Raw genomic sequence first — 56,743 nt, forward strand, 5'->3', positions numbered from 1 at the left:
GCCCGCCCCCCCCCGGGGTGGTGGGGCCGGCGCCGGGCGCGGGCGGGGCCCCCCCCGCCCCCCCGGGGGGGCCCCCCCGGGGGGGGGCCCCCCCCCCCCCCCCCCCCCCACGGCTCCAGCGGTAGTTCAGTTGCAGTTCAGCAATACCAGTCGTACCTCAGCCCCGCGCAAGCGGAAATTGCGTTGAGGGCTGTCAGTGGCCCGTGCAAGTGTGACTCTTCGGCACATCCTGCCAAGGGGAGAGACGGGGGCACTGCCCATGCCCACTGTTTTGACGCTGCGCGTCGGCGCCAAAGTGCGCGCCGCACGCGATCTGAGTGGACAGCAGAGATCCCCGTATACCCGGGAGGTCAGAAAGGCCTCTGAGATACACGGGGATCCTGGTTCCCCCTGAGCACCCGCCGAACTACACCGGCGCCACCCGCGCCTCCGCGGCGGCCTTCGCCACCGGACTCCGCCGCCCGCGCTTGTCGATCCACCGTGCCAGCCCGGACAGCACCACACACATGCCGATGTAGATCGGCCCGATCACCAGCACCACGGGGATGAACGGCAGCCCGTAGTCCAGGTTCGTGGCGATGAGCTTGCCCGCGTGGAGGAACTCCTCGTACGTGATCAGGTAACCCAGCGAGGTGTCCTTCAGCGCGACGACCAGTTGGCTGATGATGGCCGGGAGCATCGCGCGCGCGGCCTGCGGGATCAGGATGTTCACCATCACCTGTGTCTTGCGCATGCCGAGCGCGTACGACGCCTCACTCTGCCCTTTGGGCACCGCGTTGACGCCGGCCCGGAACACCTCCGCGAGGACGGAGCCGTTGTAGAGCGTGAGTCCGGTGACCAGCGCCCACAGCGGCGCGACCTGGAGCGCGATGAAGATGAAGAAGATCATCACCAGCAGCGGCATCGCCCGGAAGAACTCCACGACGAGCGTGGAGATCCAGCGCACCGGCTTGTGGTCGCTCAGCCGGCCCGCGGCGAACAGCGCGCCGAAAACCAGGGAGAACACGGCCGCGAAGAAGAACGCCTTCAGCGTGTTCAGCAGGCCGTCGACCAGGAGGTCCTGGACACCCTTGTAGATGAACGGGCGCCACTTCTCCACAGTGAACTGGCCGCTGTCGACCAGCTTGTAGACCACCCACGCCAGGAGCAGCGCCACCAGGACCCCGGCGGCGACGCCATAGGCCCTGTGCCTGGCGCGGGCCTTCGGGCCCGGGATGTCGTACAGCGCGTTGGACGGCACGGCCGACTTCTTCGCGGCCTTCGGTGCCTTGTCCGTCAGCATCGGGGTACTCATCCGACGACTCCGAACCGGCGCTCCAGCACGTTGAACACCGCGCTGATCGCCAGAGTGATGATGAGGTAGCCGACAGCGATCCAGACGAACGTCCAGATGATGCTGTAGCCGTTTTCGTTGAGGGTCTTGTAGGTGGAGAGGAGCTCGAGCACGCTGAACGACCCGGCGATGGCCGAGTTCTTCGCCAGCGCGATGAGCGTCGAACCCAGCGGCGGGATGACCGTACGGAACGCCTGCGGCAGGACGATGCCCGTCAGGGTCTGGCCGAAGGTCATGCCGAGGGACCGGGCGGCTTCGCCCTGGCCCACCGGCACCGTGTTGATGCCGGACCGGACGACCTCGCAGATGAACGCCGAGGTGTAGCAGCCCAGTGCCACCACCGCGAAGACGGTGAACGGCAGCATGATGTCGAACCGGGGCAAGCCGAGCACCACCGCGAAGAACAGCAGCGTCAGTGGGGTGTTGCGCAGCACCGTGACCCAGGCCGCGCCGAATGTGCGCAGCACGCCGACGGGTGAGACCCGGAACCCGGCCATGACAAAGCCGAGGACCAGGGCGAGTACGGATGCCAGGACGGTGATTTTGACGGTGCCCCAGAACCCGTCCCAGTACAGGTCGAGGTTGTCGAACAGGACGTTCATACCGCCCCTTTCAGTACCGGTCGATGGGTGGGGGCTGCGGCGCGGGCATGCCGGACAGGCCGAGGGTGGCGTCGTACGCCTTCTTCCAGTCGCCGTTGTCCTCGTGCGCCTTGACGGCGTCGTTGACGGCACTGCGGAGGCTGTTGTCGTTCTTGGGGACGCCGATGCCGTACGGCTCCTTGGAGAAGGGCTTGCCGACGACCTTGATCTCGTCGGGGACCTTGGCTGCGTAGCCGAGGAGGATCGTGTCGTCGGTGGTGACCGCGTCGACCTGGCCGGTGATGAGGTTGTCGACGCAGACTGCGTAGCTGTCGTAGGCGACCGGGATGGCCTTCTTGTAGTCCTTCTGGATCCGCTGGAGCGTGGAGGATCCGGCCGCCGAGCAGACTTTCTTGCCCGCGAGGTCGCCGGGGCCGTTGATCTTCTTCTCGTCCGCGCGCACCAGGAGGCTCTGTCCGGCCATGTAGTACGGGCCGGCGAAGCCGATGAGCTTCTTGCGGTTGTCGTTGATCGTGTAGGTGCCGACGTAGTAGTCGACCTGGCCGTTGGCGAGTGCGGTCTCGCGGTTGGCGGAGGCGATCGACTTGAAGTCGATGCGGTCGGCGGGGAATCCGAGGTAGGCGCCGACCATTTTGGCGATCTCGACGTCGAAGCCCGAGTAGCGCCCGGAGGAGGGGTCGCGCTGGGCGAGGAACGGCTGGTCCTCCTTGGTCCCGACGACGAGGTGTCCGCGGTCGTGTGCGGACTTCCAGGTGCCGGAGTCGGGGAAGTCCGCGTCCTCGCGCACCTGGTAGGTGGGGAGGGCGCCGGGTTTCGGGCCTTTGGGCGGGGGTGTGCCGGGGCGTCCGCAGGCCGGTACCGCGATGAGCAGCACGAGCGCGGCGGTCGCTACGTATTTTTTTCGCACTGGCCTCACCCCGTCAGTGCTTCAGGATCTTGGACAGGAAGTCCCGGGCGCGTTCGCTTTTGGGCGCCTGGAAGAACTCCTCCGGCGGGGCCTCTTCGATGATCTTCCCGTCGGCCATGAAGACCACCCGGTTGCCGGCGGAGCGGGCGAAGCCCATCTCGTGGGTGACCACGACCATGGTCATGCCTTCGCGGGCGAGGTCCTGCATGACGGTCAGGACCTCGTTGATCATCTCCGGGTCGAGCGCCGAGGTGGGCTCGTCGAAGAGCATCGCCTTGGGGTTCATCGCGAGCGCGCGGGCGATGGCCACGCGTTGCTGCTGCCCGCCGGACAACTGTGCGGGGAACTTGCCCGCGTGCGCGGCCATGTCGACCCGCTCCAGGAGTTCCCGGGTGATCGTCTCCGCCTCCGCCGCGCTGCGCTTGCGCACTTTGATCTGCGCGAGTGTCACGTTCTGCTGCACGGTCTTGTGTGCGAAGAGGTTGAACGACTGGAAGACCATGCCGACGTCGGCGCGCAGCCGGGCCAGTTCCTTGCCCTCTTCGGGCAGTGGTGTGCCGTCGATGCTGATCTCGCCGGACTGGATGGGCTCCAGACGGTTGATGGCCCGGCACAGCGTGGACTTGCCCGAGCCGGAGGGCCCGATCACGACGACGACCTCACCGCGTGCCACGGTGAGGTCGATGTCCTGGAGGACGTGCAGGTCCCCGAAGTATTTGTTGACCCCGCGCATTTCAATGAGCGGGTCGGCGGTGGCCTGGGGTGGTGCCATGGGCGTTGCTCACTCTCGACGCCGACAGGGTGCGGGCGGCGGGGGGGTGAAATCTCCCGCCGACCTTCTGGTCGCACTTTATGCGGCTATTGAGGCGTTTTCCCGATAACGCATCCGTACGGGTGACGGTGAATCACCCCTATGCCGGACAGCGGTCGGCTCAGAGCCGCAACTGGAGTGCGGCGAACAGCCGCTGCTCCGGATCGTCCAGGTCCAGACCGCCCACCTCGACGGCCCGGCGCAGCCGGTAGCGCAGGGTGTTGGGGTGCACGTTCAGCGTCCCCGCCGCGCGTTTCACGTCGCCGAAGGCGTCCAGGTAGGCGCGCAGCGACAGGGCCAACTGCGGTTCCTGGTCGAGCAGTGCGGTGATCCCCGGGTCGCGCAGTTTGGGCGCGTCGGCCAGGAGACGCAGGGTGCGCTGGACGAGGACGGCGGCCCTTACGTCGTCCAGGGTGGCGATGTCCGTCCGCGCGTCCATGGAGTCCATCACCCAGTCGGCCTCCTGCCGGGAGGTGGCCGCGTCGCCCAGGCGCGGGACGACCGAGCCGACGGCCGCCTGTACGCGGGCGCCGACGTGGCCTCTGGCCGCGCTGACGACCTCTTTCACCAGGCCGCGGACCAAGGGTTCCCAGGCCGGGGGTCCGGGGGCCTGCGGCGTCCGCCGCTGTGGGTTCAGCCCCCGGGTGAACGCGGTGGGGGGCAGATCGGGGAGGAGCGCGTACGTGCGTGCCCCCAGTGAGGTGACAAGAGCGCTGCGGCGATAGGCCGCCGCGTGTACGGAGAGGAGCCCGGTCAGCTCCGCCCGCCGCAGTTCGAGTCCGGCGCGGTCGGCGCCGTCCTGGTGGACGGCGAAGGCGACGACGACCGCGGGTTTCGCGGCGTCGGCCCCGATCTGTACGGCGACGGGGGCGGCTTCCATCCGGCCTTCGAGGAGCCCGGCCAGGAGGTTCTCGCGCAGGCGCAGCGCGGCGCTGCCCTCCCCCCGCTGGCGGATGAGTTGCAGTGCCGCGACGCGGGCCGCGCCCAGGAGTGCGTTGTCGGCGCGTTCCGCGAGTGGCCGGCCGGCCTCCTGGACCCAGATCGCGCCGAGGGTGCGGTCGCCCGCGTGGATGCCGACGGCCAGGCGCCGCCGGATGCCGAGGTCCGCGCGCGCGTCGATCCGTACGACTTCCTCTGAATCGCGCAGGCGCTGGTAGACGCCCCATTCACGCAGGAGTGCCAGGTAGGGCTCGGGTCCCTGGCGGCCCAGGATGGAGAGCCGGCGCAGTTCGTCGACCTCGTCCTCCGCCGAGGAGCGGGAGTAGGCCAGGACGCGGTTGGCGGTGTCCTCGATGGAGACGATGCCGCCGGTGAGCGCGGCGACCGTCTGGGCGAGGGCGAACAGGTCGCCCTCCTCGCCGGGGTCGCCGGTCACCCGGTTGTTCCCGACGACGGAGCGGATGAGTGCTTCGAGGTGCTGCCAGCGGACGCCGGTGCGGACGGTCAGCAGTGCCGTGCCGACGTCTTCGGCCGCCTGGCGTAGTGATTCACCGCGTTCCGCGCCTTTGACGGCGACCGCCACCGCGCCCTTTCGGCCGGCGGCGCGGACGATGGGGGCGGCGGCGCGGCCCCGGGCGCCGATCACCAGGACGAAGTCACCGGGGCCGACCTCGACGTCGTCGTCAGGGTCGAGGATCACGACGTCCCGGACTTCGACGTCGAGCCCGGCGGGCACGACGAGGGGTTCCACCAGGGGATCCCCGAGGGCGATCAGCACGTCGCGGAGCCGGGCTCCGGAGACCTCTTCCACGGACACCTCAAAGGATTTTGTACAGATGGACAAGCGGATAAGGGAAATCCTAGCCAATCGCACAAAAACCTCAGCAGTAGCCGCACATAACGTTGCGTCCCGTTGCACTTGTTTTCCCAATCTAGGAGCCCGCCCGTGGATGCCGTGACGAACGTTCCCGCCCCGGTCAACGAGCCGATCCACGGGTATGCCCCGGGCAGCCCCGAGCGGGCCCGCCTGGAAGCCGAGCTGACCGAGCTGGCCGCGCATCCGATCGACCTCACCTGCACGATCAACGGTGAGCAGCGGATGGGTGGCGGTTCCGCCTTCGCGGTCGTGCAGCCGCACAACCGCGCCGCTGTGCTCGGCACCCTGAACAACGCGACAAAGCAGGACGCGCAGGACGCGATCGACGCCGCCCTCGCCGCGGCGCCGGCCTGGCGCGCGATGCCGTTCGACGACCGTGCCGCGATCTTCCTGAAGGCCGCCGACCTGGTGTCGGGCCCGTGGCGTGAGGCGCTCGCCGCCGCGACGATGCTCGGCCAGTCCAAGACGGCACAGCAGGCCGAGATCGACACCCCGTGCGAGCTGGTCGACTTCTGGCGCTTCAACGTGCACTTCGCGCGCCAGATCCTGACGCAGCAGCCGATCTCCTCGCCGGGTGTGTGGAACCGTACGGACCACCGCCCGCTTGAGGGCTTCGTGTACGCGATCACGCCGTTCAACTTCACGGCCATCGCGGGCAACCTGCCGACCGCGCCCGCGCTCATGGGCAATGTGGTCGTGTGGAAGCCGTCGCCGACGCAGCAGTTCTCCGCGCACCTGCTGATGCGCGTCCTCGAAGAGGCGGGACTGCCCGCCGGCGTCATCAACATGGTGACCGGCGACGGCCTTGAGGTGTCCGAAGTCGCGCTGCCGCACCGCGACTTGGCGGGAATCCACTTCACCGGTTCGACCGCGACCTTCCAGCACCTGTGGAAGACGGTCGGCATGAACATCGCAGGCTACCGTTCGTACCCGCGCCTTGTCGGCGAGACCGGCGGCAAGGACTTCCTGGTCGCACACCCGTCCGCCGACCCGGCGGTGCTGAAGACCGCGATGGTCCGCGGGGCGTTCGAGTTCCAGGGCCAGAAGTGCTCGGCGCTGTCGCGTGCTTACGTGCCGCGCTCCATCTGGGAGTCGAAGTTCCACGACGAGCTCATCGCCGAGGTCGAGTCGCTGACGATGGGCGATGTCACGGACCTGTCGAACTTCATGGGCGCGGTCATCGACGAGCGCGCGTTCGCGAAGAACAAGGCCGCGCTGGACAGTGCAGCGGCTGACGGCGCGGTCGAGGTCGCGGCCGGCGGCACGTACGACGACTCGAAGGGCTTCTTCATCCGCCCGACGCTCCTGGTGTGCGGCGACCCGGGTCACGAGATCTTCCGTACGGAGTACTTCGGCCCGATCCTGGCCGTGCATGTGTACGAGGACGACGCGTACGACGCGATGCTCACGCAGATGGAGTCGGTGTCCGACTACGCGTTGACCGGCGCGGTCATCGCGCAGGACCGCGCGGCGGCGGCGCACACGATGGACGTGCTGCGGTTCGCGGCGGGCAACTTCTACATCAACGACAAGCCCACGGGCGCGGTCGTCGGGCAGCAGCCGTTCGGCGGGGCCCGCTCGTCGGGCACGAACGACAAGGCGGGCGCGCCGCAGAACCTGATGCGCTGGACGTCGCAGCGGTCCGTCAAGGAGACGTTCGTCCCGGCGACGGATTACCGCTACCCGCACATGGGCGCTTGAGTCCGACTGCTCGGCTTCGCCTCGCCTGCCGGACTCCGTCCGGTGATTCCGGGTAGAAGTGCTGCACCTCACCAGACCCGGTCGGGGCGGACAACCACCCCTGTCCGCCCCGGCCGTTCCACCTCTCAGCCTGTGTCCATGGAGAACCCCATGCTCCGTTCCGCCCTCCTCGCCGCGTCCCGGTCGGCAGGTATCCGCACGATCGTCGAGCGGTCTCCGCTGACCCGCCCGGTCGTGCACCGCTTCATCCCCGGAGACAACGTCGCCGAGGCCGTACGGGCGACCCGTACGCTCGCCGACCAGGGCTTGAAGGTCACCCTCGACCACCTCGGCGAGGACACCCGCGACGCCGCCCAGGCCCAGGGCACCGTCGACGCCTACGTCACGCTGCTGACCGAGCTGGACCGCGCGGGGCTCGGCGCGCAGGCCGAGGTCTCGGTCAAGCTGTCGGCCGTGGGGCAGTTCCTGCCGAAGGACGGCGAGCGGATCGCCCTCGACAACGCCCGCCTGATCTGCGAGAAGGCGGGCGAGGTCGGCACCACGGTGACCCTCGACATGGAGGACCACACCACCACCGACTCGACGCTGTCGATCGCGCGTGACCTGCGCGCGGACTTCCCGTGGCTGGGTGTCGTGCTCCAGGCCTACCTGCACCGCACCGAGGCCGACTGCCTGGAGTTCTCCGGGCCCGGGTCGCGCGTCCGGCTGTGCAAGGGCGCCTACAAGGAGCCCGCGTCGGTGGCGTTCCAGGGCAAGGCCGACGTCGACAAGGCGTACGTCCGGGCGCTGAAGGTCCTCATGCAGGGCGACGGCTACCCGATGGTCGCGTCGCACGACCCGCGGCTGATCGACATCGCGGACTCCCTCGCCGCCGAGGCGGGCCGCAAGCCGGACAGTTTCGAATACCAGATGCTGTTCGGGATCCGCCCCGACGAGCAGCAGCGCATCGCCGACCGCGGCGACACCATGCGGGTGTACCTCCCGTACGGCGACCAGTGGTACGGCTACTTCATGCGCCGCCTGGCCGAGCGTCCGGCGAACGTGGCGTTCTTCGTCCGGTCGATGCTGACTAAGAGCTGATCAACCTCTGCTGCCGGAGAACTTCCCGCCGGTCGGGCCGCGCATGTCGTCGCCCTTGGCCTTGTTCAGCGCACCGGCCAGCGCCTCCGGCGTCATCGACTGGAGGATGACCTTGCCGTCACCCTCCAGCGTGGCGAGCTTCAGGCCCGCACCGCCGCTGCGCCCCGCGCTGAGGCCGGAGAAGGCGATGCCGAAGTCGACGGTGGACTCGGCCGCGACGAAGGCGTCCTTCTGGGCGAACCAGGCACGGGTGCCGTCGAGCGTCAGGGCGCGCATTTCCCCGGGCACCACTCCCGCGAAGCCGAGCACGCCCTCGCCGCTGGAACACGTGTAGTACTGGAACGCGATCGACTCGCCCGCGAGCACCCGCTGCCCGGCCTGCATCGCGTTACCGACGATTTCGTACTGCCGGGCCATGGTGTTTCCCCCTCGTGAAGTCCGGGCGGACGGACGCTAACCGACGTGTGCGCCTACTCCGCGTAGCACCGCTCCTCGATCACGGGGAACGACACTTCGCCCGCGCGGAACTCCGTGCCGCGGACCTCGTGGAGACCGAACCACTTCGCGGAAGAAGTCGAGTGCGCGGTGCTGGTCCTGCACCCACAGGACGACGTGGTCAAGACGGGCACCCATATGTGCCTCCGGGGTTCGGGGTTCGGGTGGACGTTCCGGATGAACATTTCGCACGGATGGACCGGCAGCACTCCGCACACATCACACAATAGCCATCCCAACCATTCGATAGTTGTGCGGGAATCCCTTACTGTTCAAGGCTTTTGACGGCGGAACAACCCGCTCCGGAGGCAGCCGTCGCTAGGCTGGGCGGCTACACGATCATCGGATCTCGGTGCAGGGCGGGCTTGATGAGTGACACGCAGAATCAGACGTCGGAGAACAACGACCCGGCGCCCGGCACGATAGACACGAGCGTTCCGCACTCCGCGCGGATGTACGACTACTGGTTGGGCGGCCGGACCAACTTCGCCCCCGACCGGGCGTTGGGTGAGGGCATCATGCAGGCCATCCCCACCATCAAGGTGATGGCCCGCGCCAACCGCGCGTTCCTCGGCCGGGCGGTGCGGGACCTCGTGTCGGAGAAGGGCATCCGGCAGTTCCTCGACATCGGGACGGGCATCCCCACCGAGGGCAACGTGCACGAGGTCGCGCACGCGATCGCACCCGACGTGAAGGTCGTGTACGTCGACAACGACCCGATCGTGCTCGCGCACGCCCGTGCGCTGATGGCCGGGCCCGGCAAGGGTGAGACCGCGTACGTCCACGCCGACCTGCGACAGCCGGATCAGATCCTGTCCGACCCGGCGGTGGTCCGGACACTGGACTTCGACCAGCCGGTCGCACTGATGCTGGTCGCGATCCTCATGCTGGTGAAAGACGAGGAGGACCCCTGGAGCATGGTCAAGTCGCTCCTGGACGCCCTGCCGTCCGGCAGCTACGTGACGCTGACGCACACCACGGGCGACTTCAACAAGGCCGGCATGGACGGTGCGCTCGCTGCGGCCGCCGGTGCCGGAATGACCCTGACCGCCCGCGACAGGGCCGACTTCACCCGTTTCTTCGCGGACTGGGAGGTCGTCGAGCCCGGCGTCGTGCCGGTGATGGCGTGGAAGCCGGACAGCGAGCCGGCCGACCCGTTCGGGGCGTACTACTACGCGGGCATGGCCCGGAAGCCGTAGCTCCAGGGGTAGTTCCGCTGTCGCGCGGGTGTTCGTGCTCCGAACTCCTGCGCGACGGCCGCCGCCGCGGACCCGGGCTCAGAAAGCCTGCGCCATGGCCACCCCCGCGAACACCGCGCCGAGGCCCGCCACCACCGAGGCGGCCGCGTTGGCCACGGCCAGGAGACGTTCACCCGTCTCGGCGAGCCGCAGCGTCTCGTACGAGAAGGTCGAATACGTCGTCAGCGCGCCACACAGTCCGGTGCCGAGGAGCAGTTGCCAGCGGCTCCCCACGGCGAGCCCGGCGAGCAGGCCGAGGACCAGGCAGCCCAGCACATTGACGGTGAACGTGCCCCAGGGAAAAGCCGATTCGTGCTTCGACTGGACCGTACGGTCCGTCAGATAGCGCAGTGGGGCACCGGCCATCGCGCCGAGGACCACACACAGCCAGTTCACGTGGACACCCCCACCCGACGGGGCAGCAGGTGGGCCAGCAGGCGGCGGCTCAGCGTCGCCGCGGCCCAGACCGCGAGCAGCGCGGCCACGAGGGTGCCTACGAGGTAGAGCAGGCCGGCCGCCGCGTGACCTTCCTCCACCAGCCGCCGGATGTCGACCGCGTACGTCGAGAATGTGGTGAACCCGCCGAGCACACCCGTGCCGAGGAACGGCCGTACCAGCCGGTGGGGGTTGCGCGTTTCTGCGAGCACCGACATCAGGACCCCGATCAGCGCACAGCCGGCCACGTTGACCAGCAGCGTCGTCCAGGGGAAGGCGTCGGTCGCGGTAGGCCACAGGAGCGCGGCCCCGTAGCGGGCGCTCGCGCCGACGCCGCCCCCCAGGGAGACCGCTCCGACGCCGGACCACTGGCCGCGGGCCGCGTCACGGCGCCGCGCGTGGACGTGCGGGTCGATATCGGGGTCGACCGGTTCACCGGCCGCCGGTTGGGTCAACGTGTGTCTCCTGCCGTGCGGAACCTGACTCCAGGCTCCGCACGGAGGGTAACAACCGGGGTCAGTACGCTCCGGGCGCCGGTCCGGTGCCGGGGCCCATCGGACCCGACTGGCCCATCGGACCCGACTGATCCATCGGCCCTGACTGGCCGGGCTGGCCGGGTCGTAGGAGGGTGCCTTCACGGGACCTCTACCTCGCGCGCACGGGAGGCGACCCGCCGGGAGGTTTCCGTACCGCGGCACGCCGGGGCCTTGAGCCCGCAATGGTTCTGAGCTCACAACGGACCCGGGGCCGGAAACCACCGCAGATCGTCACATGGGTGAACTACGGGGCAGCGTACGGCTTCGCGCGCACCGCGGTCACGGCCCGGCGGCCGACTGCGGCCGGGCCGTAACGTGACCGCCCATCGTTTCGTTTCCCATACGGGTGAATTCCCGGACTCCCCCACCCATGCATACGAACGAATGTTCTAGTCTGCTCACCATGGCTGATCCGGTTCCCACCCCCACCGTCTCCCTCAGCGCCGACGACGCCCGGCGGATCGCGTTGCGCGCCCAGGGCCTCCTCGGCGCGCCCGACCGGCGCTCGGGCGTGCCCGGAGCGCTCCAGCGCCTCGGCGCCGTCCAACTGGACACCATCTCCACCCTGGCCCGGTCACACGAGCTGGTCCCGTACGCCCGTCTCGGCGCCGTCGGCCGAACCACCGTCGAGGACGCCTACTGGGGTCGGGCGGGCACCTTCGAGTACTGGTCGCACGCCGCGTGCATCCTGCCAGTCGAGGAGTGGCCGCTGTTCGCCTTCCGCCGACGCCGCTACCGCGAGCGAGGGCACCTGTGGGGCCGGGAGATCACCGAGGGCACGTACGGCAAGGTGCTGCGGCAGCTCACCGACGAGGGCCCGCTGACGGCCACTCAATTGGGCGGTTCCAAGAACAAGGGTGAATGGTGGGACTGGTCCGACACCAAGAAGGCCGTCGAGCAGGCGCTCGCCTCCGGTGACGTGGTGTGCGTGCGGCGCCGCAGCTGGAAACGCGTCTACGACTTGGCCGAACGGGCGATCCCCGCGCCGCTGTTCGCGACCGACCTGGACGACACAGAGTGCGTACGGCGACTCGTCGGCTACGCGGGCCGGCAGCTCGGGGTGGCCACCAGGGCCGACCTCATGGACCAGTACCGCCTGACGCGGCAGCAGGTCGACGCCGTCGTGGCCGACTCCGGTCTGGTGCCGGTCGAGGTGGCGGGCTGGGGCGCCGCCGGTTCCACGGGCACAGCTGGTCCGGCGGGCACAGCTGGTTCCACCGGCGCGGCCTGGGCCGACCCCGCCGCACTGGCGGTCCCGGCGAAGGGACGCCACCGCACAACGCTGCTCTCGCCGTTCGACTCCCTCGTGTGGGACCGGCCGCGTACGGCGCGACTGTTCGGCTTCACCCACCGCCTTGAGGCGTACGTCCCCAAGCACAAGCGCGAGCACGGCTACTTCGTGATGCCACTGCTGGCCGGCGGCCGACTGATCGGCCGGGTCGATCCCGCACGCGAGGGACAGACCCTGATCGCCCGTCAGCTGTCCTTCGAGTCGGGCCCGCGGGTGCCGGAGAAGCACCTGCTCGCGATGGCTGACGCGCTGCGCGAGGCGGCGGAGTGGGTCGGCTGCACAGCGGTGCGGCTGGAGCGGGTGCACCCGGAGGGCGCGCGGGGGGCTCTGCAGGCGCTGCTCGCCTGAAGAAGCAGGCAGGGCGTCATGATCAGCGTGGCGAAACAGTGCGCCGTCACCCGCAGCAGATGGTGCGGGACGTGCGCGCGACGCTGGAGTCGCGGCGGCGGAGGTCTTGATTGTTACTCGCGGGGGGGTTCGGGAGTCACCACAACCTGAACACAACGATCAAGTTGTCCGCCGAAACGGTCCGCACTGCCCCTTCCGCTGGATGTGATCCCTGACTAGGGTCTGGCGCGGACATCCGGCCGAACGGGGAGCGGCACATGGCAGTCGATCTCATGGAACTACTCAGTGACCTGCGAACCGAGTCGGTCGAGCTGGAGGCTGTGCTCGCCTCGCTCGGGCCCGGGGACTGGGATCTCCCGACCCCCGCGGCCGGCTGGGCGATCCGCGACCAGGTGAGCCACCTCGCCTACTTCGACGAGTCGGCGGTGCTCGCGGTGGCGGATGTGACCCGCTTTCAGCTGCGACGGAATGAAGAGTCGGCGCGGGGTGCCGGTCGGGGGTGCGGGGGTCGTCCCCCGGGTGGCCACAGCATTGACGCTGTGAGCAAGCAGCATCAGGCGACGGCGCCCAAGCGGCTGCTCTCCTGGTTCCGCTACACCCGCGGCGAGTTGATCCTGGCCTACGGGCCGCTGGATCCCGCGCAACGTGTCCCCTGGTACGGGCAGGACATGAGCGCGGCCTCGGCGGTCACCGCGCGGCTGCGGGAGACCTGGGCGCACGGGCAGGACATCTACGACGCACTGGGCCTCACCCCTGAACCCGGCGCGCGGCTGCGGCACACAGTGCACCTGGACGTCAGAACACTTGACGGGACGTCATGCACCGGTGACGACGTGCGATAGGCGGTACACCGGCTCGCGAAGTTGACTCCGAGTTGACTTCAACTTGACTCCAATCAGGTCTCGGCAACGGACAAGGGATCCCCGGCCAGTAGATTCTGCGTATTCGATCACCTGCACGCGTCCCGCTCCGGAGTGGCGCGTGTTTTCCCATGGGGGACCACACCAGCATGACCATGCCGTTCCAGAACGAGACCCAGTTCATAATCCGGCAGAACTTCCGGCCGCTCGTCAACCAGTACGTTGTGCACCTGGTGAACCCCGACGGCAAGCACGGCCCGGTCATCGCCTTCGCGCAGCAGAAGCGCGGCAAGCTGAAGGAAGAGGTCGTCCTGTACACGGACGACACGAAGACCCAGGAACTGGGCCGATTCAAGGCCCGGCAGATGCTGGACATCAAGGCCCAGCACGACGTGACGGGCGTCGAGGGCAAGAACCTCGGCACGTTCTCCAAGGACTTCAAGAAGTCGCTGCTGCGCTCGACCTGGCACCTGGACCGCCCGGACGCGCCGCGCGCGACCGGCCAGGAGCGGAGCCTGTTCGGCGCGATCCTGCGCCGCGTGTGGGGCCTCATCCCGTACGTGGGCGCCTGGCTGCCCGCCCCGACGTACCACTTCGACTTCGTCAGCGAGACCGGCACCCCGGTGCTGCACGTCGAGCGTCAGATGAAGCTGCGTGACCAGTACCTGGTGACGATGCCGGACCCGACGATGGACCGGCGCCTGGCGATCTCCGTCGCGGTGGCGATGGACGCGATCCAGAACCGGTAGGCGCGCATGCGGACGGCCCCGGGGATGTGCGTCCCCGGGGCCGTCCGACTTTTGCTAGAAGCCCAGTTCGCGGGCGATCAGCATGCGCTGGACCTCGCTCGTCCCCTCGCCGATCTCCAGGATCTTGCTGTCGCGCCAGAAGCGGGCGACGGGGTACTCGTTCATGAACCCGTACCCGCCGTGGATCTGGGTGGCGTTGCGGGCGTTGTCCACCGCGACGGTGGAGGAGTACAGCTTCGCGATGGCGGCGTCCTTCTTGAACGGCTCGCCGTTGGACGCCTTCGCGGCGGCGTCACGCCACGCGAGGCGGGCCATGTGCGCTTTGAGTTCCATGTCGGCGAGCATGAACTGGACGGCCTGATTGGCACCGATCGGCCGGCCGAAGGCCTCGCGCTGCTTGGCGTACTTCACCGACTCGTCCACACAGCCCTGCGCGAGCCCGGTCGCCAGCGCGGCGATGGCGATGCGGCCCTCGTCGAGGATGTTGAGGAACTGCGCGTAGCCACGCCCCCGTTCGCCGAGCAGGTTGCCCGCGGGGACACGCACGTCGTCGAAGGAGAGCTCGTGGGTGTCCGAGCAGTTCCAGCCGACCTTCGAGTACGGCGGGGCGACGGTGAAGCCGGGGGTGCCGGACGGCACGATGATGGTGCTGATCTCCGGTTTACCCCCGCTTTCGCGGGGCGTGGCTCCACCGTCCTGCGGAGATCGAAGTCCCGTCACTGCGGTTACGGTGACGAACCCGGTGATGTCCGTACCGGAGTTCGTGATGAAGCACTTGCCGCCGTTGATGACCCACTCGTCGCCTTCGAGACGCGCCGTCGTACGGGTGCCTCCCGCGTCGGAGCCCGCACCCGGCTCGGTCAGGCCGAAGGCGCCGATCATCTCACCGGTCGTCAGTTTCGGCAGCCAGTAGGCCTTCTGCTCCGCAGTGCCGTACCGGTAGATCGGCGTGGCGCCGAGGGAGACCGCCGCTTCGAGGGTGATGGCCACGGACGAGTCGACACGGGCCAGTTCCTCCAGGACCAGGCCGAAGGCGAGGATGTCGCCGCCCATCCCGCCGTGCTCCTCGTCGAAGGGGAGGCCGAAGAGGCCCATCTTCCCCATTTCACGGACGATCGCGTACGGGAACTCGTGCTTCTCGTAGAGCTCCCCGATGGTCGGGGCCACGACCTCGCGGGCGAAGTCCGCGACGGTGTCGCGCAGTTGCTGGTGCTCGTCGGACAGGCGGTGGTCGACCATGGGTGTGGTCCTCAGGTGGTGTCGGTGGACCGGCCGTCGGGGTCGCCGCGGCGGGTACACGAGGGAGTGGTTCAGGGATTGCAGCGGGTTATGGGAGGAGGCCGTGGGCGTCGACGGCGGCGCCGGTGAGCGCGCGGACGGTGCGCGATGGACTGGGGCGGCCCAGTTGTTCGGCCATCCAGGCACTGGTGGCTGCCAGTCTTCCGAGGTCGACTCCGGTACGGATGCCCAGGCCGTGCAGCATCCAGACCAGGTCCTCGGTGGCCAGGTTGCCGGTGGCGCTCTTGGCGTACGGGCAGCCGCCGAGGCCGCCGGCGGAGGCGTCGACCGTGGTCACGCCGGCCAGCAGCGCGGCGTAGGTGTTGGCCAGCGCCTGGCCGTAGGTGTCGTGGAAGTGCACGCCGAGGGCGGAGACGGGGATGCCGTCTTCAGCGAACGCCGAGATGAGCGAGGTGACTTGACCCGGGGTGGCGACGCCGATCGTGTCGCCGAGGCTGAGTTCGTCGCAGCCGAGCCCCAGGAGTGTCCGGCCGACATGCACGACCTGGGCCGGATCGACGGGCCCTTCCCACGGGTCGCCGAAGCACATGGAGATGTAGCCACGCACCGGCCCTGTCCGCTGGGCCCGTTCGATGACCGGCGCGAACATCTCCATCTGGGTGTCGAGGGTCCGGTTGAGGTTGCGCTGCGCGAAGGTCTCGGTGGCGGACGCGAAGACGGCGAAGTCCGTCACGCCGAGGGCCAGGGCCCGGTCGAGGCCGCGTTCGTTGGGGACGAGGACGGGCATCGCGACGGCGTCCGAGTCCTTGACGAGCGGCCACAGTTCAGCCGCGTCGGCCAGCTGGGGGACCCACTCGGGGTGGACGAAGCCGGCGACCTCGACGGTGGTCAGGCCGGATGCGATGAGGCGCGTGATGAATTCGGCTTTGATGTCAGTCGGGACCGTTTTGGATTCGTTCTGGAGCCCGTCGCGTGGGCCGACTTCGTAGATCCGGACGGCGGCGGGGAGGCCGGAGTCAGGGTCGGGGACGACCATGGGGAGGGCGGTCATGACTCTTTCCCTTCGGTGATGACGGTCCCTTCGGTGATGACGGTCCCTTCGGAGTTGACGGCCCCTTCGGAGTTGACGGCCCCTTCGGTGATGACGGCGAGGACCGCGTCCAAGGCTACGGTCGCTCCGGCTGTCACGGAGACCTGTTCCACGATCCCGTCGAACGGTGCGGTGACGGCGTGTTCCATCTTCATCGCCTCGACCACGGCGACTGTCTGACCACGCGTCACACTGTCCCCAGCGGCCACCTTCACGACGGTGACCGTGCCGGGCATGGGTGCGATCAGTACGCCGTCCCCGCCGTGCGCGGTGCCCCCGGCGGCTGCTTCGAGCGGGTCGTACGTCCGCAGTCGCCAGGTTTCGGCGCCTTGCGAGATCCAGTGTTCGGCGCCGCTCCGGACGCTGTCGAACGTGGAGGTCAGGCCGTCGTACGTGACACGGCGGCCGTCAAGGGAAGAGCTGACGGGCGGCGCACCGTCGACGGAGACCTGGCCGTCGCGCACCCGGACGGTGACGAGTTCACCGGTGTTGAAGGCGTACGGGGTCCAGGCCTGGCCGCCGACCCGCCAGGCGGAGGGGACGGAGAACGGGTCGGTCCAGCCGCCGGTGGCGGGTGACAGGTCCTGATGCTCGATCAGGGCGGCCGCTACGACTGCTTCGACGGGGATCCCGGTGTCGGTCAGGTCGTCCACGACCCGCTCGACGAGACCGGTGTCGATCCGCCCGGCGACGACGTCCTCATTGCCGAGGAGGCGGTGCAGGAAGCCGGTGTTCGTGGTCACCCCGAGGACCTTGGTGTCCTCCAGCGCGGCGCGCAGACGGCGCAGCGCCGTGGCGCGGTCCGGGCCGTACGCGATGACCTTGGCCAGCATCGGGTCGTAGCTGCTGCCGACGACCGTTCCTTCGAGGAGCGACGAGTCGACCCGTACGCCCTCGCCTTCCGGTTCACGGAGTGTCAGGACGGTGCCGCCGGTGGGGAGGAAGCCGCGGTCGGGGTCTTCGGCGTAGACGCGGGCTTCGACGGCGTGGCCGGTCAGCCGTACGCCGTCCTGGCCGAACGGCAGTGGCTCGCCCGCGGCGACCGTCAGTTGCAGTTCGACGAGGTCGAGTCCGGTGACCAGCTCGGTGACGGGGTGTTCGACCTGGAGGCGGGTGTTCATCTCCATGAAGAAGTAGTCCGCCGGGTTGTCGCCGGGGACGATGAACTCGACCGTGCCCGCGCCGACGTAGCCGCAGGAGCGGGCTGCTTCGACGGCCGCCGCGCCCATGGCCGCCCGGGTCTTGTCGTCGAGGAGCACCGAGGGCGCCTCTTCGATGATCTTCTGGTGCCGGCGCTGGAGGCTGCATTCGCGTTCGCCGAGGTGGACGACGTTGCCGTGGGCGTCGGCCAGGATCTGGATCTCGATGTGCCGGGGTCGGTCGATCCAGCGCTCGAGGAGGAGTGTTTCGTCGCCGAAGGAGCCCTGGGCTTCCCGCCGGGCGGCAGCGATTTCTTCCAGGAGGACGTCGAAGGAGCGGACGAGGCGCATGCCCTTGCCACCGCCGCCGGCGGAGGGTTTGAGGAGTACGGGGAGGCCGACCTTGTGGGCGGCTTCAGCGAGTTGAGTGTCCGTCAGGCCGCTGCCCGAGCTGCCGGGGACGACGGGGACTCCGTACGCGCTGACCGTCTCCTTGGCCCGGATCTTGTCACCCATCAGGTCGATGGCCGCGGCGGGCGGGCCGATGAAGACCAGGCCCGCTTCGGTCACCCGGCGGGCGAACGCGGCGTTCTCGGCGAGGAACCCGTATCCGGGGTGCACGGCCTGCGCGCCGCTGCGCAGTGCGGCCCGTACGACGTCTTCGCCGTCGAGGTAGTCGGTGATCCGGACGGCGGTGCCGGCGTCACGGACGTGCCGGGCGTCGCGGTCGGCGTCGGTGTAGACGGCGACGGAGCGGACTCCCAGGCGGTGCAGTGTCCGTGTGGTCCGGACGGCGATCTCGCCGCGGTTGGCGATCAGAACAGAGGTGAACATGCTGGGTCTCACATCCGGAAGACGCCGAACGGCGCGCGTTCGGGCAGGGGAGCGCTGGCGCAGGCGGTCAGGGCGAGTCCGAGTACGGTGCGGGTGTCGGCGGGGTCGATGACTCCGTCGTCCCACAGTCGGGCGGTGGCGTAGTACGCGCTGCCCTGCTCTTCGTACTGTGCCCGGATCGGGGCGCGGAACGCCTCCTCGTCCTGCGCGGACCAGGCTTCTGCGGCGGCTTCGTACTGGTCCCGTTTGACGGTGGCGAGCACGGTCGCGGCCTGTTCGCCGCCCATGACGGAGATCTTCGAGGTGGGCCACATCCACAGGAAGCGCGGGGAGTAGGCCCGGCCGCACATGGAGTAGTTGCCCGCGCCGTGCGAGCCGCCGATGACGACGGTCAGTTTGGGTACCCGGGTCGTGGCGACCGCGGTGACCATCTTGGCGCCGTGTTTGGCGATGCCGCCGTTCTCGTACGCCTTGCCGACCATGAAGCCGGTGATGTTCTGGAGGAACAGCAGCGGGATGCCGCGCTGGTCGCAGAGTTCGATGAAGTGGGCGCCCTTCTGGGCGCTTTCGGAGAACAGGATGCCGTTGTTGGCGACGATGCCGACCGGGTGTCCGTGGATGTGTGCGAAGCCGGTGACGAGGGTCGTGCCGTACTCGGACTTGAACTCGCTGAAGTACGAGCCGTCGACGAGCCGGGCGATGACTTCGCGGACGTCGTAGGGAGTGCGGTTGTCGGCGGGGATGACTCCGTAGAGCTGACCCTCGTCGACTTCGGGTGCCTCTACGGGCCGTACGTCCCAAGGGAGTTCGGGCTTTTTGCCGAGGCCGGCGACGATCTCGCGGACTTTGCGGAGTGCGTCGCCGTCGGATTCGGCGAGGTGGTCGACGACGCCGGAGACCCGGGCGTGGACTTCGCCGCCGCCGAGCTCTTCGGCGGTGACGACCTCGCCGGTCGCGGCCTTCACGAGGGGCGGGCCGCCGAGGAAGATCGTGCCCTGGTTGCGGACGATCACGGATTCGTCGCTCATGGCCGGGACGTACGCGCCGCCGGCGGTGCAGGAGCCGAGGACCGCGGAGATCTGCGGGATGCCCGCGGCGGACATGCGGGCCTGGTTGTAGAAGATGCGCCCGAAGTGGTCGCGGTCGGGGAAGACCTCGTCCTGCATGGGCAGGAACGCGCCGCCGGAGTCCACGAGGTAGACGCACGGGAGGTTGTTCTCCAGCGCGATGTCCTGCGCGCGCAGGTGCTTCTTGACGGTCAGCGGGTAGTACGTGCCGCCTTTGACGGTGGCGTCGTTGGCGATGACCAGGCAGGTCCGGCCGCTGACGCGCCCGATGCCGGCGACGACTCCGGCGGCCGGGGCCCCCCCGCCGTACATGCCTTCGGCGGCGAGCGGGGCGATCTCCAGGAAGGGCGAACCGGGGTCGAGGAGGAGGTCCACGCGGTCGCGGGGCAGGAGCTTGCCGCGCGCCTCATGCCGGGCGCGGGACTTCTCACCGCCGCCCAGTGCCGCTCGGGCGAGGCGTTCCCTGAGCTCGCCGACCGCCGATTCCTGCGCGGCCGTGTTGATCCCGTACGCCTCGCTGTGCGGGTCGATCGACGTGCTGAGACGTCGCATCGCGCCCTCCTCACCCATGCGGCGCGGCCCGTTGTACGGACGGCGGGCCGACAGTTAGTCAGGATCGCCCACGGTGTGGTTTTTGGCCTCCTGTGGCACGATCCCGTTCCGGACCGGACAGCAGTGTCCTGGGAAAGCGACACTGCCACTGCGCATTCAACATTCGATCCACCTCTACGATCAAGACCCCACGGACACGAGTCGACAACTGAGGAGATGGTTCCGGTGCCGTCAGAGCAGTCTGTAGTCGGATATTCGATTGACCGGGGCATTGCGACGATCACTCTGGACTCGCCGAAGAACCGCAACGCGCTGTCGGAGCGGCTGGTCTCCGAGTTGCTGGGCCACCTTGACGAGGCAGCGGCGGACGAGGCCGTCCGGGCCGTCGTGCTCACCCACACAGGACCCACGTTCTGCGCGGGGATGGACCTGCGCGAGGCTGCTGACCTGGGCATGAAGCAGGCGACCGGACAGATCGCGGAGGTTCTCCAGCGGATCGTGGAACTTCCGGTGCCGGTGGTCGCGCACCTGCGCGGCAACGCGCGGGCGGGGGGTCTGGGCATCGTCGGCGCGGCGGACCTGGCCTTCGCCCCGTCGGATACGACGTTCGCGTTCTCGGAAGTCCGGCTCGGGCTCGCGCCGGCGGTCATCTCGCTCACGACACTGCCGCGCCTGGACGCGCGGGCCGCTTCGCGTTACTACCTGACCGGGGACACGTTCGACGGCACGACAGCTCAGGAGATCGGGCTGCTGACCGGGGCCGGGGACTCCGACGCGCTGGTCGCCGCCGCTCTGGGATCCCTGCGGTTGTGCTCACGGCAGGGCCTCGTGGAGTCGAAGAGGATCCTCAACCAGGGCCTGGCGGCCGGTATGGCCGCCGCCCGGCCCGGCCTCGTCGGGCGGTCCGCGGCGTTGTTCGCTTCGGCGGAGGCCGCTGAGGGGATGGCGGCGTTCCGGGAAAAACGTCCGGCGCGCTGGATCACCGATGCGGACTGACCGTCCCGAACTGCGGATGGTCCGGCTGCCATCCCTCGGGGACGATCCGGCTGCACTGTTCGAACAGTTTGCGGGCCTCCGGGTCCTTGAGCCACTTCCTGACGTACGGACGCGCTTCCGGGTCGCAGTAGGAATGGAGGGTCCTGGCCGCCTGGTGGGTCTTGTTCGCCGGCATGTGCTTGTCCGTGATCGAGGAGCCTGCCAGCAGGAAGACGGACAGCACGGCGACCAGCCCGGCGGTCCGGGCGGACCGTACCCGCGCGGGGAGGGCCGCGGGTGTCGCCTGGGCGTTCCGGAGCAGGCCGCCGATCCGTCGCGCGACGACCCGCTGACTGCGGTAGACGCCGATTCCGGCCAGTGCCACCAGGCAGTAGACGAGTTGCAGTGAGGTCCTGGGCCAGAGTTGGACGGCGTCGTCCCGGAACATGTGGGACGCGAACCACAGTCGCATGAGCCAGGCGCTGGCCAGACAGGCGGCCGGTACGTAGACCAGAGCCTTCCGGGCACCCGTGGCCAGGGCCAGGAAGAGCCCGGCGACCAGCAGGAGGGTGAAGACTCCGACGCCGCCCAGTTCACCCGGGGGCGGCCATTCGCTGAACGAGGACGTCGTCCACCAGCGCAGCGCCACGAAGTATCCCGGGTCGGTCTCGGAGTCCTCGTAGAAGTACCGGTCCTGCGTTCCGGACGCCGTGCTCAGGAAGCGGAAGAGATAGGTCGCGGACGTCAGGACGAAGGCGAGCGTCAGCGGGCCGAGCAGCAGGGCGTACCGGCGGAACTGCCTGCCGACGACGAGGGATACGCCCAGGGCGGCGAAGATCCCCGGACCGGACCAGACGAACCAGCCGGAGTAGGTGAGGAACAGGACGCCGAAGAGGATCCCGAGCAGTGCGCCGCGGACCGCGAGGCCCCGTCCCCGGACACCCGGCTTCTCGTGCAGCAGCGTGAACAGGTAGATCATCAACGGGACGAAGGCGAACAGGCAGAGGGTTTCGAAGGGCTTGTACAGGTCGATCGCGGGGAGTGCCGCGATGCCGCCGACGCCCAGCGCCCACACGGGGGGCAGGACGAGCCGCCAGCAGATGTAGAGCACCGGGCCGACGACCGCCGCGAAGACGAAACTGACCGTCTTGATGCCGAGTTTCGCATCTCCGTCGTAGAACAGGTCCGACCAGAAGGACACCGCGTACGGGAAGAGCGGCGGATAGACCGCATCCATGCCCTTTCCGGCGGAAATCATATCGGCCCAACTGCGGATGACCGACAGGTCCCCGTTGTTCGAATTCATGCTGAACGGCGTGCCGTGCAGCGCGACGGCCAGTCCTCCGGCGGGCATTCCGGTGAGGATTCCGGCGCCCGCCGCGCAGCAGAGCCGCACCACGGTGGAGTAGATCCGCGCGGAGGCGTGTCCCGCCGCCACGACCATGGCGACGACCAGCACCGCGCCGAGCAGGGTGGCCGTGAAGAGCATCGCCGCCAGTGCGCTCACCTGGCCGGTGCGGGTCAGCGGATTGACGATGATCCAGTGACTCCGGAATACGAGCAGAGCCGCGCAGGCGAGGGCGACGGAGAATTCAGCTCCGGCCGAAAGGGTCTTCCGTAGAAGAGCGGATTTCATCACGGTCGACCCAGTGGGCATTCTCGCCTCTACTTCACAGTTTCCGACCCGCGGGGTGCGCGGAGTCCTCCCGGAAGTAAACGAATACAGGCCGTCCTGGTCACCCGCTGTCAGTCGGACGGGTGACCGGCGGGACCGTGCGGGCTACCGGTAGCGGCTGCCGCCCGCGTCGTGCAGCGCGATGAAGCCGAGCACGGTGAAGAGCAACGCCCACCCGAACATGTAGAGGCCGAGGCGGATGTACATGCCGCGCGCGCGGTGCTTTTCGCTCTCCATGGGTTGGGGCCTTCCGTTCGGGTCCGACGCTGTCCTGAGTCCCGGCCGGGTGCGCTGTGGAAGATCACCGCCCGGCCCTTGGGACCAACGCTAGACAGCAGCCCCGCGTTCGGCAATTCCTTTGCCTGTACGGCAAATCCGCAGGCGACCACCGTTGCGTCTTCAAGGTCCACCCTTCCGGTGGCACACTTCGACCGCCCGACCGCACCAGCGGTGCCACCCGCTCCGCATGCCGCGGGGGCACCCGCCGCACGACCACACAGGAGAACGATCCGCCCGCACTCCGTGAAAGGCGTGATTGCCCATGCACCTGGGAACCGTTGCCGCCGCCCATCCCGACCGCCCCGCCGTGATCATGTACGGGTCGGGCCGGGTCGTCACGTACGCCGAACTCGACGCCGCCTCCAACCAGCTCGCGCACGCGCTGTACGAGACCGGCCTGCGCCCCGGCGACCACATCGCCTTCATGCTGGAGAACCACCCGCTCTACCTCGCCGTCGCCTGGGCCGCCCAGCGGTCGGGGCTGATCTACACCCCGGTGAGCACCCGGCTCCAGCCCGGGGAACTGGCGTACGTCGTCGACAACTGCGGCGCGGAGGTCTTCATCTCCTCCAGCGCGCTCGCCGACAGCGCCACGGCGATAACCCCGCACACACCACTGGTGAAACGCCGCCTGATGCTGGACGGCGCCGCACCGGGGTTCGAGTCGTACGAAAAGGTCGTGGCCGACTATCCGGTGACACCCCTGGCCGAGGAGTTCGAGGGGATGGACATGCTCTACTCCTCGGGCACCACCGGGCGGCCGAAGGGCATCCTGCCGACGTGGGAGAGGCGGCCCGTGGGCGATCCGGCGGCGCTCACGCTGGCGCTGATCCTGAAGGCGCTGTACGGGATCGGCACCGACGCGCACGACGTCTACCTCTCCCCCGCGCCGCTCTACCACGCGGCTCCCCTGCGCTACGGGGTGACGGTGACCCGCACGGGCGGGACGGTCGTGGTCCTGGAGCACTTCGACGCGGAGCACGCGCTGCGCGCCATCGAGGAACACCGGGTGACGCACGGGCAGTTCGTGCCGACGATGTTCATCCGGATGCTGAAGCTGCCGCGCGAGAGCCGGGAGCGCTACGACCTGTCCTCGCTGCACTACGCCATACACGCCGCCGCGCCGTGCCCGCCGGAGGTAAAGGACCGGATGATCGAGTGGTGGGGGCCGGTGCTGCACGAGTACTACGCAGGCAGTGAGGGGAACTGCTATGTCGGCGCGAACTCTGAGGAGTGGCTCGCCCACCGCGGCACGGTGGGCCGGGCGATCCTCGGCACGCCGCACGTCTGCGGCCCGGACGGCGACGAACTCCCCGTCGGACAGGACGGGGTCGTCTACTTCGCGGACGGTCCGGTGTTCTCGTACCACGGCGACCCGGAGAAGACCGCCGCCGGACGCGACCCGCGCGGCCGGGGCTGGTCGACACTCGGCGACATCGGGCACCTCGACGCCGACGGGTTCCTCTACCTTACGGACCGGCTGTCCCACATGATCATAAGTGGCGGGGTGAACATCTACCCGCAGGAGGTCGAGAACCTCTTGGCGATGCACCCGAAGGTGGCCGACTCCGCGGTGTTCGGGATTCCGGACGACGAGATGGGCGAAGCGGTCAAAGCCGTCGTCCAGCCCGCCCCCGGGGCCACCGCGGGGACCGCCCTGGAGCTGGAGGTCATCGAATACTGCCGCGAGCACCTGGCCCACTACAAATGTCCGCGTACGGTCGACTTCCGCGACGAGTTGCCCAGGCACCCGACCGGAAAGCTCTACAAGCGGCTGCTGATCGAGGAGTACCGGGCGAAATCAGCCACCGGGACCAGCTGAACCCCGGCTGGCCCAACAGCGGTTCAAGGCCGGGTCAACTCCGACAAAGAGTCGCCCACGGTCTGCGGATCGCGGAACTCCAGTGCCCCCCGCGCACGTCAATTCCCTTCGGAGATCCGCGGCGTCGGCCGATAACGTATCGGCCGCCGTCGCGGATCCGCGACAACCGACGAAGAGCGGAGAACACCGTGTCCGAAACACTTTCCAAGGGCCAGCAGCTCGTCCTCGACGCAGCCGGCGAGCGGAAGCTGACATCCCTCCGGATGGGCGTGGGCTGGGAATCCGTCAGGCACCCGGGGCTACGACCAGCACTACAAGCGCTGACCGGCGTCGACCTGGACGCCTCCTGCCTGATGTTCGACGCCGACCACCACCTCGTGGACACCGTCTGGGCGCGCGAACTGGTCAGCCACTGCGGATCAGTCGTCCACACGGGCGACGACATCCACGGCCATGTCGGAGCCGAGCACGACGACGAGTCGATCATCGTGAACCTGGCCATGGTGCCGCACCGGATCACCGCGCTGGTGTTCACCGTCAGCAACTTCAGCGGCCCGGACTTCTCGAAGATCGCCAGTGCCTACTGCCGCCTGCTCGACCACGCCAACGACAAGGAGCTGACCCGCTTCGACCTGTCGGCCACCGGCGCGCACAACGCGCAGATCATGGTGAAGATCCAGCGGCACAGTACGGACGAATGGGCGGTGACCGCGGTCGGCGAGACCGCCGACGGCCGGACGTACCACGAGCTGCGCGCGGCGGTGTTGCAGCACCTGTGAGAGTGGCCGGCGGCGGTCAGCTGCCCGTTCAGGGTGCCGGTCTCAGTCGCTCTCGTTACCCGAGTCGTTGGGGTCGGGGACGAAGTCCTTACGGGCGTCCTCCGCGTACGTCATCGCGGGCGTGTACTGGGACGGGAACGCCTTCCACGCGGCGACCGCAGCCGCCTTGTTCCCGGCACCGGCGATGGCCTCCACCAACTGGCGCAACAGCGGCATCGTCGACCCGTACTGCCGGCCGACCTCGGCGAAGTGCGTGATCACCGCGAGCTCCTGCGCGGAACCGCTGAGCGCGGACAGGACGGACTTGCCGTCCATCCACGTCACCAGGGCCTTCGCCGTGGCGATCCCCCCGTCGGCCTCCTTCGCGAATTCCTCCACCAGCGCGATGTACTTGCGCGGGCGCCCCTTGCGCACCGTCGGGTCGTACGCCTGCCAGCCGCGGCTGACCTTCATGCCGGTGGTCAGGATCTTGTTGAGCGAGTCGATGACCGACTGCCGGTAGCCGGTGTTGGTCCCGTTGTCCGGGTCGATCCAGACGTACTTGCCCCAGAGCTCCCCGTACCCGATCACCTGCCCGGCGCTGCCGGCCGTGCCGGCCTCGACGGCCGCCAGGTCCTGTTGGAACGACATAGTCGTGTCCCCTCCTGATAGGTCTTCAGCTTGTCGCCGGAGGTCACTTGTCGCCCTTCGCCTTACCCTTGCCTTCCTTGCCGCTCACTTCGTCGTCCGACCTCGACATGTCCATCTCGTCCGAGGTGGGGTCGTAGTCGGTGGAGGTGTCCTCCTTGTAGGTCAGCGCGGGGGTGAACTCCTTGGGGAACGCCAGCCAGTTGGCCGTCGCCGCCGCCTTGGACGGCGCGCGGGTGACGGCCTGCATGATGGCGTACATCTTCCGCAGTTCCGCGTGGTAGTTCCGGCCCACCTCGGCGAAGTGCGTGATGACCGCGAGCTCCTGCGCCGAGTCCCCCAGGTCGGCCAGGGTGCTCTTGCCGTCCATCCAGTTCACCATCGCCCGCGCGGTCGCGACGCCGCCGTCCGCCGCCGAGCCGATGTCCGCGACCAGCGCTACGTAGCGCTTCGGGCGGCCGCGCTTGACGGCCGGGTCGTACGCCTGCCAGCCGCGGCTGACGCGCATCCTGGCGAGCCCCAGCTCCCGGTTCAGCGACTGGATGAGCGCGTCCCGGTCTCCGGTGGTCGTGCCGCTGTCCTTGTCGAGCCACACGTACGCGGCCCAGAGCCGCCCGTACCCGATCATCTGGTCGGCACTGCCGGCCGTCGCGGCCTCCACCGCCTGGAGTTCTTCCTTGAACGGCATATCCCCTCCCCCTGCGCCGACCGTCCCCGCCATGCCCGAGTGACATCCGGGACAGCCGGTCGTACGGCGCAGCATTGCGCTGGGATCACCAGACGTCAACGGATGTAACCGGTTTGTATAGGACAAAAGCATGATTGATCATTCATTTTCCGGTGTTGTCTCCCGGATCTCCGGATCTCCGGGTCTCCTGGGTCTCCGGTGGCGTAACGACCCGCGCACCTGGGGTGAATTCCGTGGCGCGTCCCACCCCCGCGATAGATCATGGGCGGACGTCCCCCCAGCCAAGGAGCCGATCGCAATCGACGCCCGCCAGGACCTCCGCCGGAATCTGCACGACCGCTTCGACCCGCTGCCGTATCCGGAGCGGATGGCGGGGTTGTCCGCACTCGCCCTGGCGTCGGACGACGCCGGGTACCGGGGGCTGCACGCCGCGCTGGACGCGGGTGACGCGTACGAACGGCGTCTCGGGTTGCAACTGGCCGTTGTGCGCCGGGACTTGGACACCATCGGCGCGGCGCTGTCGGACCCGGTACTGCGGCGGGGTGCGCTGTCGGCGAGCCGGCGCCTTCCCGTACCCGATTCGACTGTGGAGCCGCTTCTGGAGGACGCGCCGCGCAATCTGCGGCAGGAGGTGTACAGGATCATCCGGGGCTCGAAGCGGCGGGTGCTGGCGGACCGGCTGCTTCCGGTGGTGGAGGAACGCTACGGGGAGGCGGCGGCGCTGCTGCCGGCCTGTTCGGCGGAGGCCGTACGGGAGTGGCTGCCGCGGGTGGACGCGTCCGTCGGGCTGTTGTTCCGGCTGGTGAAGATCGCGCCGGACGCGGTGGCGAAGAAGTTCGCGGCCGGCTTCGAGGAGCGGACCGGGCCGCTGCCGTGGGGTTGGTTCCGGGGCCGGGCCGGGCTTTTCACCGAGATCGCCGTACGGGACGCGAGTGCCGCACTCGATCTGCTCGACCGCATGGACTCCGGCTGGTTCGACCAGGTGGAGGACCGGGCCTGGTCGGCGTTGGTGCGTGAACCGCAGCGGCTGCTGGCGGTGCTGGCGGGCAAGGAGTTCGAACCCGCCGGCCTTGTCCTCTCCACCTCCGCGTGCCGGTTCCTGGCCGGTCTCGGGACACCCGGATCAGCGGATGTGATCGGCGTTTTCATCGATTCGTTCGGTGCGCGGCCGAAGGGTGCGGAGTTCCTGCGGAAGGCCCCGGAACCGGCCCGCGGCCTGGTTGCCGACGGGATCCTGGCGCGCGCCGCCCGGTCAGGGGACGCCGTTCCGGCGTCGAAGGCCGTGCTGCTGCCGTCCGCTGAGCTGGAACGGGTGGCGCGTGAAGAAATCGCCCGGCCGTCGCAGGGCGAGGACCGCCGGAACAGGTTCCGCGCGCTGCTGCCGGTCTCCGAAGTCCGCGAAGTGCTCGAAACGGGGACGCGCGCCCACCTGCCGGACGAGCGCGGCAGCGCCTGGGCGGCGCTCCTGAAGTGTGCTGTGCGTACGGGTGACCCCGCCGTCTTCGCCGGGGTCGTCGCCGGGGCGGGGCGCGCCTGGACCGACCAGGATTCCGTACGTGGCCGTCTTCTGGAAGTGATCGCGCGAGCTCCGGCGCGGCTCCTCACGGCGGTGCCCGTACAGGTCGTCCACGCGGCGGCCGCCGGCACGGCGCAGGCTCAGGACCGTACGACCTGGAACTCACTGGACCATCTGGGGAGCTGGCTGCACCGCGCAATCACCGCCGCGAGCCGGGCCGGTGACGACACACGGGTCGGCGAGCTCCTGCCGGCGCTTCTGCTCTTCCTGGAAGATGAGCGTTCGGGCGAACTTCCTTCCCTGGTGGGTGATTTGCCGCCGGGCGCCGAGCAGGCGCTGTGGGCGGGAATGCGGGACCGAATCCTTGACCTGAACCGGCGCGGGCGGCCGTTCGCGGTGTTGCGCGTGGCCCGGCTGTTGAAGGACCGACTTCCGCTCCTGCCCGAACTGGACGCCGTGGTCGCCGAGTTGGCCAGGGCCGCGGGTGACGTCCGGGATGACGCCGTACGGATCTGGCTGGCGGCACCCGCGACCCGTTCCGCGCGGGTGGGTGAGCTGGTCGCGGCGGATCCCTTGTACGTGTCCGTCGATGTTGTCTGGCGGGTCGTCAGCACCCGGCGGACGGATCTGCTCGAAGCCGTTCTCGACGGTGTGCCGCCGGCGGTCCCTTACAAGGTCACCGCACGGTGGGCCCCCGGGCAGCAAGTCCGTCACCAGCAGCGGCTTTCCGCAGTCGCGTCGGACAAGGAGGCGCCGTTGTCCGAGCGGGTGGCCGCCGTCGGGAGTCTGCGTGACACTGCGACGCTGACCGCGCTGCTCGACGACGGGCACCAGCCGGTGGTCGCGGCCGCACTCGGGTCAGTGGCCCGTACCGCTTCGGCTGAAGAGGCTCTCCCCGCGCTGCTGCGCTTCGCGACCGAAGGCAGTGGCCTGGTCGCGCGGTCGGCCGTCCGGGGCATCCGGCAGGTCCTCGGTGAGGTGCCGGACAGTGCGGTCACCGGTTTCCTCGCGCCGGTCGTCCTCGGGGCCGAAGTCCCGGTCGGGGCGCGGAAGGAAGCCGTGCGGACGCTCGCCGCGCTGCGCCCGCCGGGTGCGCTGGACGTGCTGCGGAAGTTGTGGGGCGTTCCGGAACCGCACCGGGACGTACGGGTCGCCGCCGCGGCCGCGCTGCTCGGTTTCCTGGACGAGCCCGGTGTGCCGGAGATGGCGGCGGGCGCGCTGGACAGGGATCCCGCCGTACGCGATGTCGTGCTGGCGGTCGACGCCGGGACCACGCCGGAGCGGTTGCGTCCGTACGCGGCACGGCTGGTCGCCGGGGCTCTGGAACACGCGGACCCCGCCGTGCGGATGAAGGCCGCCGTGTCCTTCCAGGGCTGGTGGCCGTTCGCACCGGACCAGCTGCGGCTGCTGCCGGGGATGCTCGCCGAGTGCGACGACACGACGGATGCGCGGGAATTCGAGAACGCGCTGTTCAGCACCCTGATCCAGGGCGCGACCGTGGACTCCGCGCCGCTGCGGCGCGCTGTGACCCTCCTCATGGAACGGTCCCGGGACGACGACCCCGCGGTGCCGTACTCCGCGCGGGTCCAGCTGACCCGGCTGGCCCGGCAGCTACGGCAGCCTGACCACCGGTCCGGGACATCCACTGACCTCGCCCCGCTGTGGCAGTTCGTCGCGGACGGCTGCGCGTCCGTGGGGCAGCACGGGGCCGCGGCGGCGCTGCACTACGCGGTGCTGCGCCGGTCGGTCACCGAGGGCCCGGTCGATCCGGCACTGTGGGCCAGGTTCATCAGCATGGTCGAAGCGCGGCCGGTCCTGTGGGCCGTGACGCACAGGCACGACGAACGCGGGCTGCTCGACCGCCACGCCGATCCGGAGAACGCGCTGCCCGTCCTGGAGTTCCTGGGCCGCCGGCCGGAGAAGGTCGCGGGGCTCCTCGCGGTGCGGCTGCTCGGGACCGCCGGGGAACTCGCCGGATGGGCCGCGCCGTGGCGGGAGCGGCTGGCCGGGTGGCGGACGCATCCGAACGCGGATGTGCGGGAGGCTGCGTGGTCGGTGGTGCCGTCGGCGTCGTGATCCGGGGACCGGGACGCGCAGGAGGTCGAACAGCAGGCGCGGCCCCGGCGGGAAATCAGAACAGACCCTAGCCCAGCTCGAACTGTTCCGCCTGCATGCGGTACAGCTCCGCGTACTCCCCCTGATTCTTCATCAGCTCCCGGTGGGTGCCGCGCTCGACGACCCTTCCACCGTTCATCAGGTAGATCCGGTCCGCGCGCCGGACCGACGCCATGCGGTGGGTGATGAGCAGGACGCTCTGGCCGCCGCCGGCCAGGGCGCGGATGCGCTCGAAGGCCTCGATCTCGCTGCGCGGGTCGAGGGCCGCCGTGGGCTCGTCGCAGATGAGGAGCGGCGCGGAGCGGTACCACGCGCGGGCCAGGGCCAGACGCTGCCACTGGCCGCCGGAGAGATCCACCCCGCCTTCGTAGCCGCGGGCGAGCAACGTCTCGAAGCCGCACGGGAGTTCGTTGATGAAGCCGGTCGCGTCGGCCTGGTCGGAGGCGTCCAGGACGGCTGCGGTGTCCCGCCCGCGCTGTGGCCGGCCCAGGGCGATGTTGGTGGCCGCGGTGAAGGGCCAGTGCGGGAACTCCTGTGAGATCAGTGTGATGCCGGAGAAAACCGTACGACGGTCCTGGGTCCGGAGGTCGACACCGTCCCAGGCGACCTCACCCGTGTCGGCGACGTAGAGCCCGGACAGGAGTTTGGCCAGGGTGGTCTTGCCTGAGCCGTTGGTCCCGACGAGGGCGACGATCTCCCCGCGCCGGAGTTCGACGTCGACGCCGTCGAGTGCGGGCCGGCGGGCGCCCGGGTAGGTGAACGTGACGTTCTTCGCGGTGATGGTGGTGTGCTGGTCGCCGTCCCGGCGTGCGCCGGGCGGCATGGCCGCTGCTTCGGCGCGGTTGCAGGCCGCGTCGAGGTCGGCGACGAAGAGGGAGTCCTCGTACAGCGTGTTGACGCTGAAGACGAGGGTGCCGAGGTTGCCGACACCCTCGCGGATGGCCATGACAGCGGTTCCGGCGGCGGCCAGTTCCATGCGTCCGGTGGAGAGCAGCCAGCCCAGGACCGCGTAGGTGCCGACGGCCAGGACTCCCTCCAGGGCGCTTGCGAACAGGGTCGTGCCGGCCTGGGCGCGGGCGAGCCTGGCGGATTCGGCTTCGGCCGCGCCGGACATGCGGGTGTACTGACCGAGAAGGTAGGCACCGTTGTCGTGCACCCGCAGTTCCTCGGCTTTGTCCTTGTCGATGAGCAGGTCGGCGAGCAGCCACTGGCGGCGCATGTGCTCAAGCCACACCTGGTGTGACCCGTAGCGCCGGTTGGCCGACCGCGCCGCGCTCCACGCGCGCGGAACGACGATCAGTAGGAGCAGTGGGAGCAGAAGTGGGTGGAGCACACCGAGCACGCCGGCCGCGGTGATGATCCCGAGGACCGCGTCGAGCATCCCGGCGCTCTGGGAGAGGACCCGCCGCACGGCGGATGTCCCGGATTCGGCGGCCTTGAGCAGTTTCTGGAACTCAGCGTCCTCGATGGTGATGAGTTCGGCCTGGACGACCCGGCTCAGCAGGCGCAGCTCGGCGATGCGCTGGACTTTGGGTTCGAGGCGCCCGGTGGCGGCGTAGGCCCCGGCGAGGGCGAGGTTCGCGACGCAGCGGGTCGCGCCGACCACGACCAGCGCCGGGAGCGCTTCGCCGACCCTGTCGGCGATCGGCCCCGGCGCCAGGAGCCGCAGGAGCACCTGATTGACCGCGAGGAGGCCGACCGCGCCGAGGACCGCGGACACCAGCTGGCAACCGAGCATCGTGATGGACGCCGTACGGTCGGCCTGCCAGGCGAAGACCACAGCCAGCCTGACGGAGCGCGGGGTGCTGCGCGCTTTGGCCCGGAACCCGGCCTTGAACGCCTCGTCTTCGTGGATGTCCCAGCTGCCGGCCGACTTGAGGGGGCCGCCGAAGAGTTCGTCCTCGACGGAGTCCGGAGCGGAGGCGGGGTGTGGCGCGGGTTCCGGCCCGGGGTCCGGGGTGGGCTTCGCGGAGTGACCGGTCATCGGGCGGCTCCCGTTGCTCGTGCCTAGGTGCGGGCTCACTCAAGTGGAGCGGAGGGCACTGACATCCGATAGCCGGTTTCCCGGCGTACACCCCTTCATCTTGATGCGGTTCGCACGTACATTCGCCCCGACGCTGCCGGTGCGGGGCGGGCCCGCCCCGCACCGGACCCACAAGAGAACAGGAACAACAGCCATGCCGATCGACCCGGAGTTGAAGCAGTTCCTGGACATGGTCCCGAACCTCGACTGGAGCCTCGACCCGGTCACGTTCCGGGCGAACATGGCCGCCGGGGTCGCGTTCCTGCCGGTGATGACCGAACTGCCCTCGGTCGCGGACCGGACGGTTCCCGGGCCTGTCGGGGAACTTCCCGTACGGGTCTACCGCCCTTCGCTGGACACTGGGCTTCCGGTCACCGTCTTCTGCCACGGCGGCGGGTTTGTGATCGGCGACCTGGACAGTCACGACGCGCTGTGCCGGACCGTCGCGCGGGAGACCGGGTCCGTCGTTCTCGCGGTCGACTACCGGCTGGCCCCCGAGCACCCGTTCCCGGCTGCGCTGGAGGACGGCTACGCCGCGTACGCCTGGGCCGTGGAGCACGCCGCGGAACTGGGCGGGGACCCGGCGCGGATCGCGCTCGCCGGGGACAGTGCGGGCGGGTCGATCGCAGCCGGGGTCTGCCTGATGGCCCGGGACCGGGGGCTGCCGCAGCCCGTGCTTCAGATGCTGTGGTATCCCGCGACAGGGCTGGATGACACTCCGTCACGGATCAGGTTCGCCGAAGCCCCGATGCTCGGCGCGGACGCGATGCAGTTCTTCGGGCGCCACCACTTCGACAGGTTCACCCGCGAGGAGGCGATCCCGTACGGTGCCGTTTCGCTTGCTGATGACGTGTCAGGACTCGCGCCCGCGTACGTAGTCGTGGCCGGGAACGACCCGTTGCTCGACGAAGGTAAGGCGTACGCCCGGAAGTTGCGCGACGCCGGGGTTCCCGCGGAGCTGGACGTACGGGAGGACATGGTGCACGGGTTCCTGAACTTCACGGACCTGGTGCCTTCGTGCCGGGCGGCACTGGACGGGTCCCTTTCCGCGCTGCGGAAGGCGTTCAGCGAGCAGTGATACCGCGTCAGAACCATGGAGCCCCGGGTCCGGGAGGGCGCCGGACCCGGGGCTCCTGTCCGGGTTCTAGGGCCTGTTCTGGACGCTGGGCTGCTGCTGCGTGATGCAGTGGATGCCGCCGCCGTGGGCGAAGATCGTGCGGGCGTCGACGAGGACGACCTCACGGTCGGGGAAGAGCTTCGCGAAGATGTCCGCGTTGACCTGGTCCGCCGGGTCGTCGAAGGCGCACAGGACGACGCCGCCGTTGCACAGGTAGTGGTTGACGTAGGAGTAGTCGACCAGTTCGCCGTCCGCTTCGGTGACCGAGGGTGCGGGGAGTTCAACGATCTCCAGAGCGCGGCCCCGGGCGTCGGTGGTGCCGGCCAGGATGGCGACGGTCTCCTGGGAGACCGCGTAGTCCGGGTGCCCGGGGTCCTGCTGGCTGTGGACGACGACCACGCCGGGGCGGACGAAGGCGGCGACGATGTCGACGTGGCCCCGGGTGCCGAACTCGTTGTAGTCGGCGGTCAGTCCGCGCGGCAGCCAGATCGCCTTGGTGGTGCCGAGGAGGCCGTGCAGCTCCGCCTCGACCTGCCCGCGGGTCCAGCCCGGGTTGCGCCCCGGGTCGAGCTGGACCGTCCCGGTCAGCAGGACCGTACCCTCGCCGTCGACGTGGATGCCGCCGCCCTCGTTGACCAGCGTGGAGATGTAGCGGCGGGCACCGGCCCGCTCGCCGACGAAGGAACCGACCTGCGAGTCGAGGTCCCACTTCGCCCACTCCTGGGCGCCCCATCCGTTGAACACCCAGCCTGCGACGGCGAGTTCACCGTCAGCCGAGGTGAGGAACGTCGGGCCCATGTCGCGCATCCACGCGTCGTCGAGCGGCTGCTCGACCACCTCCACCGCAGGGCCGAGGGCCTGGCGGGCGCGGTCACCGTCACCGGGGACGGTCAGCACGGTGACTGGCTCGAAACGGCTTACCGTACGGGCGACTTCCTCCCAGGCTGCCCGGGACTCGGCGAGGTCGTCGGCGTCGGGGAAGCTGGTGCTCGGCGACGGGAGCGCCATCCAGGTGCGGGTGTGCGGCTCCCACTCGGGGGGCATCCGGAAGCCGTCTGCTGCGGGGGTGCTGCTCATGGTGCGGGTCCTTAGTGGAAGGTGGTCGTCAGCGGGGCATTGTCACGAGGGGCGTCGGAGGAGCGCCGCCGGACGGTCGTCGTCAGGCGGTCGTCGTCAGACGGTCTTCGTCAGACGGTCTTCGTCAGAGGAAGTACAGGCGGCTGAGCGGGACTTCGTCAGCCGGCTCGGAGCGCAGCGGGTCGCCGTCGATGCTGACCAGTCCGCTGCGGCCGTCGACCTGGACGTCGCCGATGCGGGAGTTGAGGATCAGGTCGGCCGGGCCGATGCCGCGGGTGCCGCGTACGGCGACCCGGCGGCGGCGGGTGGGCATCGAGTCGAACGCCCGGCCCGGCGATCCCGCTTCGACCGCCGCGGCGCTGACGAAGGCGACGGACAGGTCGGCGGCGGTGGCTCCGTGGGCACCGAACTGCGGCCCGAGGACGAGCGGTTCGCAGGTGTCGGTGGCGGCGTTGGGGTCGCCGGTGACACCGTACGCCGGGAATCCCGACTTCAGGACGAGCTGCGGCTTCGCGCCGAAGAACTTCGGCTGCCACAGCACGATGTCGGCCATCTTGCCGACCGAGATGGAGCCGATCTCGTGGGCCAGCCCGTGGGCGATGGCGGGGTTGATCGTGAGTTTGGCCATGTAGCGGAGCACACGGGCGTTGTCGTCGTCCGGCCCGTCGCCTTCCATGGGACCCAGCTCGGCCTTCATCTTCCCGGCCATCTGGAAGGTGCGGCGGACGGTCTCGCCCGCGCGGCCCATGCCCTGCGCGTCGGAGGACGTGATGCCGATCGCACCCAGGTCGTGGAGCAGGTCCTCGGCGCCCATCGTCCCGGCGCGGATGCGGTCGCGGGCCATGGCCGCGTCGCCCGGCAGGTCGGTCTTGAGGTCGTGGACCGAGACGATCATGCCGTAGTGCTCGGCGACCGCGTCGCGGCCGAACGGCAGCGTGGGGTTGGTCGACGAGCCGATGACGTTCCGTACGCCGGCCATCTTCAGCACGTTGGGCACGTGGCCGCCGCCGCAGCCCTCGATGTGGAAGGCGTGGATGGTGCGGCCGTCAAGCACGGAGAGCGTGTCCTCGACTGAGAGGCATTCGTTCAACCCGTCGCTGTGCAGGGCGACTTGGACGTCGTAGTCCTCGGCGACGCGCAGCGCGGTGTCCAGGGCCCGGGTGTGGGCACCCATGTCCTCGTGGACCTTGAAGCCGCTCGCACCGCCCTCGGCGAGGGCTTCGATCAGCGGTGCCGCGTCGGAGGACGAACCCCGGGCGAGGAAGCCGATGTTGACCGGCCAGGCGTCGAACGCGTTGAACGCGTGCCGCAGGGCCCACGGGGAGTTGACGCCGACGCCCCACACCGGGCCGAACTCCTGGCCGATGATCGTGGTCACACCGGAGGCGAGCGAGGCCTCCATGATGCGTGGCGAGAGCAGGTGGACGTGTGCGTCGACCGACCCGGCGGTCGCGATCATGCCTTCGCCGGACACGATCGACGTGCCGGTGCCGACCACGACGTCCACGCCGTCGAGGGTGTCGGGGTTCCCGGCCCGGCCGATGGAGCAGATCCGGCCTTCGCGGATGCCGATCGACACCTTGCGGATGCCGACCAGCGCGTCGATGACCAGCACGTTGCTGATGACGACATCGCAGGTATGGCGCACCGAGGCGGCCTTCAGGTGCAGTCCGTCCCGGGCGGTCTTGCCGAAGCCGGCGAGGAATTCGTCGCCGCGCGACTGCGAGTCGGACTCGACCCGGACGACAAGCCCGGAGTCGCCGAGCCGGACGCGGTCCCCGGCGCGGGGGCCGTGGACCGCTGCGTACTCGTGCGGGTCGATGCCGGTCATTCGCCACTCTCCATCTGATCAGTCTCCAGCGGACCGGCGGTCGGACCGGCCGTGCCCAGGTAGCCGCAGGCGGCGGCACGGCGCAGCGCTTCTTCCTTCGCGCCCGGCGCGTCGAGCGGGCCGTCCACCAGACCCGCGAAGCCGATCGCGATCCGGTCCCCGCCGATCGGCACGAGGCCGACCTCGCCGCTTTCGTCCGGGCCGAAGCGCACGGACGAACCTGCCGGGACACACAGGCGCATGCCGTAGGCGGCGGCGCGGTCGAAGTCGAGGCGGGGGTTGGCCTCGAAGAAGTGGAAGTGCGAGGTGACGCTGACCGGTACGGACGCGGTGTTGTGCACCGTGAGTGTGACGGCCGGTACGGGTTCGGCGTCGGCCGGTCCCGGCAGGACCGCGCCCGGGGCGTCGTCGCCCAGGGAGCCGCCGCGGAACGGGTCGGAGACCACCGCGAGGCGGGTCCCGTCGTCGAAGACCGCTTCCACGTGCACCTCGGTGACCACATCGGCCACCCCTGGAAGCACGTCGTCGGGGCCGAGGACGCTGCGGGCCGCGTCGATGGCTTCGGCCAGTCGCCGACCGTCCCGGGCCGCTTCGCAGACGGTGTCCGCGATGAGCGCGGTCGCCTCGGGGACGTTCAGACGCAGGCCGCGGGCCCGTCTCGCGCGCGCCAGTTCGGCGGCGGTGAACAGCAGCAGACGGTCGCGTTCCGTGGGTGTCAGTCGCACGTAGAGCCTCCCGGGATAGGTCAGCCCTGGATAGTCGGCAGGGCGGGGTGAGCTGCCGAAGAATCACCAAATCATGGCTCTGAGCTGCGTGGATATGGGTTTCCAGCACACATCCGGCAGGGAATCAGCGGCACCTGTCGGGTGGAGGCTACACGGTCGGACCCGCGACTGTGAGTAGCGGCCCGGCGGCAGGGGACTGAACGTCCGCCGGGTCCGGTGTCCCGATTGTCCCCGTTGCCAAAACAAGACGATTGAGGGCATTGACGCTGGCGTGCCCATGGGAGACATTGAACGGCGTTCTAAATATTCGGGACGTTCGGGCAGCGCGCGGGGAGACCACCCATGAAGATCGAACAACGCGGTGTCGACACCGTCCCCGACGAAGAACGCACCAGCAGCCCCCGGGACCTGGTGAGCATCCTGCTCGGCTCCAACCTCGCCCTCGGCGTGGTGGTCTTCGGCTGGCTCCCGGTCTCGTTCGGCCTCGGCTGGTGGGCGGCGGTCAGCTCGCTGGTGGTCGGCACGCTGATCGGCACGGTGCTGGTCGCGCCGCTCGCCCTGGTGTCACTGCGCACCGCGACGAACCTCTCCACCAGCAGCGGCGCGCACTTCGGCGTGCGCGGCCGGCTGCTCGGCTCGGTCCTGGGCCTGCTGCTCTCGCTCGGTTACACGGCATTGACCCTGTGGGTCGGCGGCGACGCGGTCGTCGGCTGTCTGAGCAGGCTGTTCGGCCTGCCTGCGGACGGCTGGAGCTACGGGCTCGTCTACGCGGCCCTGGCCGGCTGCACCGCTGTCGGCGCCGTGTACGGCTACCGGCTGCTGCTCAGGTTGAGCAAGGCGCTGGCCGTCATCATGATCGTGATCCTGCTGATCGGCGTCATCGCGTACGCCGGCGACTTCACCACGGCCACGCCGGAGGGCAGTGAGTACCTGCTCGGCGGGTTCTGGCCGACGTGGGTGCTGGCCGTGGTCTCCGCCGGACTGAGCGGCCCCATCGCCTTCATCACCCTGCTCGGCGACTACACGCGCTACATCTCGCCGCGCCGCCACAATCCGCGCGCGGTGTTCCGGGCGACGTGCCTGGGTCTGGTCTTCGGCCTGCTCATCCCTCAGCTCTTCGGCACCTTCACCGCCATCGCGGTCGGCGCGGGCGAGGACTACGCGGGACCGCTGGTGGCCGGTGCGCCCTTCTGGTTCCTGGGCCTGCTGCTGGTCGGCGCCTCCGCCGGGTCGATCGGCAACGCCGGGCTGATGCTCTACAGCATGGGCCTCGACCTCGATGCGATCCTGCCGCGCGCGACCCGTACACAAGCCACGTACACCGTGGCCGCGGTGGCCACCGCGTTGGTCTTCTCCGGCCACTTCGCGTGGGCCGCACAGGAGGCGATGACCTCGTTCGTCCTGCTGCTCACCGCCGTCGGCACTCCGTGGGCGGTGATCACTGTCATCGGCTACTTCCGCTGCCGTGGCCAGTACGACACTGAGGCGCTCCAGGTCTACAACCGCGGGACCCGCGGCGGCGTCTACTGGTTCCACTCGGGCTGGAACGTCGACGCCACCGCCGCCTGGGCGGCCGGTTCGGTCGTCGGCCTCATGGGGACGAACACCTCGCTGTACCACGGCGTCCTGATCGACTGGACCGGCGGAATCGACTTCAGCTTCCTGCTGTCGGGCGTCGTCTCCGCGACTGTGTACAGCGTGCTCATCCGGAGGCGGCAGCCGTCCGCCACACCCGCGGCGACCGCGGACACCGTGGCAACGGTCCCCTCAGCCTGAGAAGGCCACACCTTCAGGATGCTCAACCGCGCTGCGGCAGCACCAGGATCTCGCCCGTACCCGGGCGTTCGATGACCTCGACCGGGTGGTCGTAGAGCGCCGACAGCGTCTCGGCGGTGCAGACGTCGCGGGGCCTGCCGCAGGCGACGAGCTTGCCGTCGGCGAGCAGCACGATGCGGTCGGCGTACGCGGCGGCGAGGTTCAGGTCGTGCAGCACGACCACCACTGCGTCGCCCTGCGCGGCGCGGGCGCGGGCCATCCGCAGGACGTCCTCGGTGTGCTTGAGGTCGAGCGCGGCGGTCGGTTCGTCGAGGAAGACGAGGGGCGCCTGCTGGGCGAGTACCCGGGCGAGGGTGACGCGGGCCTGCTCGCCACCGGACAGTGACGGGTAGGTGCGGTCGCGCAGGTGGGTGGTGTCGGTCTCCGTCAGGCAGCGGGCGACGATCTCGTCCTCCGTCTCCTCACACGGCATGCCGAGGTACGGCGAACGCCCCATCCGTACGACCTCATCGACGGTGAACGGGAAGGCCAGAGTCACCGCCTGCGGCATCACCGAGCGGTGCTTGGCCAGCTCACTCGCGCTGAACGCGGTGATCGGGTGGCCGCCGACGAGGACTTCACCGCCGGTGGGCCTGAGGTCACCGGTGAGCAGGCCGAGCATGGTGGACTTGCCCGCGCCGTTCGGCCCCAGGACGGCGAGCAGCTCGCCCTGGCCGACGCTCAGCGACACGTCGTCGAGGAGGGTCTTGCCGTTTTCGAGGGTGTACGTGACACCCCGCGCTTCGATGGCCGGGGCCGTCGGGTCGACGCGCATCGCGCAGTTGCGCGAGCGCAGCTTCGTACGGACGGCGTCCACCAGGGCGAGACTCACGACCAACCTCCTTGACGAAGACGAAGACGAAGACGAAAACGAACACAAGTACGGGTACGGGTACGACGACGGGACTGGGCAGTCACGACCAACCGCCTTGCCGGGAGCGTGTACGACGCAGCAACCACAGGAAGAACGGTGTCCCGAGCAGCGCCGTCAGCACGCCCAGCGGAACCTCCGTCGGCGAGGCCGCAGTGCGCGCGGCCAGGTCGGCGGTGACGGTGACGACGGCGCCGAGCAGCGCGGATGCCGGAAGCAGCAGAGCGTGCCGCGGCCCGGCGATCAGCCGGATCAGGTGCGGGACGACCAGGCCGATGAAGCCGACGACACCGGCGGCGGCGACGGCCGCGCCGACCAGGACGGCGGTCAGGGTGATCACCACGAGGCGGATGCGCTCGGTGTCGACGCCGAGATGGCGGGCGCCCTTGTCGCCGAGGGCCAGGAGGTCCAGGGTCCGGGCGAAGCGCGGCAGGATCAGCAGGCCGACCAGCGCGAACGGGGCGAGCGCGCCGATGATCTTCCAGTTGGCCCCGCCGAGGCTGCCCAGGTTCCAGAAGGTGATGTTGCGCAGCTCGGCGTCGTCGGCGACGAAGGTGAACAGTCCGATGACCGCGCCGGCCAGCGCGTTGACGGCTACGCCGGTGAGGATCAGGGTGACGACTTCGGTGCGCCCGTTGGACCGGGCCATCAGGTAGACGGCCATCGTGGTCACCAGGCCGCCGATGAAGGCGAAGGCCGTGACGGTCCAGGAACCGAACGTGGAGAAGCCCAGGACGATCGCGGAGACCGCGCCGAGTGCCGCGCCGGAGGAGACGCCGATGATGCCGGGTTCGGCGAGGGGGTTGCCGAACACACCCTGCATGGCGGCGCCGGCACAGCCGAGGCACGCGCCGACGAGAATGCCCAGGACCACCCGGGGGAAGCGGATGGCCCACAGCACCGAGTCGTGTGACTCGGACACGTGTCCGACGTTCAGCCCGGCTTTGTGGAACAGCGAGGCGATGACCTCACCGGCGGGGATCTTCATCGCGCCGATGCCCGCGGCGGCGACACACACGATCAGGAGCGCGGCCACGAGGACGGGCAGCAGCCAGCGTCCCCGGTGGACGCGGGAGGGGGCGGCCGGTCCGGTCCCGGTCGCGGAGCCGTCGGGCACGGAGCCTTCAGACACGGTGCCGACTGTCGCCGTGGTCACGGGCGGGTCCCCCCTTTCTGTGTGGAGCTGAGTGGCACGGTGCGGCTGACTGTCACAGCGGAGCTGAAAGTCACGGTGAAACTGAGTGTCACAGCGGAGCTGAAAATCACAGTGCGACTGAGCCGCGAAGTGAAGCTGTGCGCCTGGAACGTGGTGTGACCGGCGGCCCCGGGGAGAGTGTCCCGGGGCCGCCGGCCGCAGAGGTCCGGTCAGCTGTTCAGCAGACCGGTCAGCTTGTCCAGGGCCTTGCCGGTCTCGGCGCCGAAGGCGCCGGCCTCCAGGTCGTCGATGACGACGACCTTCTTGTTCTGGCCGGCCGGAGTCTGGGCGACGCCCGGCATCTTGACGACGCCCTCGATGCCGCCGACGGACTCAAGCGCCTTGGTGAAGGTGAGGATCACGTCGGGCTTGGCGGTGGCCAGCGCCTCGGGGGTGAGCGGCTTGAAGTCGTCGACGCCGATCTCGGTGCCGGTGTCGACGCCGCCGGCGGAAGTGATCAGGTTGTCCAGGCCGGAGCCCTTGCCGCCGATCTGTGGGGGCATCTGCGTACCGCGCATGTAGAGGAAGGCCACCCGGGGCTTCTTGCCGGACGCGGCGGCCTTGGCCTTGGCGGCGTCGATCTCACCCTGGGTCTTGGCGGCGAGCGCCTTGCCCTTCTCCGGCACGCCGAGTGCGGTGGCGATGGCCTGGATGCGGGTCGCGGCGTCCTCGACCTTCGCACCCTTGGGCACCAGGACGATCGGTACGCCGGCGGCCTTGAGCTGGTCGAGGGCGGCGGCGGGGTTCGCGTCCGAGCTGCCGATCACGACGGTGGGGCGCTCGGCGAGCAGGCCCTCGGAGTTGATCTGGCGGGAGGAGCCGAAGACCTTCTTGCCCTTGGACTCGGGCAGGATCGCGCCGGAGGTGTCCGTGGCGACGACCTTGTCGGCGAAACCGAGGGCGTACACGATCTGTGCCTCGTTGCCGCTCAGCGGCACGATGCGGCTGACGTCCTTGACCTCGACCTTGCCGCGGCCGACGGACTCGACGGTCACCGGCAGTCCGGTCTTGGCGCTCGCGGCAGGGGCCGCCTTGTCCGACTTCTTGTCGCCGTCGCTGCCGCATGCGGTGGCGAAGGCGGTGACGGACAGTACGGCCGCGGCTATCCGCAGAGGCGTGCGCAGACGCATCGGTGATCGGCCCTTTCCAGGGATCGTGCGTGGGGTGGTCCCACAGGTGGAGCGTGCTCGGAACGGAAGAAGGCCAGGCGACTAGTTAGGCAAGCCTTGCCTCTCCCAGATTCGAACACTAGAGGCAAGGCTTACCTAACTTCAAGTAGAGGCCGGCTCGAACACCTCACACTGAAGGACAAATCGGACACAAAAACGGCCCGGGAGTGAATCCCGGGCCGTCGCCGACAGCCGTACGCGTCGACGTCGACGTCGAACGTCTCACCCTGGAGAGTGATCGAACCGGCATAGCGGCCCGACGGGTCGAGGTGCTTCCCGCCCAGACAGTGCGGCGGGAACAGGCCGGTGAAGGTCAGATCGACCGTGAGTTCACCGCCGGCGGCGACCTTCTCGTTCGGGCGGAAGAACGTATACAGCTGACCTGACAGCGTGCGTTCGGGCACGGTGAAGGTGAACCAGTAGGTTTCGGTCCAGTCCGGATCGTCGGTGGTCGGCGGGTGGCACTCATCGTCCGGATGCGTCGTCTTGGACCACGGGATCACTACACCTACTTGGCACAATCAAGCGATTCGACGCAGCCATTACCGCTGCCTTTACTTCTGGCTTTACTCCCGGGCCGATAACGTGCGGGACTGGCAACCGGCGGCAGCCGGCCGGCGACCGCAGCACAGACAGGACGGCGTACGTGACATCAGTAAGCATGCAGGAGCTGTGGGACCGGGTCACCGGAACCCAGACCGCCCCGCCGGGCTGGCTGGTCGCCGCAGCCGGAGCCGTCGCGCTGGCCCTCGTCCTCCACCAGCCCGTCTGGCGGGTGCTGCGCAACCTCGTCACCATCGCCCACGAGGGCGGGCACGCCCTGGTCGCCCTGCTGTGCGGGCGCAAACTGCAGGGCATCCGGCTGCACTCGGACACCTCCGGGGTCACCGTGTCGTCGGGCAAGCCCACCGGTCTGGGGATGATCCTGACCGCCGCCGCCGGCTACCCGGCCCCGGCCCTGCTCGGCCTGGGCGCGGCGGCGCTGCTCGCCGGTGACCACATCACCCTGGTGCTGTGGCTCACCATGGCGTTCCTGCTGCTGATGCTGATCGTCATACGTAACCTGTACGGAGCGTTCTCGCTGATCGTCAGCGGCGGCGTCGTGTTCGCCGTGTCCTGGCTGACCAGCGAGAAGGTGCAGGCCGGCTTCGCCTACCTGCTGGTGTGGTTCCTGCTCGCGGCCGGGCTGCGTCCGGTGGTCGAGCTCCAGCAGATGCGCCGCAAGGCCCGCGCCCAGTGGTCGGACGCCGACCAGTTGGCCGACCTGACCCGTATCCCGGCCGCGTTCTGGGTGGGCTTCTTCGCGCTGGCCAACGCGGCGGCGCTCGGGATCGGCGCGGGCTGGCTGGCCGCAGACCTCTGACGTATCCGCTTGACCTGCGGGTTCTTACTCTCCAGAGCTCTGCGATACCCCACAGTCGGACAGGCGAAGGCCCTCCCTGAATTCCGGGAGGGCCTTCGTCGCCTCTACCACCCGCGGCTCAGACGAGCTCGACGATGTCCGCGATCGACCCCATCACATGCGTCGGCACGTACGGGAAGTCGTCGACCTCATCCTTCGCGGTGAGCCCGGACAACACGAGGAAGGTCTCCATACCCGCTTCCAGACCGGCGCGTACGTCGGTGTCCATCCGGTCGCCGATCATGGCAGCGGTCTCGGAGTGCGCCCCGATGGCGTTCAAGCCGTGCCGCATCATCAGCGGATTGGGCTTGCCGATGAAGTACGGGCTCCTGCCCGTGGCCTTCGTGATCAGCGCGGCGACGGAGCCCGCAGCCGGCAGCGGCCCCTCGGGAGACGGCCCGGTCTCATCGGGGTTGGTGCAGATGAAACGGGCACCGGCGACGATCAGCCGGATCGCCTTGGTCAACGCCTCGAAGGAGTACTGCCGGGTCTCGCCGAGAATCACAAAATCAGGGTTGGAGTCCGTCAGCACATACCCGACCTGGTGGAGCGCGGTCGTCAGCCCCGCCTCACCGATCACGAACGCCGAGCCGCCCGGCCGCTGGTCGTCCACGTACTTCGCCGTGGCCAGCGCCGACGTCCAGATGTTCGCCTCCGGCACGTGCAGCCCCATGCCGGCCAGGCGCGCGTGCAGGTCACGGGGGGTGTAGATCGAATTGTTCGTCAGCACGAGGAACGGCTTCCCGGACGCCCTCAGCGCTCCGATGAACTCCGCCGCACCAGGGATCGGCACACCCTCGTGGATCAACACGCCGTCCATGTCGGTCAGCCATGCCTCAATGGGCCTGCGCTCTGCCATCGTGTTCCTCTCGCAACCCATCGAACAGCCGGTCCTCAGGTTACCGGCCTGTTGGACATAGTTTCGATCCGGGCGCGGGTCCCACAGGACATCCGACGGGTGGAACTCGAGAATATATTCGATCAATGGGTTTGTCGGTGCCAGCTTCCAGGCTGAAATCCGCCCACCCCTCCTGACTGGTGGGTACGGTGTTGAACACGTGCGATCCAGGGCGGGACGCGTGGAATTCGACGATGTCACAGGCCTGTTCGACCACCCGGCGTGGAGGTTGCTGCGTGCGGACGACGAGGCGCACTTCGATGCGACCAGCGCTCCGGAGAAGGCGGTCGCACAGCGCTGTCGGGTCGTTCGACGACACTGAGGTGGATGTCTCGGAAATGTTCGCGGGCGTACACGTGGACCTCGGGGCCTTGGCCGTACAGGCGCGGGCGATGATCCGCGCGAGCCCGGGCGGTCACGTGAACCTGGCCGAAGTCGTTGAGCTGCGCCCTCTGGCGCTGGGGCTCACAGAATTTCCGGACTCGTACGAGGTACGACGCCACATCAAGGCCTTCGTCGACGCCCAGGTCACACTCGCCCAGGTGTTCTGGGTGCCCGACGCCAACACCGGGCAGCCGGACCGATTTTTTCTCACCGCCGACACCCCGATGTCCATCGGAGCCGACTTCGCCGGCTTCGGCACCGACATCGCCGACCTGCGCCGTCGGGTGGATCCGCGACCGCGCCGAAACTCCGGTCTACCTCCGACAGGTCGATGTACCCGGCGTCGACACCAAGTTCATCAAGACACACAAGGGCCGCCTCGGAGAACTCCTCGACCACTGCCTCCCCGAAGACCGCGTTCACGCTGACGCCCCCAAAGGGGATTTCGCCACCCGCTACGGATTCCTCAGCAAACCCGCGTACATACGACTGCGCTACCTGAGCGACCAGCCCGGGCCGTTCAACGAACTCATCGTCCGCGCGGACGAATTCACCGACCGGCCCGCGGGCATTCGCACCGTGTTCGTCCTCGAAACCTGCGTTCGGGCGTCTACCGTCCACGCCTGCGCCTGGCGCAGGAGCGAATCCCCGTCGGCATTCCCCAGTCGAAGGGCGCGTTGTGCGCGACCAGCACCCGCCCGGCCGGAAAGTGCCGCGGCCAGGTGCCGGGGGAAATCGGGGGCATGGACGGAAACGCTACCGCCCGTGCCCGTGGGTGGGACCTTCAGTCCGGGAAGATCCCACGCACGCACGGCCTACAGCTTCGCGAGGCTCGCGTCGTAGATCTTCTTCAGACCGCCGGGGGCGAAGGTCTTCTCGAAGAAGCCGCCGATGCCGCCGGCCCCGTTCCAGACGGTGGTGATCGACACGGTGGTCTGGCCCGCACCGGCCGGCCCGGCCTTCCAGGTGGTGACCATCGAGGAGTTGGCGTCCGTCTCGACGAGCGTGTGCTCGGCGGGTTCGGTGACCGTGGCCAGCACGTCGCGGCTGCGCTTGCTGGTGACCCGCAGCACCCAGTGCACGACGGTGCCCGCGCCCTTGCCGCCTTCGCGGACCTCGTACCCGGTGTAGTTCTCCGGCAGGATGGTCGGCCGGTGCTGCACATAGTCGGCGAGCTTGGCGAACACCTCCCCCGGTTCCCCGTCGACGGTCCTGGACGTGGTGGCCCTGACTTCGGCCATGAGTGTCTCCGTACGTTGTCGGTCGGGAGCGGTGTCCCGAGGTGCGTCCCAAGGAAACCACCAAGGCCGTACGGGACCCCAATCGGTGGGGAAATCACTGGCCGGAGCAGCTGACCATCCGTAAAGTCGCGCTCCTATGACTGCTTACGAGATCCGCCCGTACCGCTCCACCGACGCCGAGGCCGCGATCGGGGTGCAGCGTGCCGCCCATCCGCACCTGGTGGAGACCGCCGGGATTGTTCGACTGGCGGGTGCACAATCTGCCGGCCACGGAGCGGTTCCGGGTGTGGTTGACCGAGGGTGACGGCCGGATCGTCGGTGTGGTCCGGGCGGGCGTCGATCCGCTTCGCCGAACAGCACGGCTACCGGCGCAGCCGGCGCTCCGACTTCCAGCGCCTTGAGCTGAGCGGCGCGCTGCCCGCCGTGCCGGACCTGGCCGCGGGTGTCGCCGTACGCGCGGCTTCGTCGTTCGCCCTTGACCTTCACGGGTTCCACACGGCGTACGCCGAGGCGCTGCTGGACGAACCGGTGGACGTGGTGACGGAGGATTTCCCTTACGCGAAGTGGCTGTCGGCCGTGTGGTCGCGGACCGGGAACAGCATGGACCTGTCGTCGGTCGTCACGGTCGACGGCACGGTCGCGGCCTTCACCGTCGCCGCCGTCGACGGGGCGGACCGCTACTGGTCGGGCTTCACCGGCACGCGCCGCGAGTTCCGCGGACGCGGCCTGTCGAAGACCGCCAAGACGCACTCCCCGCACATGGCGTACGGGGCCGGCTACCGGACTGCTTTCACCCAGAACGACGGTGAGAACGCGGCTATGCGCGCGGTCAACGCGTGGCTGGGCTACCTGCCGGTGTCGGGGTAGTGGAGTCGCGTCCGGGACCTCTCGGGTGGATACAGCCAGGACCGGGAGTTCCACAGCACCGGAGTCGCATCCGCGACCTCTAGAACAGCGTGTCGGCGGCCGGGGGCAGGAACGACCTCGGGGCCGGCACGGTCCCGGCGCGCGAGACGAACCGGCTCAGGTCCGGCAGCGGACCCCGTTGTACGGGGATGCACGCGGCCGGGCCGACGACGCCCTGGCGCAGGAACCGGGCGAGCAGCGCCGCCGTCGCCTCCGTGTCGAAGCGCGCGGCGTGGGCGTTGACGAGTTCGATGCCCGCTCGGGCGCAGCAGTCGGCGAGTTTCGCGGAGGGCCCCGGCAGGTGCACCTTGGCGAGTTTCATCGTGCAGACGCCGAGGCCGAGTTGCGGGAGTTCAATTCCCGTACGGCCGAACTCGGCGGTCAGGAACCGCGCGTCGAAGGACAGGTTGTGGGCGGCGACCACACGTCCGGCGAGGAGTCCGTGGAGGCTTTCGGCGACGTCCGCGAAGGGCGGCGCGCTGTCCAGCATCGCCGCGGTGATCCCGTGCACATGGGTGCCGCGGACGGGGCCCTGCGGGTGGACGAGGGTGTCCCAGCTCCCGGTGATCTCGCCGCCGGGTGACACGTGGACCACCGCGACTTCGAGGACCCGCTCGGTGGCGGGGCTGAAACCGGTGGTCTCGACGTCGACGACGGCGTACCCGGACAGGAGGGGAGTGTTTGTAGAACGCACCAGACGACGGTATCCGGTCGGCGCGGCTACATGTGACCGGATCATGACTCTTTGTCCCGGCGGAGCCCGCCCGGTAGCGTCGGGTCGACAGGCAGGGACGATTCTGCGGAGACGGTTCCGCAGAGCGTCGAGAGGGAGGGCACACGATGGCCGGTTTCGGCAGTCTCATAAAAAAGGCAACGGACTACGCCAAGAAGAACCCCGACAAGGTTCAGATGGCGATCAAGAAGGTTCAGGAGCAGGTCGCGAAGCGCACCGGCAAGGGCGGCGGCGGGTCGCGCCCGCACTGACCGGCTCCGCCGGTGACCGCGCGGCGGGGCTGCCGCCGCGCGGTCACCAGAGCGGACTCAGGGCTTGCAGCGCGTTCCGGCCTCGGGGAGCTTCCCGTCGATCAGGTAGCTGTTGACCCGGTTGTCGACGCAGCTGTTCCGCTTGCCGTAGGCGGTGTGTCCTTCGCCTTCGAATGTCAGGAGCACCGCGCCGGGCAGTTGCTTCGCCAGCGCCACGGCGTTGGCGTACGGCGTGGCCGGGTCGCCGGTCGTGCCGACGACTACGACGGGCGCGGCCCCCGGCGCGCTGACCGGCCGGGCCCGGTCAGCCACCGGCGGACGGCAGTCCGCGGCCCAGCTCCACACCACCGACCTGCCCAGGATCGGCATGGTCCCGCTGACCTCACCGGTGAGCTTGTCGGCCTCCTGCGCGTTGAGCATCCGGCCGTCGGCGCAGTTGATCGCGGTGTACGCCTCGTCGGTACTGTCCGGGAAGGTCCCGTCCTTCTGCCGGCCCGACCAGGAGTCGTAGTAGGACAGCAGCATGTCGGCGTCGCCCCGGGTGTCCCAGTCGGTCAGGAAAGTGCGCAGGCCCTTCCAGTTCTTGTCGCTGTACAAGTTGTACGAGATCGCATAGGCGACCATGTTCGACGTGACCGTGCGCCCGTCACGCCCGGTCGCCGGCTTCTTGTCGAGGGCGTCGAGTCTGGCGCGCACGCCCGCGCCCGCCTCGTCGGTGCTGCCGGTGTACGGGCATTCCGAACCGCGGGTCAGGCAGTCCTTGAGGAAGTTCCGGAACGCGGTCTCGAAGCCCTGCGCCTGGCTCTTCGCATTCTCGAAGCGGCTCTGGGCCGGGTCGAGTGCGCCGTCCAGGACGATGCGCCCGGTCCTGGCCGGGAACTTCTCGATGTAAACCGCGCCGATGTACGTGCCGTACGACTTGCCGAGGTAGTTCAGCTTCTCCTGACCGAGCGCCGCGCGGAACACGTCCAGGTCCGCGGCTACGTCCACGGTGCCCAGGTGCGCCAGGAGGTCGCCGGTGCGCCGGGCGCAGCCGTCGCCGAACTCCTTCATGAAGTCGGCGGCCCGCTGGAGCCCGGCGGCGTCGCCCGGCTCCGGGCCGAGTTCGTGCAGGGTGTCCAGGCCCTTGTCGTCGACGCAGTCCAGGCCCGCGCTCTTCCCGGTGCCGCGCGGGTCGATGCCGACGATGTCGTAGCGGGAGGAGATCGCCGCGTTGGAAGTGCCCGTCCCCAGGACCATGCCGCGCACACCGGAACCGGGACCACCGGGGTCCACAGCCATCGCGCCGAGCCGGTTCCCGGTCGCCTTGTAGCGGTAGGCCGCCACGTCGATGCTCTTGGCGGCCGGGCTGCTGTAGTCGAGGGGGACCTTCAACAGTGCGCAGTCGAGCAGGCCCTCGTTGGTCTGCGTTCCCTTGTCGTCCGCGCAGGGCTTCCAGTCGGGCTTCTGGGCGTAGAAGTCCTTGAGGGCGGGATCGTCCGCACCGGTCGGCTTCGCGGCGCCGGACTGAGCGGGCTGAGTGGGCGCTGTCGCAGCGACCGGGGGCGGCGCGGCGACCTTGTCACGATCACTGTCGCAGCCGGTGATTAACACCGCGGCCAAGACCACGGGGACCACGAGACGCAGTTGGGCAAGGTTCGGGGACTTGGTCACCAGCCCTGGATACCAGCGCGCGGTACGGCGGCTGACGATGACTCAGCTGATGTGACCGACGTCATAGCCGCCGGTCACATCAGCTTGCACCGCAGATCAGGGCTTGCAGCGCGTTCCGGCGTCAGGGAGTCTGCCCTCGTTGAAGAAGGCGTTGACCGCGTCGTCGATGCACTGGCTCTTGCTGCCGTAGGCGAGGTGCCCTTCGCCTTCCAGGGTCAGCAGGCGGGCGTCGGCGAAGCCTGCGGCCAGGTGCTCGGAAGCCGCGTACGGAGTGGCCGGGTCACCGGTGGTGCCGACCACGAGGATCGGGGCGGCCCCTTCGGCGCGGATCTGGTGCGGCTTCTCCTTGGTCTGGTAAGGCCAGAACTCACAACTGGGCCCGTCGAAGTCGGAAGCCGCAACGTCCTTGCTGGACAGCGGCGCTTCCTTCTTCAACTTGGCGATGACCTCCTGGACCTTCTCCGGCGAAGGGGCCGGGGTGATCCGGTCGGCGCAGCGGACGGCGGACCCCGCCGGGCCCGAGTTTTTGTACTTGCCGGTCTTCTCGTCCCGTCCGCTGTAGTTGTCCGCAGCGGACAGCAGGTACTTGCCGTCACCGTGGTCCATCGCCCACTGGAGGGTCCAGCGGAGGTACTTCCACTCCGACTCGGAGCCGTACAGGAACGACGAGGCGCCGGTCCAGCCGAGGGAGGCTGTCACCTTGCGGTCGCCGACCTTGAGCGGTTCGTCCTGCAGACCGTCCAGGAAGTCGGCGATCTTCTTCGCCGCTTTGTCCGGGTCCTTGCCGGCGCCGCGCGGGCAGTCCTTCTGCTCGACGCAGTCGGCCGCGAACCGGTTGAGGGACTTCTCGAACCCGATCGACTGGTCGATCGACTGGTCGAGTCCGTCCGCGTTGGGGTCGACTGCCCCGTCCAGGACGAGCTTGCCGACGTTGGCCGGGAACTCCTCGGCGTACAGCACACCGAGGTACGTTCCGTACGAGTAGCCCAGGTAGTTCAGCTTCTGGTCGCCGACGACCCCGCGCAGGACGTCCATGTCGCGCGCGGCGTTGCGGGTGCCGACGTGCGGCAGCAGGTCACCCGAGTTCTTCACGCAGGCGGCGGCGTACTCCTTGCCCGCTTCTTCACTGCGTGCCTTGCGGGCAGCCGGGTCGTGGGGGAGGTCTTCGGCCCGGCTGGCGTCACGTTCCTTGTCTGTCGTGCAGGTGACAGGTGCGCTCCCGCCGATGCCGCGGGGGTCGAAGCCGATGACGTCGTACCGGCCGTGGACGCCCTTGAACGACTTGTCGTAGGCCCACTTGATCGTGTCGACGCCGGACTGGCCGGGCCCGCCCGGGTTCATGAACAGCGACCCGATCCGCTGCTCCTGCTTCTCGGCCTGGTACCGGATCAGGGCGAGCTGGATCGTCCTCGTCTGCGGCGCGGCGTAGTCCAGGGGAACGTTCGCCGTCCCGCACTGGAATTCAGACTCGTCCTTCTTTTTAGTCTTCGCGTCGTCTTCGCAGGGCTTCCAGTCGATCTTCTGCGTGTAGAAGTCCTTGAGGGCCGGGTCGTCGGCGCCCTTGGGCTTGGGGGGCGGCGGTGCCGGAGGCGCGGAAACGGTCGCCGGGGATGCCGGTTTCCCGGCGGCGGCGTCGGCGGCCTTGTCTCCGGCGGCCTGGTCGCAGCCCGCGAGGAGGACTGCGGCGACGGCGACGGGTATGCCCCGCCGGAAGGCGTTGGTGATCAGGGGCGTTTTCACCGACCAATGAATACCAAGGTCTTGGACGTTTTCCCCGGACAGGGCTGGCAGTGTGACCAACGTTATGGACGCCGGTCACACCATCGCGCTGCGAATCAGGATTTACAGCGCATTCCAGCCTCGGGGAGTTTTCCGTCCACCAGATATGCCGCCAGTGCGTCGTTGACGCACGTGCTCCCGCTGCCGAACGCGCCGTGGCCCTCGCCTTCGAGCGTCAGCAGCCGGGCGTTCGCAAAACCCGCGGCGAGTTTCTCCGCGGAGGCGTACGGCGTGGCGGGGTCGCCCGTCGTGCCCACGACCAGAATCGGGGCGCTGCCTTCGGCCCGTACGGTATGGGGCTTCTCCGGGGTCTTGAACGGCCAGAACTCGCAGGCGGGTCCGGTCAGGTCGGCGGCGGTCACATCTTTGGTGAACAGCGGGGCCTTCTGCCGCAGTTGACCCAGGACGTCCTGGATTTTCTCCGGCGACGGTGCGGGTGCCGCACCGTCGGCACAGTGGATCGCTGTCATGGCGTCGTCTTCGTTGCTGTACGTGCCGTTGTCCTCGCGGCCGTTGTACTGGTCGGCGTACGCGAGCAGGGGCGAGCCGTCGCCCTTTTTCACCGCGTATGTGAAGGCCTGGCGCAGTAGTTCCCAGGTGGACGACTCGTCGCCGTACAGGAGGCTGAGCGTGCCGGTCCAGCCGAGATTGCTGGTGAGCCTGCGGCCGTCCCGTGTGGGCAGCGGCTTGTCGCGCAGGCCGTCGAGGAAGTCTGCGCCGGTCTTCGCCGCCCTGGCCGGGTCGGTGCCGAGCGGGCAGTCACGCTGGTTCTTCGCACAGTCGGCGGCGAAGCGTTCGAAAGAGCCTTCGAAGCCGGCCATCTGGTCGACGGTGGACTGGAGTTCGTCCGCTGCCGGGTCGACGGCTGCGTCGAGGATCAGCCGGCCGACGCGGGTGGGGAACTCCTCGGCGTACAGCGTGCCGAGGTAGGTCCCGTACGAGACACCCAGATAGTTGAGTTTCGCGTCACCGAGGGAGCCACGCAGGACGTCCATGTCGCGGGCGGCGTTGCGGGTGCCGATGAACGGCAGCAGCGGCCCGGACTTGACCTGGCAGGCGGCGGCGAACTCCTTCTCCTGCTCCTTGGCGCGGGCCTGCGCGGCGGCCGGGTCGGCGGGCTCGTCCTCCGCGTCGCGCGCGTCGCGGGTCCTGGCGTCGAGGCAGTTCACCGGGCTGGACTCACCGACGCCGCGCGGGTCGAAACCGATGATGTCGTAGCGGTCGTGGACGGGCCCGTCGAACTCGTCGAACGCGACCTTGACCATCTCAAGCCCGGAGCCGCCGGGACCGCCGGGGTTGGTGAGCAGGGCACCGAGCCGCCGGGACTTGTCCTTCACCGGGTGCCGCAGCACCGACAGCTCGATGGTTTTGGCGCCCGGATCCGCGTAGTCGAGCGGGACCTTGAGTGTCCCGCAGTCGAACTCCCGCTCGTTCTTCTTCGTCTCCGGGTCGTCCTTGCAGGGCTTCCAGGCGATCTTCTGGGTGTAGAAGTCCTTGAGGCCCGGTGCGACGTCCGCCGGTACGGAGGGCGCAGGCTCCCCGGAGGCCGCCGACGATGACCGGGGTGCGTCGGCGGCACCGTCGCAGCCGCTTGCGGCCAGGAGCGCGGCGACGATGAGGAACGGGGCGGCCCGGCGTATTCGGGTCCTGCTCAGAAGCGTGGTCACGGGTCCATGCCTACCATCCGGCAGTACGTCCCCGTACGTCCCCATGCGGCCGGACGGCCGGATAGACCGGATAGACCGGATAGCCAGGCGGACAGGCGGACAGGCGGCCGGAGAGACAGAGCCGGGATAGCCGGGATCCGTATGGTCAGGCCTTCTGCGCTTGGTAATTCTCCAACTCGGGGATGACTTCCTTCCCCAGGACCTCGATGGTCCGCAGGATGTCCTGGTGGTCCAGGTGCCCCCACTGGACATAACAGATCAACTCGTCGACGCCGAGGTCCGCGTACCGCTTCATCTTCTCGACGCACGTCTCGACGTCACCGATGATGATCATGTCCCCGGCGTCGAAGGCCCCGACCGGGATTTCGCCCTCGAACAGTGGCTTGAGCAGCGGGAAGGTCCGGTCCTGCTCCTCCTTGCTGAGGTGCGGCAGTTCCCATTCGAGGGTGAACATCGCGAGGTTCTTGTACCACCAGGCCACCGAGTCCCAGACCTTCTGCGGGACCTGCTTCGTGGGAGTCGTGTGCACGAGGGTGTATGCGGCGACCTTGTTCGTCGTGACATCCGTCAGCGGGGACGGGGTGGCTGCGGCGGCCCGGTAGGCGGCGACCTGCGCCGCCATCACGTCGAGCGGCTGCATGATCGAGAAGGACAGGAGGCCGAGTCCGTTGTGCCCGGCGACCTCCGCCGAGCCGTTGGACGTGGCTGCCATCCACACCGGCGGGTGCGGATCCTGGAACGGCTTGGGGGTCACCATGCGGCGGGGGAAGGTGAAGCGGTCGGAGGAGTACTCGAAGTACTCCTCGCGCCACATCCCGCAGACGATCTCGATCGCCTCCCGCCAGTCGTCACGCGACTTGGCGGTGTCCACGCCGAACGCGGCCTGCTCCATCGGTGTCGACCGGCCGGTGCCCCACTCGACGCGTCCGCCGGACAGGATGTCGACCGTGGCGACCTTCTCCGCGATGCGCTGCGGCGGAGTGAAGTCGAAGGGCGTCAGGGTGACGCCGAAACCCATCCGGATCCGCTCGGTGATCCCCGCGAGGTACCCGAGGAAGACTTCGCTGGCCGGCAGGTGCGAGCGGCCTTCGCGGAAGTGGTGCTCCACGGCCCACACGGTGTTGAAGCCGACCTTGTCGGCGAGCCGGATCTGCTCGACGGCCTCGCGGTAGGCCCGCTGTTCGCCCCGGCGCTGACCGTACGGATGGTCGCCGTCCCACGGCCGGGGCACGTCCACCTCGTAGAGCACATCCAGCTTCATGGCACTCCCTGTCCGTTGTTTTTCGATATTCTGAAAAGTAGTCAGATATTCCAAAAGTCTTGCGCTGGACGTACTGTGCAGCGCTGTCCGTGAAGTCACAAGGGCAAGTCACAAGGGCAAGCCACATGGTCAAGCCACCCGAGCTAGCCACCCGAGCTAGCCACCCGGACAAGCCGCCCGGACAAGCAGCCGGGGAATACCTCACGGCCCAGTCACCAGGAGTGCCCGCATGGTCCGTCCCGCCCTCGCCGCCACCCGCGCCGTGGTCGTGCTCGACTACTTCGCCGCGCATCCGGGGTCGGTCTACACGCTGTCCGAGCTGTCCGGCCGGCTGGGTGTGAACCTGGCGTCCCTGCTCTCCGTACTCCAGGCCCTTGAGGACGGCGGCTATCTCGTCCGGCATCCGCGCCGCAAGACGTACGGCCTGGGGCCCTCCCCCGTCGCGCTGGGAGCCGCGGCGCTGGACAACAACCCGGCCGTCGACCTCGCCCGTACGGAAATCCGGCGGCTGGCCGCCGAGTTCGACACCGAGGTGATCGTCAGCGCGGTCGCGGGTGGAGAGATCGTGATCCTGGCGACGGAGGGGCGCCCAAAGCTCCAGTCCGCGGACATCCGGGTCGGCCAGCGGATCCCGCTCATCCCGCCGCTCGGCCAGGTGTTCCACGCGTGGTCCGGCGAGGCGGAGGTGGCGGCATGGTTGGCGCGTCTCGAACCGGGGGCGCGGGTGCTGGCCGGCATCCACCTCCCCGTCGCACTGGCGGCAGTCCGCCTCCGCGGTTACTCCGTCAACCTGGAGAACCCGGTGCGTCTCGGGATCGGCCGCACCCTGGAGCGGCTCGCCGCCCGGCCTGCGGACGGTGCGGCACTGCGCGCCCAGCTGATGGAGTACACGTCCGCCCTCGGCGGTGAGGACTACGAGTTGCTTGAGATAGACGAGGACGCCGTCTACAACATCACCACCGTCGTCGCGCCGGTCTTCGACGAACGCGAGCGGGTGGCCCTCGCCCTGACCTTGAACGGTGCGGGGCCGACGCCGGGGCGGGAGGTCGTCGCGTGCGGCGAGCGACTGGGTTCGGCGGCCCGCGCGGTCACCCGGGCGACGGGCGGACGACAGCCCACATAGGTTTCCCAGCAGTGCCGGTCGACGGCCGGTCGGTGACCCGCTCAGGTTTCACCTCGGTGTCCGGCACCTCACGTTGTGCGCACCCGGCTACACCCGGGCAACGCACAAGTAACCTCACGGCCGTCACCGTAACTTCTGCGTAACACCCGGGTATACGCGCCGAAACGCCGCCTGCCGAACCTACGGAGTACCAAACCGGAGGAGGCAGGAGCGCATGACAGCGTCTACCGCGTACGGGGCCGACGTCCTGCTAGCCGTGCCCGGCACGATCGACGGCTCTACGGCGCTGTCTGCGGTGCAGCACGCCGCTACCGCGCTGTCTGCGGCACCTGACGCCGCTACCGCGCTGTCTGCGGCACCTGACGCCGCCACTGTGCTCTCTGCGGCACCTGACGCCGCCACTGTGCTCTCTGCGGCACCTGACGGCGCCACTGTGCTCTCTGCGGCACCTGACGGCGCCACTGTGCTCTCTGCGGCACCTGACGGCGCCGACACCGCCTTCGTCCTCATCTGCACCGCGATGGTGCTGCTGATGACCCCGGGTCTTGCTTTCTTCTACGGGGGCATGGTCCGGGCCAAGAGCGTGCTCAACATGATCATGATGAGCTTCTCCGCGATCGCGGTGGTGACGCTCGTGTGGTTCGCGTACGGCTGGACTCTCGCGTTCGGTGACGATGCCGGCGGAGGCATGGTCGGCGACCTCGGGCAGGCCTTCCTGCACGGCGTGAAGCCGGACTCGGTCACCGGGACCGTGCCCACCCTCGCCTTCATGGCCTTCCAGCTGACCTTCGCGATCATCACGGTCGCGCTGATCTCCGGCGCGATCGCCGACCGGGCGAAGTTCCGGGCCTGGCTGGTGTTCTGCGCGGCGTGGGTGAGCCTGGTCTATCTGCCCATCGCGCACTGGGTGTGGGGTCCGGGCGGCTGGATCAAGGAGCAGCTGGGCGCGCTGGACTTCGCCGGCGGGCTGGTCGTGGAGATCAACTCCGGTGCGGCGGGCCTGGCCGTCGCAATCGTGCTCGG

Annotated in this window: 50 protein-coding genes and 1 pseudogene (1 of these 51 cut by a window edge); 19 read left to right on the forward strand and 32 right to left on the reverse strand. The window is 69.1% G+C overall.

All coding sequences use genetic code 11. The features are described from left to right. Positions 1 to 406 precede the first annotated feature (406 nt). The 5 genes from AC0Z36_RS16860 to AC0Z36_RS16880 all read right to left on the reverse strand — a co-directional run bounded on the left by AC0Z36_RS16860 (position 407) and on the right by AC0Z36_RS16880 (position 5,409). Positions 407 to 1,282: an amino acid ABC transporter permease gene (locus tag AC0Z36_RS16860; protein WP_485463783.1), complete on the reverse strand. Its 876-nt coding sequence runs from the start codon at positions 1,280 to 1,282 to the stop codon at positions 407 to 409. 8 nt (positions 1,283 to 1,290) lie between these two features. Next, positions 1,291 to 1,935, reverse strand: coding sequence for an amino acid ABC transporter permease (locus tag AC0Z36_RS16865; RefSeq protein WP_485463717.1), 645 nt, complete (start codon positions 1,933 to 1,935; stop codon positions 1,291 to 1,293). A gap of 10 nt (positions 1,936 to 1,945) precedes the next feature. Next, on the reverse strand, positions 1,946 to 2,842 hold the full coding sequence (locus AC0Z36_RS16870; RefSeq protein ID WP_485463718.1) for a glutamate ABC transporter substrate-binding protein: 897 nt from the start codon (positions 2,840 to 2,842) through the stop codon (positions 1,946 to 1,948). A gap of 13 nt (positions 2,843 to 2,855) precedes the next feature. Then, positions 2,856 to 3,614, reverse strand: a complete 759-nt coding sequence (locus AC0Z36_RS16875) for an amino acid ABC transporter ATP-binding protein (protein ID WP_485463719.1) — start codon at positions 3,612 to 3,614, stop codon at positions 2,856 to 2,858. A gap of 160 nt (positions 3,615 to 3,774) precedes the next feature. Continuing rightward, the gene (locus AC0Z36_RS16880; RefSeq protein WP_485463720.1) at positions 3,775 to 5,409 is read right to left on the reverse strand and encodes a helix-turn-helix domain-containing protein; all 1,635 of its coding nucleotides are present in this window, start codon (positions 5,407 to 5,409) and stop codon (positions 3,775 to 3,777) included. Positions 5,410 to 5,538: 129 nt separating this feature from the next. Here AC0Z36_RS16880 and pruA point away from each other — a divergent pair, with 129 nt between their 5' ends. Both pruA and AC0Z36_RS16890 read left to right on the forward strand, forming a co-directional pair. Continuing rightward, positions 5,539 to 7,170 carry an L-glutamate gamma-semialdehyde dehydrogenase gene (gene pruA, locus AC0Z36_RS16885; RefSeq protein WP_485463721.1) on the forward strand — a complete coding sequence of 544 codons (1,632 nt, stop codon included), beginning with the start codon at positions 5,539 to 5,541 and terminating at the stop codon, positions 7,168 to 7,170. A gap of 150 nt (positions 7,171 to 7,320) precedes the next feature. Further along, positions 7,321 to 8,250, forward strand: a complete 930-nt coding sequence (locus tag AC0Z36_RS16890; RefSeq protein ID WP_485463722.1) for a proline dehydrogenase family protein — start codon at positions 7,321 to 7,323, stop codon at positions 8,248 to 8,250. Here AC0Z36_RS16890 and AC0Z36_RS16895 read toward each other — a convergent pair. Beyond that, positions 8,251 to 8,679 (reverse strand): annotated as a pseudogene (locus AC0Z36_RS16895) (AIM24 family protein); the annotation flags it as partial. 41 nt (positions 8,680 to 8,720) lie between these two features. Next, on the reverse strand, positions 8,721 to 8,879 hold the full coding sequence (locus tag AC0Z36_RS16900) for a hypothetical protein (protein ID WP_485463723.1): 159 nt from the start codon (positions 8,877 to 8,879) through the stop codon (positions 8,721 to 8,723). A gap of 234 nt (positions 8,880 to 9,113) precedes the next feature. Here AC0Z36_RS16900 and AC0Z36_RS16905 point away from each other — a divergent pair, with 234 nt between their 5' ends. Then, on the forward strand, positions 9,114 to 9,944 hold the full coding sequence (locus AC0Z36_RS16905) for an SAM-dependent methyltransferase (RefSeq protein ID WP_485463724.1): 831 nt from the start codon (positions 9,114 to 9,116) through the stop codon (positions 9,942 to 9,944). Between the two features lie 78 nt (positions 9,945 to 10,022). Here the strand turns inward: AC0Z36_RS16905 and crcB (AC0Z36_RS16910) are convergent, their stop codons facing one another. Next, on the reverse strand, positions 10,023 to 10,379 hold the full coding sequence (gene crcB, locus AC0Z36_RS16910; RefSeq protein ID WP_485463725.1) for a fluoride efflux transporter CrcB: 357 nt from the start codon (positions 10,377 to 10,379) through the stop codon (positions 10,023 to 10,025). Next, the gene (gene crcB, locus AC0Z36_RS16915; protein WP_485463726.1) at positions 10,376 to 10,873 is read right to left on the reverse strand and encodes a fluoride efflux transporter CrcB; all 498 of its coding nucleotides are present in this window, start codon (positions 10,871 to 10,873) and stop codon (positions 10,376 to 10,378) included. Before crcB (AC0Z36_RS16915) ends, crcB (AC0Z36_RS16910) begins: the two co-directional genes overlap by 4 nt. Positions 10,874 to 11,357: 484 nt before the next feature. On the opposite strand from crcB (AC0Z36_RS16915), the gene AC0Z36_RS16920 reads away from it, so the two are divergent. The 3 genes from AC0Z36_RS16920 (at position 11,358) to AC0Z36_RS16930 (ending at position 14,202) form a co-directional block, all read left to right on the forward strand. Then, positions 11,358 to 12,593 carry a winged helix-turn-helix domain-containing protein gene (locus AC0Z36_RS16920; protein ID WP_485463727.1) on the forward strand — a complete coding sequence of 412 codons (1,236 nt, stop codon included), beginning with the start codon at positions 11,358 to 11,360 and terminating at the stop codon, positions 12,591 to 12,593. A 257-nt stretch (positions 12,594 to 12,850) separates the two neighbouring features. Next, a complete protein-coding gene (locus tag AC0Z36_RS16925) occupies positions 12,851 to 13,435 on the forward strand; it encodes a maleylpyruvate isomerase family mycothiol-dependent enzyme (RefSeq protein WP_485463728.1) in 585 nt (194 codons plus the stop codon). Between the two features lie 167 nt (positions 13,436 to 13,602). Beyond that, the gene (locus AC0Z36_RS16930; RefSeq protein WP_485463729.1) at positions 13,603 to 14,202 is read left to right on the forward strand and encodes an LURP-one-related family protein; all 600 of its coding nucleotides are present in this window, start codon (positions 13,603 to 13,605) and stop codon (positions 14,200 to 14,202) included. A gap of 54 nt (positions 14,203 to 14,256) precedes the next feature. Here AC0Z36_RS16930 and AC0Z36_RS16935 read toward each other — a convergent pair whose 3' ends face one another. The 4 genes from AC0Z36_RS16935 to AC0Z36_RS16950 form a co-directional block, all read right to left on the reverse strand. Beyond that, positions 14,257 to 15,441, reverse strand: a complete 1,185-nt coding sequence (locus AC0Z36_RS16935; RefSeq protein ID WP_485463730.1) for an acyl-CoA dehydrogenase family protein — start codon at positions 15,439 to 15,441, stop codon at positions 14,257 to 14,259. A gap of 88 nt (positions 15,442 to 15,529) precedes the next feature. After that, on the reverse strand, positions 15,530 to 16,492 hold the full coding sequence (locus AC0Z36_RS16940) for a hydroxymethylglutaryl-CoA lyase (protein ID WP_485463731.1): 963 nt from the start codon (positions 16,490 to 16,492) through the stop codon (positions 15,530 to 15,532). Continuing rightward, on the reverse strand, positions 16,489 to 18,504 hold the full coding sequence (locus AC0Z36_RS16945) for an acetyl/propionyl/methylcrotonyl-CoA carboxylase subunit alpha (RefSeq protein WP_485463732.1): 2,016 nt from the start codon (positions 18,502 to 18,504) through the stop codon (positions 16,489 to 16,491). Before AC0Z36_RS16945 ends, AC0Z36_RS16940 begins: the two co-directional genes overlap by 4 nt. A gap of 8 nt (positions 18,505 to 18,512) precedes the next feature. Then, positions 18,513 to 20,123: a carboxyl transferase domain-containing protein gene (locus AC0Z36_RS16950; protein ID WP_485463733.1), complete on the reverse strand. Its 1,611-nt coding sequence runs from the start codon at positions 20,121 to 20,123 to the stop codon at positions 18,513 to 18,515. 216 nt (positions 20,124 to 20,339) lie between these two features. Between AC0Z36_RS16950 and AC0Z36_RS16955 the strand changes: the two genes are divergently transcribed. Then, positions 20,340 to 21,119 carry an enoyl-CoA hydratase family protein gene (locus tag AC0Z36_RS16955; RefSeq protein WP_485463734.1) on the forward strand — a complete coding sequence of 260 codons (780 nt, stop codon included), beginning with the start codon at positions 20,340 to 20,342 and terminating at the stop codon, positions 21,117 to 21,119. Here AC0Z36_RS16955 and AC0Z36_RS16960 read toward each other — a convergent pair. Next, positions 21,103 to 22,734, reverse strand: coding sequence for a hypothetical protein (locus tag AC0Z36_RS16960; protein ID WP_485463735.1), 1,632 nt, complete (start codon positions 22,732 to 22,734; stop codon positions 21,103 to 21,105). The genes AC0Z36_RS16955 and AC0Z36_RS16960 overlap by 17 nt on opposite strands. 144 nt (positions 22,735 to 22,878) lie before the next feature. Beyond that, positions 22,879 to 23,010, reverse strand: coding sequence for a hypothetical protein (locus AC0Z36_RS16965; protein ID WP_485463736.1), 132 nt, complete (start codon positions 23,008 to 23,010; stop codon positions 22,879 to 22,881). Positions 23,011 to 23,314: 304 nt separating this feature from the next. Here AC0Z36_RS16965 and AC0Z36_RS16970 point away from each other — a divergent pair, with 304 nt between their 5' ends. Both AC0Z36_RS16970 and AC0Z36_RS16975 read left to right on the forward strand, forming a co-directional pair. Then, complete coding sequence (locus AC0Z36_RS16970; protein ID WP_485463737.1) at positions 23,315 to 24,874, forward strand: AMP-binding protein; 1,560 nt, start codon at positions 23,315 to 23,317, stop codon at positions 24,872 to 24,874. 188 nt (positions 24,875 to 25,062) lie between these two features. Then, complete coding sequence (locus AC0Z36_RS16975) at positions 25,063 to 25,653, forward strand: TerD family protein (protein WP_485463738.1); 591 nt, start codon at positions 25,063 to 25,065, stop codon at positions 25,651 to 25,653. A 42-nt stretch (positions 25,654 to 25,695) separates the two neighbouring features. On the opposite strand, the gene AC0Z36_RS16980 is transcribed toward AC0Z36_RS16975, so the two are convergent. Together AC0Z36_RS16980 and AC0Z36_RS16985 are read right to left on the reverse strand one after the other, a co-directional pair. Beyond that, positions 25,696 to 26,283, reverse strand: coding sequence for a hypothetical protein (locus AC0Z36_RS16980; protein ID WP_485463739.1), 588 nt, complete (start codon positions 26,281 to 26,283; stop codon positions 25,696 to 25,698). 43 nt (positions 26,284 to 26,326) lie between these two features. Continuing rightward, positions 26,327 to 26,968, reverse strand: coding sequence for a hypothetical protein (locus AC0Z36_RS16985; protein ID WP_485463740.1), 642 nt, complete (start codon positions 26,966 to 26,968; stop codon positions 26,327 to 26,329). Between the two features lie 130 nt (positions 26,969 to 27,098). On the opposite strand from AC0Z36_RS16985, the gene AC0Z36_RS16990 reads away from it, so the two are divergent. Then, the gene (locus tag AC0Z36_RS16990; protein ID WP_485463741.1) at positions 27,099 to 30,560 is read left to right on the forward strand and encodes a hypothetical protein; all 3,462 of its coding nucleotides are present in this window, start codon (positions 27,099 to 27,101) and stop codon (positions 30,558 to 30,560) included. A 67-nt stretch (positions 30,561 to 30,627) separates the two neighbouring features. On the opposite strand, the gene AC0Z36_RS16995 is transcribed toward AC0Z36_RS16990, so the two are convergent. Further along, on the reverse strand, positions 30,628 to 32,583 hold the full coding sequence (locus AC0Z36_RS16995) for an ABC transporter ATP-binding protein (protein WP_485463742.1): 1,956 nt from the start codon (positions 32,581 to 32,583) through the stop codon (positions 30,628 to 30,630). Between the two features lie 193 nt (positions 32,584 to 32,776). Here AC0Z36_RS16995 and AC0Z36_RS17000 point away from each other — a divergent pair, with 193 nt between their 5' ends. Then, positions 32,777 to 33,700: an alpha/beta hydrolase gene (locus AC0Z36_RS17000; RefSeq protein WP_485463743.1), complete on the forward strand. Its 924-nt coding sequence runs from the start codon at positions 32,777 to 32,779 to the stop codon at positions 33,698 to 33,700. A gap of 66 nt (positions 33,701 to 33,766) precedes the next feature. Here AC0Z36_RS17000 and AC0Z36_RS17005 read toward each other — a convergent pair whose 3' ends face one another. The 3 genes from AC0Z36_RS17005 to ureA all read right to left on the reverse strand — a co-directional run bounded on the left by AC0Z36_RS17005 (position 33,767) and on the right by ureA (position 37,372). Next, a complete protein-coding gene (locus AC0Z36_RS17005) occupies positions 33,767 to 34,816 on the reverse strand; it encodes an agmatine deiminase family protein (protein ID WP_485463744.1) in 1,050 nt (349 codons plus the stop codon). Positions 34,817 to 34,940: 124 nt separating this feature from the next. Beyond that, on the reverse strand, positions 34,941 to 36,647 hold the full coding sequence (locus AC0Z36_RS17010; protein ID WP_485463745.1) for an urease subunit alpha: 1,707 nt from the start codon (positions 36,645 to 36,647) through the stop codon (positions 34,941 to 34,943). Next, entirely contained in the window at positions 36,644 to 37,372 is a 729-nt protein-coding gene (gene ureA / locus AC0Z36_RS17015; RefSeq protein WP_485463746.1) for an urease subunit gamma, read from the reverse strand. Before ureA ends, AC0Z36_RS17010 begins: the two co-directional genes overlap by 4 nt. 342 nt (positions 37,373 to 37,714) lie before the next feature. On the opposite strand from ureA, the gene AC0Z36_RS17020 reads away from it, so the two are divergent. After that, complete coding sequence (locus AC0Z36_RS17020) at positions 37,715 to 39,148, forward strand: cytosine permease (protein ID WP_485463747.1); 1,434 nt, start codon at positions 37,715 to 37,717, stop codon at positions 39,146 to 39,148. 22 nt (positions 39,149 to 39,170) lie between these two features. Here the strand turns inward: AC0Z36_RS17020 and AC0Z36_RS17025 are convergent, their stop codons facing one another. From AC0Z36_RS17025 to AC0Z36_RS17040, 4 genes are all read right to left on the reverse strand, one after another. Continuing rightward, positions 39,171 to 39,962 carry a heme ABC transporter ATP-binding protein gene (locus tag AC0Z36_RS17025; protein ID WP_485463784.1) on the reverse strand — a complete coding sequence of 264 codons (792 nt, stop codon included), beginning with the start codon at positions 39,960 to 39,962 and terminating at the stop codon, positions 39,171 to 39,173. 139 nt (positions 39,963 to 40,101) lie between these two features. Next, positions 40,102 to 41,190 (reverse strand): FecCD family ABC transporter permease, encoded by a 1,089-nt coding sequence (locus AC0Z36_RS17030; RefSeq protein ID WP_485463748.1) that lies wholly within the window; start codon positions 41,188 to 41,190, stop codon positions 40,102 to 40,104. A gap of 233 nt (positions 41,191 to 41,423) precedes the next feature. Further along, positions 41,424 to 42,383 carry a heme/hemin ABC transporter substrate-binding protein gene (locus AC0Z36_RS17035; RefSeq protein WP_485463749.1) on the reverse strand — a complete coding sequence of 320 codons (960 nt, stop codon included), beginning with the start codon at positions 42,381 to 42,383 and terminating at the stop codon, positions 41,424 to 41,426. Between the two features lie 131 nt (positions 42,384 to 42,514). Continuing rightward, positions 42,515 to 42,925 (reverse strand): hypothetical protein, encoded by a 411-nt coding sequence (locus AC0Z36_RS17040; protein ID WP_485463750.1) that lies wholly within the window; start codon positions 42,923 to 42,925, stop codon positions 42,515 to 42,517. Between the two features lie 158 nt (positions 42,926 to 43,083). Between AC0Z36_RS17040 and AC0Z36_RS17045 the strand changes: the two genes are divergently transcribed. Then, positions 43,084 to 43,785, forward strand: a complete 702-nt coding sequence (locus AC0Z36_RS17045) for a M50 family metallopeptidase (protein WP_485463785.1) — start codon at positions 43,084 to 43,086, stop codon at positions 43,783 to 43,785. A gap of 118 nt (positions 43,786 to 43,903) precedes the next feature. On the opposite strand, the gene AC0Z36_RS17050 is transcribed toward AC0Z36_RS17045, so the two are convergent. Beyond that, entirely contained in the window at positions 43,904 to 44,683 is a 780-nt protein-coding gene (locus AC0Z36_RS17050; RefSeq protein WP_485463751.1) for an HAD-IIA family hydrolase, read from the reverse strand. A 220-nt stretch (positions 44,684 to 44,903) separates the two neighbouring features. Here AC0Z36_RS17050 and AC0Z36_RS17055 point away from each other — a divergent pair, with 220 nt between their 5' ends. Beyond that, the gene (locus AC0Z36_RS17055; protein ID WP_485463752.1) at positions 44,904 to 45,044 is read left to right on the forward strand and encodes a hypothetical protein; all 141 of its coding nucleotides are present in this window, start codon (positions 44,904 to 44,906) and stop codon (positions 45,042 to 45,044) included. 116 nt (positions 45,045 to 45,160) lie between these two features. Further along, entirely contained in the window at positions 45,161 to 45,949 is a 789-nt protein-coding gene (locus AC0Z36_RS17060) for a DUF3322 domain-containing protein (protein ID WP_485463753.1), read from the forward strand. Here AC0Z36_RS17060 and AC0Z36_RS17065 read toward each other — a convergent pair. Next, entirely contained in the window at positions 45,922 to 46,347 is a 426-nt protein-coding gene (locus AC0Z36_RS17065) for an SRPBCC family protein (protein ID WP_485463754.1), read from the reverse strand. The genes AC0Z36_RS17060 and AC0Z36_RS17065 overlap by 28 nt on opposite strands. Before the next feature lie 300 nt (positions 46,348 to 46,647). On the opposite strand from AC0Z36_RS17065, the gene AC0Z36_RS17070 reads away from it, so the two are divergent. After that, on the forward strand, positions 46,648 to 47,214 hold the full coding sequence (locus tag AC0Z36_RS17070) for a hypothetical protein (protein WP_485463755.1): 567 nt from the start codon (positions 46,648 to 46,650) through the stop codon (positions 47,212 to 47,214). A gap of 79 nt (positions 47,215 to 47,293) precedes the next feature. On the opposite strand, the gene AC0Z36_RS17075 is transcribed toward AC0Z36_RS17070, so the two are convergent. Next, positions 47,294 to 47,947: a 3'-5' exonuclease gene (locus AC0Z36_RS17075; protein ID WP_485463756.1), complete on the reverse strand. Its 654-nt coding sequence runs from the start codon at positions 47,945 to 47,947 to the stop codon at positions 47,294 to 47,296. 146 nt (positions 47,948 to 48,093) lie between these two features. Here AC0Z36_RS17075 and AC0Z36_RS17080 point away from each other — a divergent pair, with 146 nt between their 5' ends. Continuing rightward, entirely contained in the window at positions 48,094 to 48,237 is a 144-nt protein-coding gene (locus AC0Z36_RS17080) for a hypothetical protein (protein ID WP_485463757.1), read from the forward strand. Between the two features lie 57 nt (positions 48,238 to 48,294). Here the strand turns inward: AC0Z36_RS17080 and AC0Z36_RS17085 are convergent, their stop codons facing one another. From AC0Z36_RS17085 to AC0Z36_RS17100, 4 genes are all read right to left on the reverse strand, one after another. Next, on the reverse strand, positions 48,295 to 49,890 hold the full coding sequence (locus AC0Z36_RS17085; RefSeq protein WP_485463758.1) for an alpha/beta hydrolase: 1,596 nt from the start codon (positions 49,888 to 49,890) through the stop codon (positions 48,295 to 48,297). A 96-nt stretch (positions 49,891 to 49,986) separates the two neighbouring features. Continuing rightward, a complete protein-coding gene (locus AC0Z36_RS17090; protein ID WP_485463759.1) occupies positions 49,987 to 51,630 on the reverse strand; it encodes an alpha/beta hydrolase in 1,644 nt (547 codons plus the stop codon). Between the two features lie 95 nt (positions 51,631 to 51,725). Next, positions 51,726 to 53,336 (reverse strand): alpha/beta hydrolase, encoded by a 1,611-nt coding sequence (locus AC0Z36_RS17095; protein WP_485463760.1) that lies wholly within the window; start codon positions 53,334 to 53,336, stop codon positions 51,726 to 51,728. A 145-nt stretch (positions 53,337 to 53,481) separates the two neighbouring features. After that, the gene (locus AC0Z36_RS17100) at positions 53,482 to 54,597 is read right to left on the reverse strand and encodes an LLM class flavin-dependent oxidoreductase (RefSeq protein ID WP_485463761.1); all 1,116 of its coding nucleotides are present in this window, start codon (positions 54,595 to 54,597) and stop codon (positions 53,482 to 53,484) included. A 229-nt stretch (positions 54,598 to 54,826) separates the two neighbouring features. On the opposite strand from AC0Z36_RS17100, the gene AC0Z36_RS17105 reads away from it, so the two are divergent. Both AC0Z36_RS17105 and AC0Z36_RS17110 read left to right on the forward strand, forming a co-directional pair. Then, positions 54,827 to 55,720 (forward strand): IclR family transcriptional regulator, encoded by an 894-nt coding sequence (locus AC0Z36_RS17105; RefSeq protein ID WP_485463762.1) that lies wholly within the window; start codon positions 54,827 to 54,829, stop codon positions 55,718 to 55,720. Between the two features lie 214 nt (positions 55,721 to 55,934). Beyond that, on the forward strand, positions 55,935 to 56,743 hold the 5' end (the start) of the coding sequence (locus AC0Z36_RS17110) for an ammonium transporter (RefSeq protein WP_485463763.1). It continues 907 nt past the right edge of the window; only the first 809 of its 1,716 coding nucleotides appear in the window; its start codon is at positions 55,935 to 55,937; its stop codon lies beyond the right edge, outside the window.

The organism is Kitasatospora sp. UYEF31 (genome assembly GCF_057291755.1).

Excerpts from the sequence above, each read along its gene's own strand:
- AC0Z36_RS17000 (WP_485463743.1), top strand. The coding sequence starts at position 32,777 with ATGCCGATCGACCCGGAGTTGAAGCAGTTCCTGGACATGGTCCCGAAC.
- AC0Z36_RS16995 (WP_485463742.1), bottom strand. The coding sequence starts at position 32,583 with ATGACCGGTCACTCCGCGAAGCCCACCCCGGACCCCGGGCCGGAACCC.
- AC0Z36_RS16985 (WP_485463740.1), bottom strand. The coding sequence starts at position 26,968 with ATGCCGTTCAAGGAAGAACTCCAGGCGGTGGAGGCCGCGACGGCCGGC.
- AC0Z36_RS16960 (WP_485463735.1), bottom strand. The coding sequence starts at position 22,734 with ATGAAATCCGCTCTTCTACGGAAGACCCTTTCGGCCGGAGCTGAATTC.
- AC0Z36_RS16980 (WP_485463739.1), bottom strand. The coding sequence starts at position 26,283 with ATGTCGTTCCAACAGGACCTGGCGGCCGTCGAGGCCGGCACGGCCGGC.
- AC0Z36_RS16990 (WP_485463741.1), top strand. The coding sequence starts at position 27,099 with ATGATTGATCATTCATTTTCCGGTGTTGTCTCCCGGATCTCCGGATCT.
- AC0Z36_RS16925 (WP_485463728.1), top strand. The coding sequence starts at position 12,851 with ATGGCAGTCGATCTCATGGAACTACTCAGTGACCTGCGAACCGAGTCG.
- AC0Z36_RS16950 (WP_485463733.1), bottom strand. The coding sequence starts at position 20,123 with ATGCGACGTCTCAGCACGTCGATCGACCCGCACAGCGAGGCGTACGGG.
- AC0Z36_RS16920 (WP_485463727.1), top strand. The coding sequence starts at position 11,358 with ATGGCTGATCCGGTTCCCACCCCCACCGTCTCCCTCAGCGCCGACGAC.
- AC0Z36_RS17100 (WP_485463761.1), bottom strand. The coding sequence starts at position 54,597 with ATGAAGCTGGATGTGCTCTACGAGGTGGACGTGCCCCGGCCGTGGGAC.
- AC0Z36_RS17045 (WP_485463785.1), top strand. The coding sequence starts at position 43,084 with ATGCAGGAGCTGTGGGACCGGGTCACCGGAACCCAGACCGCCCCGCCG.
- AC0Z36_RS16905 (WP_485463724.1), top strand. The coding sequence starts at position 9,114 with ATGAGTGACACGCAGAATCAGACGTCGGAGAACAACGACCCGGCGCCC.
- AC0Z36_RS17065 (WP_485463754.1), bottom strand. The coding sequence starts at position 46,347 with ATGGCCGAAGTCAGGGCCACCACGTCCAGGACCGTCGACGGGGAACCG.
- AC0Z36_RS17105 (WP_485463762.1), top strand. The coding sequence starts at position 54,827 with ATGGTCCGTCCCGCCCTCGCCGCCACCCGCGCCGTGGTCGTGCTCGAC.
- AC0Z36_RS17010 (WP_485463745.1), bottom strand. The coding sequence starts at position 36,647 with ATGACCGGCATCGACCCGCACGAGTACGCAGCGGTCCACGGCCCCCGC.
- AC0Z36_RS17025 (WP_485463784.1), bottom strand. The coding sequence starts at position 39,962 with ATGCGCGTCGACCCGACGGCCCCGGCCATCGAAGCGCGGGGTGTCACG.
- AC0Z36_RS16945 (WP_485463732.1), bottom strand. The coding sequence starts at position 18,504 with ATGTTCACCTCTGTTCTGATCGCCAACCGCGGCGAGATCGCCGTCCGG.
- AC0Z36_RS16865 (WP_485463717.1), bottom strand. The coding sequence starts at position 1,935 with ATGAACGTCCTGTTCGACAACCTCGACCTGTACTGGGACGGGTTCTGG.
- AC0Z36_RS17035 (WP_485463749.1), bottom strand. The coding sequence starts at position 42,383 with ATGCGTCTGCGCACGCCTCTGCGGATAGCCGCGGCCGTACTGTCCGTC.
- AC0Z36_RS16965 (WP_485463736.1), bottom strand. The coding sequence starts at position 23,010 with ATGGAGAGCGAAAAGCACCGCGCGCGCGGCATGTACATCCGCCTCGGC.
- AC0Z36_RS17080 (WP_485463757.1), top strand. The coding sequence starts at position 48,094 with ATGGCCGGTTTCGGCAGTCTCATAAAAAAGGCAACGGACTACGCCAAG.
- AC0Z36_RS16930 (WP_485463729.1), top strand. The coding sequence starts at position 13,603 with ATGACCATGCCGTTCCAGAACGAGACCCAGTTCATAATCCGGCAGAAC.
- AC0Z36_RS17005 (WP_485463744.1), bottom strand. The coding sequence starts at position 34,816 with ATGAGCAGCACCCCCGCAGCAGACGGCTTCCGGATGCCCCCCGAGTGG.
- AC0Z36_RS16890 (WP_485463722.1), top strand. The coding sequence starts at position 7,321 with ATGCTCCGTTCCGCCCTCCTCGCCGCGTCCCGGTCGGCAGGTATCCGC.
- AC0Z36_RS17020 (WP_485463747.1), top strand. The coding sequence starts at position 37,715 with ATGAAGATCGAACAACGCGGTGTCGACACCGTCCCCGACGAAGAACGC.
- AC0Z36_RS16875 (WP_485463719.1), bottom strand. The coding sequence starts at position 3,614 with ATGGCACCACCCCAGGCCACCGCCGACCCGCTCATTGAAATGCGCGGG.
- AC0Z36_RS16935 (WP_485463730.1), bottom strand. The coding sequence starts at position 15,441 with ATGGTCGACCACCGCCTGTCCGACGAGCACCAGCAACTGCGCGACACC.
- AC0Z36_RS17050 (WP_485463751.1), bottom strand. The coding sequence starts at position 44,683 with ATGGCAGAGCGCAGGCCCATTGAGGCATGGCTGACCGACATGGACGGC.
- AC0Z36_RS16955 (WP_485463734.1), top strand. The coding sequence starts at position 20,340 with ATGGTTCCGGTGCCGTCAGAGCAGTCTGTAGTCGGATATTCGATTGAC.
- AC0Z36_RS16940 (WP_485463731.1), bottom strand. The coding sequence starts at position 16,492 with ATGACCGCCCTCCCCATGGTCGTCCCCGACCCTGACTCCGGCCTCCCC.
- AC0Z36_RS16970 (WP_485463737.1), top strand. The coding sequence starts at position 23,315 with ATGCACCTGGGAACCGTTGCCGCCGCCCATCCCGACCGCCCCGCCGTG.
- AC0Z36_RS16860 (WP_485463783.1), bottom strand. The coding sequence starts at position 1,282 with ATGCTGACGGACAAGGCACCGAAGGCCGCGAAGAAGTCGGCCGTGCCG.